The 57,498-nt window shown below is 46.8% G+C and carries 55 protein-coding genes, 7 tRNA genes, 2 pseudogenes and 1 riboswitch (1 of these 65 only partly in view); of the genes and pseudogenes, 55 read left to right on the forward strand and 9 right to left on the reverse strand.

The features are described from left to right. The first annotated feature begins 313 nt into the window (after positions 1 to 313). Both DXB83_RS00005 and DXB83_RS00010 read left to right on the forward strand, forming a co-directional pair. Positions 314 to 745: an RNA polymerase sigma factor gene (locus tag DXB83_RS00005; protein WP_118359653.1), complete on the forward strand. Its 432-nt coding sequence runs from the start codon at positions 314 to 316 to the stop codon at positions 743 to 745. After that, positions 742 to 978, forward strand: a complete 237-nt coding sequence (locus DXB83_RS00010) for a helix-turn-helix domain-containing protein (protein ID WP_118697148.1) — start codon at positions 742 to 744, stop codon at positions 976 to 978. Before DXB83_RS00005 ends, DXB83_RS00010 begins: the two co-directional genes overlap by 4 nt. Before the next feature lie 152 nt (positions 979 to 1,130). Here the strand turns inward: DXB83_RS00010 and DXB83_RS00015 are convergent, their stop codons facing one another. The 4 genes from DXB83_RS00015 to DXB83_RS00030 form a co-directional block, all read right to left on the reverse strand. Beyond that, entirely contained in the window at positions 1,131 to 1,502 is a 372-nt protein-coding gene (locus DXB83_RS00015) for a cysteine-rich VLP domain-containing protein (protein WP_118697149.1), read from the reverse strand. Next, positions 1,499 to 2,830 (reverse strand): relaxase/mobilization nuclease domain-containing protein, encoded by a 1,332-nt coding sequence (locus DXB83_RS00020; protein ID WP_118697150.1) that lies wholly within the window; start codon positions 2,828 to 2,830, stop codon positions 1,499 to 1,501. The genes DXB83_RS00015 and DXB83_RS00020 overlap by 4 nt, the downstream gene beginning before the upstream one ends. Continuing rightward, positions 2,791 to 3,120 (reverse strand): plasmid mobilization protein, encoded by a 330-nt coding sequence (locus tag DXB83_RS00025; protein ID WP_118697151.1) that lies wholly within the window; start codon positions 3,118 to 3,120, stop codon positions 2,791 to 2,793. Before DXB83_RS00025 ends, DXB83_RS00020 begins: the two co-directional genes overlap by 40 nt. 254 nt (positions 3,121 to 3,374) lie before the next feature. Then, on the reverse strand, positions 3,375 to 3,743 hold the full coding sequence (locus tag DXB83_RS00030) for a helix-turn-helix transcriptional regulator (protein ID WP_118697152.1): 369 nt from the start codon (positions 3,741 to 3,743) through the stop codon (positions 3,375 to 3,377). Between the two features lie 229 nt (positions 3,744 to 3,972). Between DXB83_RS00030 and DXB83_RS00035 the strand changes: the two genes are divergently transcribed. The 17 genes and pseudogenes from DXB83_RS00035 (at position 3,973) to DXB83_RS00115 (ending at position 20,040) form a co-directional block, all read left to right on the forward strand. After that, positions 3,973 to 4,350, forward strand: a complete 378-nt coding sequence (locus DXB83_RS00035) for a GntR family transcriptional regulator (RefSeq protein WP_118572171.1) — start codon at positions 3,973 to 3,975, stop codon at positions 4,348 to 4,350. Then, positions 4,351 to 5,214, forward strand: coding sequence for an ABC transporter ATP-binding protein (locus DXB83_RS00040; protein ID WP_118697153.1), 864 nt, complete (start codon positions 4,351 to 4,353; stop codon positions 5,212 to 5,214). Continuing rightward, positions 5,211 to 5,855 carry an ABC-2 transporter permease gene (locus tag DXB83_RS00045; protein ID WP_118697154.1) on the forward strand — a complete coding sequence of 215 codons (645 nt, stop codon included), beginning with the start codon at positions 5,211 to 5,213 and terminating at the stop codon, positions 5,853 to 5,855. The genes DXB83_RS00040 and DXB83_RS00045 overlap by 4 nt, the downstream gene beginning before the upstream one ends. 23 nt (positions 5,856 to 5,878) lie before the next feature. Further along, the gene (locus tag DXB83_RS00050) at positions 5,879 to 6,067 is read left to right on the forward strand and encodes a cysteine-rich KTR domain-containing protein (RefSeq protein WP_118572168.1); all 189 of its coding nucleotides are present in this window, start codon (positions 5,879 to 5,881) and stop codon (positions 6,065 to 6,067) included. 551 nt (positions 6,068 to 6,618) lie between these two features. Next, a complete protein-coding gene (locus DXB83_RS00055) occupies positions 6,619 to 7,050 on the forward strand; it encodes a sigma-70 family RNA polymerase sigma factor (protein ID WP_118697155.1) in 432 nt (143 codons plus the stop codon). Between the two features lie 6 nt (positions 7,051 to 7,056). Beyond that, positions 7,057 to 7,293, forward strand: a complete 237-nt coding sequence (locus DXB83_RS00060; protein ID WP_118697156.1) for a helix-turn-helix domain-containing protein — start codon at positions 7,057 to 7,059, stop codon at positions 7,291 to 7,293. A 381-nt stretch (positions 7,294 to 7,674) separates the two neighbouring features. Beyond that, the gene (locus DXB83_RS16725) at positions 7,675 to 7,824 is read left to right on the forward strand and encodes an SHOCT domain-containing protein (RefSeq protein ID WP_083829145.1); all 150 of its coding nucleotides are present in this window, start codon (positions 7,675 to 7,677) and stop codon (positions 7,822 to 7,824) included. 60 nt (positions 7,825 to 7,884) lie between these two features. After that, on the forward strand, positions 7,885 to 9,903 hold the full coding sequence (locus DXB83_RS00070) for a recombinase family protein (protein ID WP_243108821.1): 2,019 nt from the start codon (positions 7,885 to 7,887) through the stop codon (positions 9,901 to 9,903). Positions 9,904 to 9,923: 20 nt separating this feature from the next. After that, entirely contained in the window at positions 9,924 to 10,613 is a 690-nt protein-coding gene (locus DXB83_RS00075) for a response regulator transcription factor (RefSeq protein ID WP_055181289.1), read from the forward strand. Further along, positions 10,589 to 11,854, forward strand: a complete 1,266-nt coding sequence (locus DXB83_RS00080) for a sensor histidine kinase (protein ID WP_118697157.1) — start codon at positions 10,589 to 10,591, stop codon at positions 11,852 to 11,854. The genes DXB83_RS00075 and DXB83_RS00080 overlap by 25 nt, the downstream gene beginning before the upstream one ends. A gap of 177 nt (positions 11,855 to 12,031) precedes the next feature. After that, entirely contained in the window at positions 12,032 to 12,706 is a 675-nt protein-coding gene (locus tag DXB83_RS00085; RefSeq protein WP_015520995.1) for an ABC transporter ATP-binding protein, read from the forward strand. After that, positions 12,703 to 15,132, forward strand: coding sequence for an ABC transporter permease (locus DXB83_RS00090; protein WP_118697158.1), 2,430 nt, complete (start codon positions 12,703 to 12,705; stop codon positions 15,130 to 15,132). The genes DXB83_RS00085 and DXB83_RS00090 overlap by 4 nt, the downstream gene beginning before the upstream one ends. A gap of 347 nt (positions 15,133 to 15,479) precedes the next feature. Then, positions 15,480 to 15,578: pseudogene (locus DXB83_RS17060) on the forward strand (TnpV protein); the annotation flags it as partial. A 129-nt stretch (positions 15,579 to 15,707) separates the two neighbouring features. Beyond that, entirely contained in the window at positions 15,708 to 16,829 is a 1,122-nt protein-coding gene (locus DXB83_RS00100) for an ROK family transcriptional regulator (protein ID WP_330416909.1), read from the forward strand. 397 nt (positions 16,830 to 17,226) lie between these two features. Beyond that, entirely contained in the window at positions 17,227 to 18,255 is a 1,029-nt protein-coding gene (locus DXB83_RS00105; RefSeq protein ID WP_055268459.1) for a zinc-dependent alcohol dehydrogenase, read from the forward strand. 9 nt (positions 18,256 to 18,264) lie between these two features. Beyond that, complete coding sequence (locus DXB83_RS00110; RefSeq protein WP_055219658.1) at positions 18,265 to 18,657, forward strand: VOC family protein; 393 nt, start codon at positions 18,265 to 18,267, stop codon at positions 18,655 to 18,657. An 18-nt stretch (positions 18,658 to 18,675) separates the two neighbouring features. Further along, positions 18,676 to 20,040 carry an MFS transporter gene (locus tag DXB83_RS00115; RefSeq protein ID WP_118697159.1) on the forward strand — a complete coding sequence of 455 codons (1,365 nt, stop codon included), beginning with the start codon at positions 18,676 to 18,678 and terminating at the stop codon, positions 20,038 to 20,040. Between the two features lie 32 nt (positions 20,041 to 20,072). Here DXB83_RS00115 and DXB83_RS00120 read toward each other — a convergent pair whose 3' ends face one another. After that, positions 20,073 to 20,378 (reverse strand): MarR family transcriptional regulator, encoded by a 306-nt coding sequence (locus DXB83_RS00120; RefSeq protein WP_238061358.1) that lies wholly within the window; start codon positions 20,376 to 20,378, stop codon positions 20,073 to 20,075. Between the two features lie 223 nt (positions 20,379 to 20,601). On the opposite strand from DXB83_RS00120, the gene DXB83_RS00125 reads away from it, so the two are divergent. The 5 genes from DXB83_RS00125 to DXB83_RS00145 all read left to right on the forward strand — a co-directional run bounded on the left by DXB83_RS00125 (position 20,602) and on the right by DXB83_RS00145 (position 27,330). Next, positions 20,602 to 21,456, forward strand: a complete 855-nt coding sequence (locus DXB83_RS00125) for a YitT family protein (RefSeq protein WP_022461234.1) — start codon at positions 20,602 to 20,604, stop codon at positions 21,454 to 21,456. A 256-nt stretch (positions 21,457 to 21,712) separates the two neighbouring features. Beyond that, a complete protein-coding gene (gene rhaB, locus DXB83_RS00130) occupies positions 21,713 to 23,113 on the forward strand; it encodes a rhamnulokinase (RefSeq protein ID WP_118697160.1) in 1,401 nt (466 codons plus the stop codon). A gap of 34 nt (positions 23,114 to 23,147) precedes the next feature. Further along, positions 23,148 to 24,569 (forward strand): arabinose isomerase, encoded by a 1,422-nt coding sequence (locus DXB83_RS00135; RefSeq protein ID WP_117813231.1) that lies wholly within the window; start codon positions 23,148 to 23,150, stop codon positions 24,567 to 24,569. 46 nt (positions 24,570 to 24,615) lie between these two features. Further along, on the forward strand, positions 24,616 to 25,437 hold the full coding sequence (rhaD, locus tag DXB83_RS00140; protein WP_117813229.1) for a rhamnulose-1-phosphate aldolase: 822 nt from the start codon (positions 24,616 to 24,618) through the stop codon (positions 25,435 to 25,437). 210 nt (positions 25,438 to 25,647) lie between these two features. Continuing rightward, complete coding sequence (locus tag DXB83_RS00145; RefSeq protein WP_117760515.1) at positions 25,648 to 27,330, forward strand: AAA family ATPase; 1,683 nt, start codon at positions 25,648 to 25,650, stop codon at positions 27,328 to 27,330. A gap of 66 nt (positions 27,331 to 27,396) precedes the next feature. Here DXB83_RS00145 and DXB83_RS00150 read toward each other — a convergent pair. After that, a pseudogene (locus tag DXB83_RS00150) lies at positions 27,397 to 28,330 on the reverse strand (AEC family transporter). Positions 28,331 to 28,916: 586 nt separating this feature from the next. Between DXB83_RS00150 and DXB83_RS00155 the strand changes: the two are divergent. Beyond that, positions 28,917 to 29,561: an L-2-amino-thiazoline-4-carboxylic acid hydrolase gene (locus tag DXB83_RS00155; RefSeq protein WP_118601437.1), complete on the forward strand. Its 645-nt coding sequence runs from the start codon at positions 28,917 to 28,919 to the stop codon at positions 29,559 to 29,561. A 144-nt stretch (positions 29,562 to 29,705) separates the two neighbouring features. Beyond that, positions 29,706 to 30,437: a class I SAM-dependent methyltransferase gene (locus tag DXB83_RS00160; RefSeq protein ID WP_330423004.1), complete on the forward strand. Its 732-nt coding sequence runs from the start codon at positions 29,706 to 29,708 to the stop codon at positions 30,435 to 30,437. A 98-nt stretch (positions 30,438 to 30,535) separates the two neighbouring features. Here the strand turns inward: DXB83_RS00160 and DXB83_RS00165 are convergent, their stop codons facing one another. Then, the gene (locus tag DXB83_RS00165) at positions 30,536 to 31,192 is read right to left on the reverse strand and encodes an SDR family NAD(P)-dependent oxidoreductase (protein WP_118601438.1); all 657 of its coding nucleotides are present in this window, start codon (positions 31,190 to 31,192) and stop codon (positions 30,536 to 30,538) included. Positions 31,193 to 31,422: 230 nt separating this feature from the next. Here DXB83_RS00165 and DXB83_RS00170 point away from each other — a divergent pair, with 230 nt between their 5' ends. From DXB83_RS00170 to DXB83_RS00195, 6 genes are all read left to right on the forward strand, one after another. Next, a complete protein-coding gene (locus tag DXB83_RS00170; RefSeq protein ID WP_055227049.1) occupies positions 31,423 to 32,154 on the forward strand; it encodes an ABC transporter ATP-binding protein in 732 nt (243 codons plus the stop codon). Next, positions 32,154 to 33,077 (forward strand): SufB/SufD family protein, encoded by a 924-nt coding sequence (locus DXB83_RS00175; RefSeq protein WP_055219683.1) that lies wholly within the window; start codon positions 32,154 to 32,156, stop codon positions 33,075 to 33,077. Before DXB83_RS00170 ends, DXB83_RS00175 begins: the two co-directional genes overlap by 1 nt. 186 nt (positions 33,078 to 33,263) lie before the next feature. After that, complete coding sequence (locus tag DXB83_RS00180) at positions 33,264 to 33,911, forward strand: beta-galactosidase trimerization domain-containing protein (RefSeq protein ID WP_118697161.1); 648 nt, start codon at positions 33,264 to 33,266, stop codon at positions 33,909 to 33,911. Positions 33,912 to 34,122: 211 nt separating this feature from the next. Continuing rightward, entirely contained in the window at positions 34,123 to 34,959 is an 837-nt protein-coding gene (locus tag DXB83_RS00185) for a pyridoxamine kinase (RefSeq protein ID WP_118697162.1), read from the forward strand. After that, a complete protein-coding gene (locus DXB83_RS00190; protein WP_117760508.1) occupies positions 34,959 to 35,618 on the forward strand; it encodes a TatD family nuclease-associated radical SAM protein in 660 nt (219 codons plus the stop codon). Before DXB83_RS00185 ends, DXB83_RS00190 begins: the two co-directional genes overlap by 1 nt. A gap of 85 nt (positions 35,619 to 35,703) precedes the next feature. Beyond that, positions 35,704 to 37,086 carry a uracil-xanthine permease family protein gene (locus DXB83_RS00195; RefSeq protein ID WP_022462641.1) on the forward strand — a complete coding sequence of 461 codons (1,383 nt, stop codon included), beginning with the start codon at positions 35,704 to 35,706 and terminating at the stop codon, positions 37,084 to 37,086. Between the two features lie 282 nt (positions 37,087 to 37,368). Here DXB83_RS00195 and DXB83_RS00200 read toward each other — a convergent pair whose 3' ends face one another. Next, entirely contained in the window at positions 37,369 to 37,851 is a 483-nt protein-coding gene (locus tag DXB83_RS00200; RefSeq protein WP_022462640.1) for a hypothetical protein, read from the reverse strand. A gap of 216 nt (positions 37,852 to 38,067) precedes the next feature. Here DXB83_RS00200 and DXB83_RS00205 point away from each other — a divergent pair, with 216 nt between their 5' ends. Beyond that, positions 38,068 to 39,309, forward strand: coding sequence for an Nramp family divalent metal transporter (locus tag DXB83_RS00205; RefSeq protein WP_118697163.1), 1,242 nt, complete (start codon positions 38,068 to 38,070; stop codon positions 39,307 to 39,309). Between the two features lie 76 nt (positions 39,310 to 39,385). Here the strand turns inward: DXB83_RS00205 and DXB83_RS00210 are convergent, their stop codons facing one another. Further along, positions 39,386 to 40,243: a LysR family transcriptional regulator gene (locus tag DXB83_RS00210; protein WP_118697164.1), complete on the reverse strand. Its 858-nt coding sequence runs from the start codon at positions 40,241 to 40,243 to the stop codon at positions 39,386 to 39,388. 137 nt (positions 40,244 to 40,380) lie between these two features. Between DXB83_RS00210 and DXB83_RS00215 the strand changes: the two genes are divergently transcribed. From DXB83_RS00215 to prmC, 22 genes are all read left to right on the forward strand, one after another. Continuing rightward, on the forward strand, positions 40,381 to 42,141 hold the full coding sequence (locus DXB83_RS00215) for an ABC transporter ATP-binding protein (protein ID WP_055227033.1): 1,761 nt from the start codon (positions 40,381 to 40,383) through the stop codon (positions 42,139 to 42,141). Positions 42,142 to 42,182: 41 nt separating this feature from the next. Next, positions 42,183 to 43,892 carry an ABC transporter ATP-binding protein gene (locus DXB83_RS00220; RefSeq protein WP_082424887.1) on the forward strand — a complete coding sequence of 570 codons (1,710 nt, stop codon included), beginning with the start codon at positions 42,183 to 42,185 and terminating at the stop codon, positions 43,890 to 43,892. A 311-nt stretch (positions 43,893 to 44,203) separates the two neighbouring features. Further along, a riboswitch (glycine riboswitch) is annotated at positions 44,204 to 44,294 on the forward strand. A 209-nt stretch (positions 44,295 to 44,503) separates the two neighbouring features. Next, complete coding sequence (locus tag DXB83_RS00225; RefSeq protein ID WP_118697249.1) at positions 44,504 to 45,868, forward strand: alanine/glycine:cation symporter family protein; 1,365 nt, start codon at positions 44,504 to 44,506, stop codon at positions 45,866 to 45,868. 549 nt (positions 45,869 to 46,417) lie between these two features. Continuing rightward, complete coding sequence (locus DXB83_RS00235) at positions 46,418 to 46,618, forward strand: hypothetical protein (RefSeq protein ID WP_055227027.1); 201 nt, start codon at positions 46,418 to 46,420, stop codon at positions 46,616 to 46,618. Between the two features lie 119 nt (positions 46,619 to 46,737). Continuing rightward, entirely contained in the window at positions 46,738 to 47,055 is a 318-nt protein-coding gene (locus tag DXB83_RS00240; RefSeq protein WP_243001874.1) for a rhodanese-like domain-containing protein, read from the forward strand. A gap of 106 nt (positions 47,056 to 47,161) precedes the next feature. Further along, positions 47,162 to 47,704 (forward strand): phosphodiesterase, encoded by a 543-nt coding sequence (gene yfcE / locus DXB83_RS00245; RefSeq protein WP_022462632.1) that lies wholly within the window; start codon positions 47,162 to 47,164, stop codon positions 47,702 to 47,704. Positions 47,705 to 47,720: 16 nt separating this feature from the next. After that, positions 47,721 to 48,878, forward strand: a complete 1,158-nt coding sequence (locus DXB83_RS00250; RefSeq protein ID WP_117801933.1) for a THUMP domain-containing class I SAM-dependent RNA methyltransferase — start codon at positions 47,721 to 47,723, stop codon at positions 48,876 to 48,878. Between the two features lie 161 nt (positions 48,879 to 49,039). Beyond that, complete coding sequence (locus DXB83_RS00255) at positions 49,040 to 49,564, forward strand: hypothetical protein (RefSeq protein ID WP_055219714.1); 525 nt, start codon at positions 49,040 to 49,042, stop codon at positions 49,562 to 49,564. A 44-nt stretch (positions 49,565 to 49,608) separates the two neighbouring features. After that, positions 49,609 to 51,339, forward strand: coding sequence for a carbon starvation CstA family protein (locus DXB83_RS00260; protein WP_117804217.1), 1,731 nt, complete (start codon positions 49,609 to 49,611; stop codon positions 51,337 to 51,339). Between the two features lie 128 nt (positions 51,340 to 51,467). Then, positions 51,468 to 52,070 carry an XTP/dITP diphosphatase gene (locus tag DXB83_RS00265; protein WP_117760504.1) on the forward strand — a complete coding sequence of 201 codons (603 nt, stop codon included), beginning with the start codon at positions 51,468 to 51,470 and terminating at the stop codon, positions 52,068 to 52,070. A gap of 14 nt (positions 52,071 to 52,084) precedes the next feature. Then, entirely contained in the window at positions 52,085 to 52,570 is a 486-nt protein-coding gene (locus DXB83_RS00270; RefSeq protein WP_330415456.1) for a metallophosphoesterase family protein, read from the forward strand. A 320-nt stretch (positions 52,571 to 52,890) separates the two neighbouring features. After that, positions 52,891 to 52,965 (forward strand) — tRNA-Pro (locus DXB83_RS00275). Between the two features lie 6 nt (positions 52,966 to 52,971). Beyond that, positions 52,972 to 53,042, forward strand: a tRNA-Gly gene (locus tag DXB83_RS00280). Positions 53,043 to 53,068: 26 nt separating this feature from the next. Beyond that, positions 53,069 to 53,142, forward strand: a tRNA-Arg gene (locus tag DXB83_RS00285). Positions 53,143 to 53,188: 46 nt separating this feature from the next. After that, positions 53,189 to 53,262: transfer RNA gene (locus DXB83_RS00290), tRNA-His, on the forward strand. A 20-nt stretch (positions 53,263 to 53,282) separates the two neighbouring features. Then, a tRNA-Gln gene (locus tag DXB83_RS00295) sits at positions 53,283 to 53,354 on the forward strand. 18 nt (positions 53,355 to 53,372) lie between these two features. Continuing rightward, positions 53,373 to 53,445 (forward strand) — tRNA-Lys (locus DXB83_RS00300). Positions 53,446 to 53,513: 68 nt separating this feature from the next. After that, positions 53,514 to 53,595: transfer RNA gene (locus DXB83_RS00305), tRNA-Leu, on the forward strand. A 133-nt stretch (positions 53,596 to 53,728) separates the two neighbouring features. Further along, positions 53,729 to 55,387, forward strand: a complete 1,659-nt coding sequence (gene rho, locus DXB83_RS00310) for a transcription termination factor Rho (protein WP_118697165.1) — start codon at positions 53,729 to 53,731, stop codon at positions 55,385 to 55,387. Positions 55,388 to 55,518: 131 nt separating this feature from the next. Next, a complete protein-coding gene (gene rpmE / locus DXB83_RS00315) occupies positions 55,519 to 55,719 on the forward strand; it encodes a 50S ribosomal protein L31 (protein WP_022462139.1) in 201 nt (66 codons plus the stop codon). 104 nt (positions 55,720 to 55,823) lie between these two features. Further along, positions 55,824 to 56,807: a DUF1385 domain-containing protein gene (locus DXB83_RS00320; protein ID WP_118697166.1), complete on the forward strand. Its 984-nt coding sequence runs from the start codon at positions 55,824 to 55,826 to the stop codon at positions 56,805 to 56,807. 3 nt (positions 56,808 to 56,810) lie between these two features. After that, positions 56,811 to 57,498 carry the 5' portion of a peptide chain release factor N(5)-glutamine methyltransferase gene (prmC, locus tag DXB83_RS00325; RefSeq protein ID WP_022462137.1) on the forward strand. Its footprint extends 170 nt past the window's final position, so only the first 688 of its 858 coding nucleotides appear in the window; the start codon lies at positions 56,811 to 56,813; its stop codon lies beyond the right edge, outside the window.

A 57,498-nucleotide genomic window follows, 5' to 3' on the forward strand; every position in this document is an offset into this window, starting at 1 on the left:
TTTGCCCAGCGCAGGATCGGCGGCCCACGGAGGGAGCCGCCATGCTGATATACCCTGTTTTTCCAAAGCATAGCTTGTTAAAAAAAGCCTGTATCCAACAGGGGGCAGCTCCGGCCAATGGTATGAACTATACCATGTAAGGAAACTTCATATCAATTTAATTTTCGCCCGGTGGGGTCTACGACCTGCCGGGCGAATTTTGTCGTTTCCTGCGGTATTTCGGTGCGGGCCGGAGCTGCCGCAGCAACATAGACACAGGGGGCGACGCAATCGGCCCTGGCTTCTCACTCTCCCGCAGATCGGGGGTGAGAAGATGAAGTACACTCCTGATGGTTATGGAGAACGCTGCCGGTTTGACGCTTTCTGCAAAACCGTTCTCCGCAACGAGGCCAGAACCCACCTGCGGGATTTGGGCCGCCAGCGGAACCGGGAAATCGAGTTCAGCGCCTTATCGCAGCAAGAAATGGACAAGCTCTGCACAGTAGACGAATACCCAAGTGACAGCTTCCTATTCACAGCCTATGGCTATGCCTTACATATCCGGGACGAGCTGGTGGCCGACGCCTTTGCCAGCCTGCCGGAACAGGAGCAAGGCATTTTAATCCTGCATTGTGTGTTGGAGCTGGCAGACGGTGAGATCGGCGGTCTTGTGGGAATGTCCCGCAGCGCCGTCCAGCGGCACCGCACCAAGGCCCTGAACGAATTGCGGAAACGATTGGAGGACGAAAGGAGGAAACCGAAATGAAGCAGCCGACTTTCTGTGGGCGGGAGCTGTTGCCACTATCTGTGATCGAGGCGGCCCGTGCCGGTGATCCTCTGGCCGTGGAGCGCGTCTTGTGGTACTATGAGGGCTACATGGACAAGCTCTGTACCCGGACGCTCTACGATCTGGACGGTTCGCCCCGTGTGCGGGTGGACGAGTACATGAAGCGCCGATTACAAAGCAGACTGATCCGGGCCATCCTGAACAGCCCATAAGAAAGCGCCGGACGCGGCGGCCTACTGGCCCTGCGCCCGGCGTTTTCTTATGGGGATACTCTACGCATTTCAAAGCCTGTTTCGGCGGGGATTGGAGCAATCCTATTGCCGCCCCGTCAATCGCTTGTCAGAAGCCCGCTATGGCGGCCTATTCAGCGGCTTAACTGCGTAGCTTGCAGGTATCTTTTCCGCTGCCTTTCGGCCTCTTGCTTCCGGCGCATCCGAACCGCGCAATCCGGGCAATATTTCGCCCGGTTGGATTTCGGTGTAAATGCAGCCCCGCACACGGCGCACCGCTTCACGCTGTCCCGGCTCTGGATGATCTCGGCATACAGCGCCCCATCCAGCGGGAGAACAGCGGCACGAAACCACCGGCACAGCAATGAATAGGAAATGCTCTGGACGCACACACATTCCTCGCCGTCGTCCAGCAAGAGGCAGTTCCCGTCACAGTAGTTGCAGCACTCATGCGTCAGCTTCCGGGCCTTGCGGTATTGAGGGTAACTCATTCTCGGTATGCTCATAGCTCTTGTGCCTGTTCCTTTCCCGGCGTCACCCGCAAAATGCTGTCCACATTCTGCTTGATAATGCCGTATTCTTTCAGCTCTCGCTTGACTTCGCCGTACTGTTCGTACAGCCGCGCTTTCTGCTTGTCCAGCTCCCGGTACTCGGCTTTCAGGGCGGCCAGATCGGGCAGCCTTGTGATCCCGGCGTCCTTGATGGCCTTTGCCGCCGCCTCGTACAAAATAAGCTGGCTTTCATGTTCGCGCCGGAACGCAGCCTTGTCTTTGGCTTTGCGGTATTCCAGCACCACGGGCCGGAGCTGCTTGTAGGTGGTGAGGTTCTTTATCAGCACCGCCATGTTCCCAAGACGCCGTTCCACATCTTTGAGGGCCGCAGCCGCCTCGTCGTTGGCCGCGCTGATCTCCGCGACCTTGCTTTCCAGCTCGGCATATTGCTCAATGCCATGCTCGGTAAGGAAGTTCATTGTCTTTGCAGCCTGCTTCAAATTTTCGAGCTTCGCCCAACGTGCATAGCCCGCGCTCTGCTGGGCCTTGATGTTGTTCTCCAAGTCGATCCGCAGGGTGATACCCTTGCGCTGCCGGTTCGGGCCTCTGTCCACGGCCAGCCCCTTGATCCGGCGGGTGATGGCTTCCTCGGTGTAGTTCTCGCCCAGCGTCTTGCAGCGGGTGAAGCGTTCCTGTCCGGGGGCGCGGAACGAAATAAATTTGCCGGGTTTGATCTCATAACCCTGCGCCTGCATGAGCCGCAGAAAGTCGTCAAAGTCTTTGGCCTGTGGGATGGCAGCATCAATGGCAACTTTGAGCTTCGCTTTCCAGCTCGTCCCTTTCCGCTGGGCGTCCCATTCGGCGTAGCTTTTGCCCTTACTCTGGCCGGGCTTTACCACGGACAATCCGTGTTCCTTGCACAGCCGATCACTGGTGCGTCGGATGTAGGCATAGCTCTGTTTGTTGGAAACGTACTTGCGCTGATTGATCATATCCACGGCACAAAAAATGATGTGATTATGGACGTGGCCCTTATCAATATGGGTAGTCAGCACATAGGGATATTTCCCTTGCAGCACTTCGTCGGCAAGCTGCTTCCCGATCTCATGGGCCTGTTCCGCCGTGGCCTCGCGGGGGGCAAAGGACTGTATCAGGTGGTGGGCCAGATTGTTGCCCTTTTGGTATGCCTGTGTCAGCAGCATTTCAAATTCTATGTCTGCTGTTTCATAGGAGCAGGCAAAGGAGGACACCAGCAGCTTGTCGTCGGTCTTGTCCGAGTTCTCGATGTAGTCCAGGGCTTTTTTCAGCGTTGACTTGATAGGATGTATCTTTGTAACTGCCATATCTGCGCCAGCGCCCCCTTTATATCTTCGATGTCCTGTGCGTACACCGGCCCCATGCTGTTCAGTCGCTTTGCAATCTGATTGACGTTGACGCCGATTTTTTGTATCTCGGCGGTCTGCGCCCGGATGTCGGTAGTGTCCATGTTGACGATATAGCCGTCAATGAGCATCTTCCGGGCGTAGGCTGAAAAGTTTTTCGTGTGCAGCAGCGCCATTTTCTGTTCAATCAGTTTTCGTTCCTCCGGTGTCACTGGAACGCGCAGCACAATTTTTCTGGTTCTGTTTACCATGTTTCACCGTCCTTTCCATTCAAGGGGTTTGGGGACTTCCCCAACAAGCAAAACGGACGAGGCCCGGCAGGGGCGGGATGGGCCGTTTTTTCGGGAGTGTGGCTACACTCCCTATGCTTGCTACGTTACTGTTTCTCCGCTAACAAGACGTTCCCAAACGCCAAAACTACCCGCAAAATAGACCGCTGGACAGAAAAAAGTGCAAAAAAAGAGGGCGCTTGCGCGTCCCCATAAAAAGAAAACAGAGGATGTTTTTACTCACCCTCCGTTTCTTCGTTTGGCTGTTTGATTTTCAAGGCCCCGTCAATGGCACCCTCCACGATTGGTAGATACTGCTCCGGGCAAAGTTTCAGCTTGTGGCTGACACGTTTCCGATCTTCGCTTTCCTCCCGCATGACTTCTGGATTGAAGTAGTGCTCCACGGGCAGGCCGCAAATCTTGATAAGCTGTATCACGACGGGCAGGCTGGGGATCGTTCCCTCATTCTCGATATTGGCAAGATACCGGGATTCGATGTTTACCTTTTCCGCCAAGTCTTTTCGTGTGAGATGCTTTGCTTTCCGCGCTTCCTTTACGTCTGCGCCGAAAGTTTCAAAACCGGGGCAATCTTCGATTTTCGCCATATTGCATCACCCACTTACATTCTATATTTCATAGTCTGCACATGGAATGTTGCTATATGCGGATAGCTTAAACTTTATAATTCATATATCCAGTGATAATTTGTAACCCAATTTCGTATCAAGTCTCTTTTTTTCAAATAAGAAGATAGGTGAGTTGACAGGTGTCACTTACCGTGATATACTGTACTTGTTGTAGCAATACAGTATGATACAGATGGGTGGTGATGATGTGGAAATAGTCGTTAGCAACAAAGCAAGCAGTCCTCTATATGAACAGATTGCAACACAAATAAAAGCTGCGATTATGAGTGGAGAGTTGAAAGCGGGTGAAGCAATACCCTCGGTTCGTGCGCTTGCAAAATCATTGCATATTAGCATTTTGACTGTTCAAAAAGCATATGCGACTTTGCAAGAGGATGGTTTCATTGAAACGACTGCTGGAAAAGGTTGTTATGTTTCAGCTCAAAATCAAGATTTCTATTTGGAGGAACAGCAGAAAAAGATAGAAGAAAAATTTTCAGAAGCAGTCGGAATTGCCCGCACAAGTGGTATCAATCTTGATAAACTAATAAGTTTACTTACACTTTTATATCAGGAGGATGATTAAATGACAAATAGTGCTTTGGAGGTCAAAAACCTCACAAAAGACTACGGAGATTTTGTACTTGACAAATTGAACTTTACACTTCCCCGTGGTGTAATTATGGGGCTGATTGGTGAAAATGGTGCCGGAAAGTCTACAACAATTAATTGTATTTTAAATGAAATACAGAAGGACGATGGAGAAATCTTGATTTTTGGGAAAGACCATATCTCTAATGAAATAGAGATCAAGAGCAAGCTGGGCGTTGTGTTCGATGAAAACCATTTCCCCGACATTTTTACTCCCATGGAAATTGGGAAATATATGGCCGGGATTTACTCCGGTTGGGAATGGGCTACTTACCGCCAGTTCCTTGAGAAGTTCGAGTTGCCAAAAGACAAGAAAATCAAAGATTTTTCAAAAGGAATGAAAGTCAAACTTGCTTTTGCTGTCGCCCTCTCTCACAAGGCCGAGTTATTGATTTTGGACGAAGCAACGAGTGGACTTGACCCAATTATACGAGACGATGTTCTGGATATGCTGATTGATTTTGTGCAGGACGAAAATCATTCCGTACTGGTATCTTCTCATATCACAAGCGATTTGGAAAAAGTTGCCGACTACATTACCTTTATCCATAAAGGTAAATTAGTTTTTAGCCATGATAAAGATGATCTGGTTGATAATTACGGCATTGTAAGTTGTGGTTCGGTTATATTTGACACACTTGACAAAACAGATACCATAGCTTATCGCAAAGAAGATTATCAATACAAAGTGTTAGTACGAAATCGCAATAAGGCTGCAAAAAATTATCCCAAAGCGATTGTCAGTCCAGCAACGATAGAAGAAATTATGTTGTTCTATGTAAAGGGGGAATTGCAGTGAAAGGTTTATTGATAAAGGACTTTCTTACCATTAAGAAGAAGTATGGTGTCCCTCGGCTCATTATGGATGTAGCCATCATTATCGCACTGATGATTATTTTGGGAGGGACTGGGGCAATATATATTAGTTTTCTGCTCATTCCTATGGAAGTCGCCTCTATGGTTATGTCATTGACAACTTGCGACGAACAATGGAAATGGGGTAAATATGCTATTTCTTTACCTGTTTCCAAAACGCAGATTGTGAAAAGCCGTTATGCGTTTGCTCTTATTTTGTCGCTGGTTGGATTTGCTGTTGCATTGGGTGTAAACACTATTTCATTTATTTGCTTCCCAGCATACCGATTTGGATTTTATGTATTTCTTTCCATTGCTTCCCTCGGCGTTACATTGCTGTTTCTTTCCTTTATTCTTCCTTCAAATTATTCACTGGGAGTAAACGCTGGATTTGCGGCAATGATTATTATGGTAATACTATTGATTATCCTTGGTATTTGGTCAAAACTGACTAACAATGCAATCATGTGGTTTGTTGTGGAGCATTTTGAACTTAGCATGGTTATTACATTTGTGGGCGTTGCTATACTTTTTGTGCTATCCTACGCTTTATCTGTTTCTTTCTTTAAGCGTAAACATACTTAAAGCGCAAAGAAACTGGTGATGCTATGGAAAGCGTAAAATGGATATTATGTCCTATATGCAAAAATAAAACTCGGATCAAAGTTCGTAGAGACACAATACTTCATAATTTCCCACTTTTTTGCCCCAAATGTAAGCAAGAAACTCTAATCAATGTGAAACAACTGAATATGTCAGTTATCAAAGAGCCAGACGCAAAGACGCAGAGCCGATAACCCGTAGCCAGCAGGCGCACGGATTATCGGCTCTTTTTTTGATAGCTTTTGCGCTGATGTTCTTTGACACCACACAACAAGACCGTTGTTATCGGCCAGAGTGTTGCGGCGCAGAACGGCGGTTTTGAAATGAAAAATTTCAAGCCGCCGTTTTCTTTTTTCAAAAATGAGAATACGGAGGGTGTATTAAAGTCGCCCTTTTTTAAGGACACGGCGGTGCCTTGGAGGTATTGCCGTGTTCATTTTGCTTTTTCCCAGTCCTCGTAACCTTTATCAGCTAAAAAAAGCATTACCCCTCCGCAGGATAAATACGGCGGTAGGTATGAACTATACTGTGTAAATAACTATCTGAATACATCATTTCTTCGCCCGGTAGGTTTGCGACCTGCCGGGCGTTTTTTGTCGCTTTTTGCGGCCCGGCCATACCCGAAAAAATATTTTCAAGAATTATCAAAAAGGAGACGTTTAGCGGGTAGCAAAGGGCCTGTCTGGTGTCATGTTGGCGGAAAGGGACAGAACCACCACATCCCCCACAGAAAGGGGGTGAGAAGATGGAAGCTATCCCCCGCGACTATGGCGAACAGTGCCGGTTTGATGCTTTCTGCAAAACCGTACTGCGAAATGAGGCCCGAAACTACCACCGGGATATGAAACGCCAGCGCGACCATGAAACGTCGTTCAGCGTTCTCCCGCAGGCAGAATTGGACAAGCTCTACACCGTAGATCATTACCCCAGCGACGACTTTGTATTTTCGTCGCACGGCTATGATTTACATATCGACAACGAGCTTGTGGCCGCCGCATTTGCCGAGCTGACCCAGCAGGCGCAGAGCATTTTGATTTTGCACTGTGTTCTGGAACTGGCAGACGGCGAGATCGGCGCACTCATGGGAATGTCCAGAAGTGCCGTCCAGCGGCACAGGACTAAAACGCTGAAAGAGCTGCGAACAAAATTGATGGCGTTGATGCCGGAGGGAGGTTAGACGCGGATGAAAAATCCCAACTACAAAGGCATTGAGCTTTTACCCCTTTCGGTGATCAAGGCCGCCCGCGCCGGTGATGCCGAAGCCGTGGAACGAGTATTGCGGTACTACGAGGGTTACATCAACAAGTTGTGTACCCGGACGCTTTACGACGAATACGGCCAGCCTCATGTGTGCGTGGACGAGTACATGAAGCGCCGTCTGGAAATCAAGCTCATTTCTTCCATCGTCACGATACCGTGACGAACCGGCCCTCGGAGGCTGAAACAGCTTAACCCTTTCCCTGTTTCTTCCCTCTGTTGCGGGCCGCTGGCAGTACCTTGAAAAAGAAAGCCCGATGGGAGGCCACCGGCGCAGTATAGGGCAACGGACACATTCTGTATGTTCCGCGTCGGTGGATGCGCCATGACCTCATATCCTTTGAGTGAGCGAGAACCATCTACACCGAGAGTTGGCAGCTCACAAGCAGCGGCGCATACGCTAACGATACTCCCGCGTTGAACGCCCTCAAAGCATTGCGCGGCGCACCCACAAGCATGGGCCGAGGTGAAATTCCTGTGGAGCTGATGCCATCAGCCGTCCGTTCTGTCCACTTTTTTTAGATATGGAAAGGGGGAATTATCTTTGAAAAAGGACAATCTGCTTCGATATAGTATGCAGCTTGCTTTTCTCAAACAGCTTTTGGAAAAGAAGCTGATTTCTGATAGAGAATATTCCCTTATCAAAAGTCGTCTGATGAAAGACTACAAAATTGTTTCCGATCTATTGTCTTGAATTGCTGTCCTCTATGTGTTATAATAACACTATAATAGGAACACAAAAAGGAGGGCCGCCATGAAAGACGTGGAAATCATTAAGGCGCGTAATGTACTTTCGTCCAGAGCAAGGACAAATTTGGCAAAGCGCCTGCGTGTTGCTGCTTATTGTCGAGTGAGTACCGATAGTGAAGATCAGCTAAACAGTTACAAATCACAAGTTCAGCATTATACCGATTTGATTAAAAGCAAATCTGAATGGGACTTAGCCGGTATCTATGCCGATGAAGCAATTACAGGTACACAGGTAACGAAGCGGGAAGATTTTCAGCGGTTAATTAACGACTGCATGAATGGTGATGTTGATATGATAATCACTAAATCTATTTCCCGTTTTGCGAGAAATACACTGGACACGTTGAAGTATGTTCGTATGCTGAAAGAAAAAGGAATTGCCGTTTTCTTTGAGGAAGAAAACATAAATACTTTGACAATGGACGGTGAGCTGCTTCTCGTCATTTTAAGCTCTGTGGCGCAGCAGGAAGTTGAGAACATCTCTGCAAATGTCAAAAAGGGCTTGAAAATGAAAATGCAGCGCGGTGAATTGGTTGGGTTCCAAGGTTGCTTAGGGTATGACTACCATCCAGAGGATAAGAGCATTTCGATCAATGAGGAAGAAGCTGAAATAGTACGGTATATCTTCCGGCGCTATATCGAGGGGGCTGGTGGTTCCGTAATTGCACAGGAGCTTGAAAACTTAGGGTACAAGACCAAACGCGGCAGCACCCGATGGGCCGAAACAACAGTTATCGGCATAATCAAAAATGAAAAATACAAAGGCGACATTTTGATGGGGAAAACTTTTACGCTTGACCCTATCTCTAAGCGCCGTTTGGATAATTTCGGTGAAGAAGATCAGTTCTACATCCGGGATCACCATGAGGCCATAATATCAGAGGAAATGTTTGAAAAGGCACAGGAGATTTTGAAGCGCCGCGCAAAGCCGCGCCGTTTAGGTACGGATGGCAAACGTGAAAAATTCAGCCGGAAATATGCCTTTAGCTGTATGCTGGAATGTGGCTTCTGCGGTGGTACACTTACAAGGCGAAGCTGGCACAGCGGTTCACAGTATAACAAGGTTATCTGGCAATGTGTGACTGCCACCAAAAAGGGCAAGAAGTTTTGTCCTGACAGTAAAGGAATTGCCGAGGAAACCATTGAGCAGGCATTTATTGAATCCTACCGGCTTCTGTGCCAAAATAATAAAGACGTGTTAGATGAATTTATTGCCCGAACAGAAGAAACCCTTTCGGACAGTAATGCAAGCAAACAGTTGGCGAAAGTAGAGAAAGATATTGCTGCATTGGACGCAAAGCGGGCCAAGCTGGTTGATATGCGGCTGGAAGAAATCATTGACAAAGAAACATACGAGCAAAAGTATTTTGATTTAAGCAGTCAGATCGAACAGCTCCAAAAACAGCGCGAGAGCTTGCAAGAATCTGCTGAAACAGAAAGCACTATGAAAAAGCGGATTGCAGAGTTTCGTAGGACGCTGGAAGAAAACGAAGTGCTAGACACTTTTGACCGTTATGTTTTTGAAAGCATAGTTGAAAAAGTGATCGTCGGCGGGTATGATGAAGATGGTAACAAAGACCCGGCCATGCTGACATTCATCTATAAGACTGGATTCAAAAACAGTTTGGACGGCACCAATTTTAAGCCGCCGAGAAAGAATAGCAAGGCAGCAAAACAAAACGCCGGTTTGTGTTCCCATACAACCGACGAGGCAAAGTCAATGTGTTCCTATCATAGTGACGACACACGTGGAGACGGTTGTTCTTTTGTCCCAACTGAAACAAAAGCCGGATGTATCTCACAGGTAAAGAGAAAATGCGGAATTGAGGTTGGAAAGAATTTGCGCGTTGCAACGAGGAGAATGGACTGCTTGCAGGGCAATTCGACGACTGCCGCGACAGACTTGGAACTTGTTCCAAGTCCTAATTTACCTAAAAATGAAGATAGCAGGCAACCGCAGTGTCCAGAAGATAAAGAGAGTGCAATTGTGGAGGCATTGAAGCATTTTAAGATGAATAGTTAATAAAGAGAGGTGCAGATGCTATGCCAGGTATACTCGTGGTTGAAGATGATGAAAATTTAAATCGTGGAATTACATTTTCACTGAAAAAATCCGGATATGAGGTTTTTTCAGCAGAATCAGTGAAAAAAGCGAAAAGAATTGCAAGTGATCATAATGTGGATGTTACCATTTGTGATGTGAATCTTCCGGATGGGAATGGACTGGAATTTGTAAGGTGGATGAGATGCAATTATAATACATACATTATTTGTCTTACAGCACTAGATCAGGAGATGGATCAGGTCATGGGATATGAAGCAGGGGCAGATGATTATATTACAAAGCCGTTTAGTCTTTCGGTACTTCTTTTGAAAATAGAAGCACATTTCCGCCGCAGACAGGAGAAAACGGAAGCCGGAAAGATGATTTCGGGAGATATCGTATTTATCGCAGGAGAAATGAAAGTCCTGATAAAGAGTCGTGAAATCAGTCTGACAAAAACGGAGTTGAAAATGCTGACTTTTTTTCTTCAGAATCCGAAACAGATTCTTTCAAAAACACAAATATTGGAAAATGTGTTTGATCTGGAAGGGGATTTTGTGGATGAAAATACAATCGCTGTCAATATCAGAAGACTCCGTGAGAAAATCGAAGACAATCCGGCTGCACCGGTCTATATAAAGAATATCAGAGGTCTTGGGTATATATGGAATCAGGAGGTAAGGCAGTGACAAAGAGATATCGCAAGAAGATTACAGTAGTGCTCTCCTTGGTATTACCTGTCATATTATTGTTTGCAATATTAAATTGCTTTACCACGTATGTGTTTTATGAAGATTACAAATATAAAATGAATCTTATGACAGAGATTGCTGCAAAGGAAGAATTTTCCGGGCTGGATGCTGTTTCGGAATTGCTTAAGGATAAGGATATTGAAACCAACGAACAGGGAAGGCGATTATTGGAGCAATATGGATACTGGGGAAATAAAGGGAATGCATTTTATTCGCAATTCCAGCATCAGGTTATGGTGATCGGTGCTGTAAGCACTGTGATATGCGTGTTTTTTTTGACTTTTTTACTTTATTGGAAGAAAAAAGAAGATGCGTGTCATCAGAAAATATTAGACCAGTTGGAAGAAATTCTGATCAGATTCCGTGAAAATAAATTTGATGATTTACTGAAAACGGAAAATTACGCAGAACTGGAAAAATTGAATGACCAGCTTGAAGCAATCGGACATCATATTCAGTTGCTAAAGGAAGAAGCACGGACAGAAAAAGAGAGCACGAAAGAAATGGTTTCTGACATCTCACACCAGTTAAAGACACCGGTTGCAGCTTTGGATATATGTTTTAGTGTGCTGATGCAGAATGACTTAAGTGCCACAGAACAGGAGGAGTTTCGTATCCGTTGTCGGAGTGCTCTGGATGGACTGGAGACATTATTGCAGTCGCTTCTTGAAATATCCAAGATGGAAACTGGACTGATTCAGATGAATAAGAAAAAACTTCCACTTATAGATACTGTCATATCTGCTGTGAATCGTACATATCCAAAAGCGGATGAGAAAGAAATTGAATTCGTTTTTGACTATGAAAAAGAGCTGGAAACATGCACGATTATGCAGGATAAAAGGTGGCTTGGCGAAGCTGTGATCAACGTTCTGGATAATGCGGTCAAGTACAGTCCGGGTGGTTCAAAAATATTTATCCGGTTACAAAAAAGAAACGATCTTGTAAGAATGGAAATTGAGGATCAGGGAATTGGTATTCCGCAGAATGAGTATCACAAAATTTTTCAACGATTTTACAGAGGAAGTTCCAGGGAGGTCATGGAAAAGAGTGGTACAGGAATCGGACTTTTTCTATCGAGAGAAATTATCGAAAAGCACGCAGGTATGATTACGGTAACCTCCGGTAAAAAGAAAAAAGGAAGCACGTTTGTGATTCAATTACCATATGTTAGTTAAATTTTAAATGAGCAGAAATCTTACAATTCTGTAAGACTTCTGCTCGTTTTTGAAAGTGAAATGAAAGATTATCCTGATACAATTTGGATGTAGGTTGAAAAATGACCAAATACATAAACAGGCAAAGAAAGCGTGTTGAAAAGGTACGTTTTACAGAATTGAAAAGGAGGTAGCACATTGAGTGTGATATTAGAAACCAAGCAGCTTTGTAAGTTTTATGGCGCAGGTGAGAATCAGGTCAAAGCGGTCAATCAGGTGGACATTCAGATTGAGCAGGGAGAATTTGTCGCAATTGTTGGAAAGTCAGGTTCCGGTAAAAGTACATTACTTCATATGCTTGGAGGGCTGGACACCCCGACAAAAGGCAGTGTTACTTTAGCAGGGAAAGATTTATACAGGATGAAGGAAGATGCCCTTGCTGTTTTCCGCAGAAGAAAAATCGGATTTGTTTTTCAGGCATTTAATCTGGTTTCATCTGTTAATGTCTGGGAAAATATTGTACTGCCACTGGGGCTGGATGGAAGAAAAGTGGATGAAGCGTATGTAAATGATATTATTGCAACTCTGGGGATTGAAAAGAGGATTTACAATTTGCCAAATCAGTTATCCGGAGGACAGCAGCAGAGAGTAGCAATTGCAAGAGCACTGGTGAATCGTCCGGAAATTATATTTGCAGATGAGCCGACAGGAAATCTTGATTCCAAGACCAGTGATGAGGTGATCGCCCTGCTTAAGATGACAGCAAAAAAATATGGGCAGACAATTGTAATGATTACCCATGATGACGAAATTGCACAGGTCGCTGACCGTATTCTGGTGATTGAGGACGGACAGGTGGTGGATTTCAGATGAAGACAATAAGCAGGATTGCATATAGCAATGACAAAAAGAACAAGACAAGAAGTATACTGATTATGATGTCCATATGTCTGACTACGATGCTGCTTGTGATTATCAGTACTGTGGGAAATGGAATGATACGTTTGCAGAAAAGTCAGGCGGCAGGCTCATATGGAAGCAATTATGGTCTGTTTGTCGCAGCAGATGGTACGCAATTAAAAGAAGTGGAACGCAGAGCTGAGATATCTGATATCGGCATCATGTGTACGGAGGGCATCCTGAAAGGAAATGAAAATGGCGGCTTTGTCAGTGCGGATGAAACGGTCAGGAAAATGCTTCCCTATAATCAGGAATATGTGTTGAAGGAAGGTACCTATCCGGAAAAGGCGCAGGAAATTGCCGCAGGACGCGCTTTCTTTGATGCAGTGGGATACCATGATGTAAAGGTCGGAGACACCGTAACATTGGAGTACCGTTCCGGCATGCAGTCGGAATACGCACCGGTGGAATTTACTGTCAGCGGGATTTTATATGACCGGGATGAATATACCATCGAGGCTTCCTATGTTGTATTCGGTTCGCAGGATTTTTATAATGAGCGTGTTGCGGAGGGTGACAGGCAATATAATATCTATTTTACCTTGAGCGATTCTGCAAATGTATCTATGAATAATGTTGCGTCTGTTATAAAAGAAATCGCGGATTCCTGCGGCATTGACCAGAAAAACGTGATCATCAATGACCTCTACCTGCAGTGGGTATTGCAGCCGAGCTATGAAATGATTGTGGTTTGTGGAACCCTGATCCTCGGAATCGTGCTGTTTTCCGTTGTGGTCATTTATAATATCTTCCAGGTCGGGATCGCCCAGAAGGTTCAGGAGTACGGAAAAATCAAGGCGTTGGGTGCAACCAGAAAGCAGATGAAGCAGTTGATTTTTCGTGAGGGCATTCTTCTGGCGGTTCCTTCGATACCGCTGGGGCTGCTGTTTGGTTTCCTGATTGCAAAAGTCAGCTTCAACTGGCTGGTGGAGCAGGGAAATCTGGTATCGTCCGGAATCAAGAACCATCAGGTGCCTCTGTTTTCACTGACAATTATGCTCATCTGCATTTTTGTATCGTTTCTTACGGTCGTTTTGGCTCTGCGCAAACCCATGAAAATTGTTTCCCGGATTTCATCCATCGAAGCGACACGGTATCTTGACGGCTCCAAAACGCAAAAACAGGGCAGACGAAAAGGCAGAAAAGATGTCACCGTTTTCTCCATGGCAATGGCAAATGTGACAGGCAATCCGAAAAGAACCATTGCTACGATTCTTACCATGGGGCTTTCCTGTGTATTGTTTGTAATTATCTCTAATTATGTTGGAAATATTGACACGGAGCACGAGGCGCGGATTGCAATCAACCATGGACAATTTGAGTTGCAGCTGGATTATTCCCAGAATTATGATGAAGCCTATTCGGAGAATAATCTGGACACAATCCTACAGAACAACCCACTGAATGATTCAATGATTGAAGAAATCAAAAGCATTCCAGGAGTGACAGATGTCATGACGAGAGAGATTGTCTCTGTAAATCTGAACGGAACAAGATTTCCGGCTGATATTGTGAGTAAAAATGATTTTGATTTTATGCGCCAAGACGGAGATATTGGCTCTATGGACTATGATCAGGCGGTAAAGAATGGTGAAATTTTCTTTGGCTGGTCGGCGTGGATGGAACAAGATGGATATGCTCCGGGTGAATCTATTGTATTTGACTTTGAGAATGGAAGTGAAACCTATACCTATCAGGGAAAGATTGCAGGATCCTTTGTAAGTGCGGACACTTATCTTGTCATTCCGGAAGGTGTATACCGTTCCATGAATCCGAGGGGAACAGCCTATGGCTATCTGTGGGTGGACTGTGATAAAAAAGATGTTGCATCTGTGGAACAGAGTCTGAATACTTTGATTTCTAATACTTCGCATATAAAAATGGATACCTATCATGCACAGTTACAATCTGCAGAATACGCAAGCCGTATGATGAAGCTTGGCTGCTATCTGTTCATGGCAATTGTCGGTCTCATTGGGTTTATGAATCTGGCAAACACCATGATCATCAATATCATCACGAAGAAGCAGGAATACGGTGTGCTGCAAGCGGTAGGCATGACCAATAAGCAGTTGAATCTGAGCTTACAAATACAGGGCTTGATTTTTACGGTTGGCACCATCTGCGTCGCACTTGCTGCCGGTCTGCCCCTTGGCTATGCACTGTTTTCCTATGCGAAGCATAATGGGATTTTTGGAATGAACGTTTATCACGTTCCTCTTATCCCGATTCTTGTTATGATTCTTCTGGTTGGTATTCTACAAATTGTGCTTTCCTGTATTTTAAGCAGTAATCTGAAAAAGGAAACGCTGGTAGAAAGAATAAGGTATCAGGGATAGCAAGTAATATGTAATGAACTAGGTCTTAACGAAGAGGAGAAATAGATAACTTCCATTTTGTATGTATGATAAATCTAAACAGTATTTTAGCAACATTTCCTGAGTGGGGACAGAAAGTGCCCCCACTTTCACGATTTGGGGGCGAAAAGCGCCACCATATATCATAAATGATGGGTTCAAGGGAAAAATCCCTTATAAGTTTTTTGAAAACTGTCGTTTGGTAAAATCTATTCCATTTTTAAAAGCCTTGCGATAAAATATGTTCTGTGAGACGGTAGTTCTTTTGTCCCAACAAAAGCCAGATGACACGATAGAGATCGACTTAGATTTAGAAGTTGGATGCAACCAGTGCTGAGTTGAAAGCTCGTGATCAGATGGAATGGGTCAGATTGGTAAATGGTATTCGTAATATGGCAGAAGAACTTGTGCTAAAAGAATTGGTGTAGATCTAAAGCGTGGAAAACTCCTTCGGGAGCTTTTGGCTGTTTATAAGATAAATTCTGTCGGAGATTTATTATAAAACATTACTTTACAAGAAGAATAAAAAAGCATATAATTCTTTTATAATATATTTAATAAAAGAGGGTAAGAAAACGGAAAATAAAGATAAAAAAAATACAACAAGAAAAAAAATAATTAATTATGTGCTAAACAAGCATGTTACATCCAAGGCGGAAATCGCAAAAGAGTTAAACTTGAGTATGCCGACTGTGTTAGCAAATGTGAATGACTTATTAGAAAAAATGGTGTTGGAAGAAACTGGGGAATATGCTTCGACCGGTGGACGAAAGGCAAAAAGTATAGGGATTAATAAGTCATACTGTCATGCAATGGGAATTTTGATTACAGCGAATCATATAGAAATGGTATTAGTAAATCTTGGAGATGAGATTATAAAAAAAGATCGCATCCGTTTAAAATTTACGGCAGAATTATTCTATTGTACAGAGGTGGCACAAAAGGTCAAAACTTTTCTTGAAGGCGAATTAGCGAAGGACACGCTACTTGGGATTGGAGTGGCGATTCCAGGAATTATTGATCAGAAAGAACGGATCGTTTTAAAATCCCATGCTTTAGGTATAGAGAATTATAGTCTGCGCTTTTTAGAGCAGGCTTTGGAAATTCCAGTATATTTTGAAAACGATGCTAATGCTGCAATGCTTGCAGAAAAAAAGCAAAAATATCCAAATGCGATATATCTGTCTTTGAACCACACCTTAGGAGGTGCATTCTGCATAGATGGAAAGCTGTTTCGCGGGCAGAACCAGAAAGCAGGGGAGTTTGGTCACATGATACTCGTTCCCGGTGGAAGAAAATGTTATTGTGGTAAATCAGGATGTGCAGATGCATATTGTGCAGCAAGTGTACTGACACAAGATAACAGGCAGTCACTGGATGCATTTATGGAAAAAATTGAAAGCGGTGATGAAAAAAATTTGCAGACATGGAATGAGTATTTGGATCATCTTGCTGTTTTGATATCAAATCTGCGGATGGCATATGATATGGACATCATACTAGGAGGTGATGTGGGAGGCGTATTGTCAGATTATATGATACCATTGGGAGAAAAAGTGATGGCATATAATGGCTTTGAGCATGATGTTTCATACTTGAAAAATTGTTCGTATAAGAAAGAAGCGTCGGCTGTTGGAGCCGCGAAATACTTTTTTACAAAACATATGGTAGAATTGTAATTTTTCTAAACGCAGATAAGCAGTCCACCGCATCTGGTGCGTAGGGAATTAAGCGTTGGGTAAGGGGATGTTTAGTCTGTTGGAGTTAAAAACTCCCACTGACAAGTTGCAAAGCGAATGCGATGTCCGATTTATATGTGTGAAAAACGAGAAGTTGTGTAAAATTAGAAAAAGATATTATAGTAAAAAAACGGAAAGAAAACAGTAACTACTGTTTCCTTTCCGTTTTTTTGCATATTAATTGTGAAAAATATACAAAAAATATATTTTGAAATTATGAAATATATAAAAATATGAAAAAACATATTGACAAATTGTGTTTATAGGACAATAATATAATTACTTTAATAAAACATTTTATAAAACGCATAACAATATAAAAAAGGAGGAAACAACTATGTTACAGCAGGTAATGACAAATCCAGGAGAAATTATTTTCAGAGAGATTCCGGTTCCAGAGGTAAAGGAAAATCAGGTGTTGGTAAAGATTATGAATATTGGTGTTTGTGGATCAGATATTCATGTTTATCATGGAAAACATCCGTTTACAAAATATCCGGTAACACAGGGACATGAGGTTTCCGGTGAGATTACAGAACTTGGAAAAAATATCACCGAGTTTCATGTGGGACAGAAGGTGACGATAGAGCCGCAGGTATATTGTGGACATTGCTATCCATGTCGTCATGGAAAGTATAATCTCTGTGAGGAATTAAAAGTAATGGGATTTCAGACGACAGGAACAGCATCTGAGTATTTTGCAGTGGATGCATCTAAAGTAACACCTATTCCGGAAGATATGTCCTATGAAGAAGGAGCTATGATCGAACCTCTTGCTGTGGCAGTTCATGGTGTAAAACAGATGGGCGATGTGGCTGGCATGAATATTGCAGTCCTTGGCGCAGGACCGATCGGAAATCTCGTGGCACAGACAGCAAAAGGAATGGGAGCAGCGAAAGTGATGATCACAGATATCAGTGATCTTAGACTGGCGAAGGCAAAAGAATGTGGAATTGATGTGTGTGTGAATACCAAAAATAAAGACTTCGGTGAGGCGATGATCGAAGCATTTGGACCGGATAAGGCAGATGTGATCTACGACTGTGCCGGAAACAATATCACAATGGGACAGGCAATTAAATATGCAAGAAAAGGAAGCACGATCGTACTGGTGGCTGTTTTTGCAGGAATGGCAGAAGTAGATCTTGCAGTGGCAAATGACCACGAACTTGACATTAAGAGCACGATGATGTACCGCCATGATGATTACATAGATGGAATCAGACTGGTAAATGAGGGCAAAGTTCATTTGAAACCGCTCATTTCAAAGACATTTGCTTTTAAAGATTATCTGAAGGCATACCAGTATATTGATGATAACCGCGAGACAACGATGAAAGTAATTATCAACGTCAGTGAAAAGTAAGGAGTTCGTATGGAAAATAAATATGGAATTGTCGGAATTGCCCATGTCGGGCTTCCGACAAACGATTTACAGAAAACAGTTGAGTTTTATAAGAGTCTTGGATTTGAAGTAATTATGCAGTCTTATAATGAAAAAGCAGGGGAAAAAGTGGCATTTTTACAGATAAAAAATTACTGCATAGAGACTTTTGAAAATGGAAAGGCGGAAATGTCAGACGGTGCATACCAACATGTTGCACTTGATGTGGAAGACATTGAAAGTATGTATCAGAAAATCTGCAATGAAAAATACACAGTTATTACAGACGGAATCGAAGAACTGCCATTTTGGGAAAATGGTGTGAAGTTTTTTATGATTAAGGGACCAAATGAGGAAAGAATAGAGTTCTGTCAGAAAATCTGATAAAAATAGGAGGGACATATGGGAGGCGAAAGCAAAAATGGAAAAGTACCGCTGATCAGTAAGATTGCATATGGGTTTGGTGATGTTGGATGTAATTTCAGCTGGATGTTCGTCAGTAATTTTCTGATGATATTTTATACAGACGTGTTCGGAATCAGTATGGCGGCTGTTTCAGCACTTATGCTTTTTTCAAGATTCTGGGATGCAATCAATGATCCAATCGTCGGGGGACTTACGGATAAAACAAAATCGAGATGGGGACGGTACCGTCCATGGCTGTTAGTAGCGGCACCAATTACAGCAATTCTTCTTGTGATGACATTCTGGGCAAGACCTGACTGGCCGCAGAATGGAAAGATCATTTATATGGTAATTACATATTGTCTGCTGGTTTTGGGATATACCTGTGTGAATATTCCATATGGAACCTTGTGTGGTGCTATGACACAGGATATTGATGAACGTGCAAAAATAAATACATCCCGTTCGGTTGCAGCGATGATTGCAATTGGTGTGTTAAATATTATCACAGTTCCACTGCTCAGCAAATTCGGCAGTCATAGTGCAAAGACAGGATATCTGACGGTTGCGGTCATATATGGATGTATTTTTACAGCCTGTCATTTCTTCTGCTTTGCGAAGACGAAAGAGGCAGTGATTACTCCGGAAAAAGAAAAAATTTCTGTAAAGATACAGTTGAAAGCAGTCATGCAGAACAGACCATATCTTCTTGCATTGGTAGGACAGATATTATTTGGATTTACATTATATGGTAGAAACGCAGATATTCTGTATTATTTTACATATGTGGAAGGGAATGCCTCCTACTACACAACTTATTCGATGAGCATCATTATTCCTTCTATCATCGGGGCAGCCTGTTTTCAACCATTATTCCGCAAGTTGAATAACAAAGGAAGAACAGCATCTCTCTTTGCTTTATTTACAGGAATTTCCATGTTGTCTATGTTTTTCTTCAATGCCAAAGAATCACCGGCTATTTTTTATGCATTATCTGGTCTCACACAGTTTTTTTTCTCTGGATTTAATACCGCAATCTATGCAATTATTCCAGACTGTGTGGAATATGGGGAGTGGAAAACCGGACTTAGAAATGATGGTTTTCAGTATGCATTTATTTCACTTGGAAATAAAATCGGAATGGCAGTTGGAACAGCACTTTTAGCAGGATTACTTGGAAAATATGGTTATATTGCAAATCAGACACAAAATGCAATTGTACTTTCAATTATGAAACATGCATTTACGACGATTCCAGGTGCACTGTGGATTGTGACTGCGGTTGTATTATTTTTCTACCGGTTAAATAAAAAACGTTATAACGAGATTGTGGAAGAACTGAAAAATGGAAGAAAAAGTTGACATCGTGGCATTGGAAGAATTGCTGATTGATTTTACGGAAGCAGGACACAGCCAGGATGGGAGGAAATTAAAATACCGATACCAATAGAAATTTTAAAATCGGATACGATCTGAATGGCGTTTGCTTTTCTTCCGCCGGTGGATGCAAAAAGCCGTTTTTTTTCTATCAGACCTTCCTGCTCCAGAAGGTTGAGGTTCTGGCTGACTGTGGATAAACCCATCTGCAGTTCCTGAACGATCTGCTGCTTGGAGGTCTTTTTCTTTCTGTAAATATATTGGTAAACCTTTGATTTATTTATTTTTTTGAGACTAATGTTGGTCAATCCCTTTTCGCTCATGTTGTTCTCCTGATTACGTTGCAAGATAATGTTAAGTTTATTGTAGCATAGAACGAAAAAAAGCAATAAAAAGGATATGTATTACAGAAAGCTGACGGAAAAGCAATAACGATACACAAATATGTTGGAATGATTCCCGGAAAGGGTTTACATATCTTCAAAATGCAATTAATATAAGGAAGGGATCTTCCCATCCATAAAAAATAAGATACGGAGAATTAACATGAAAAAACAATTGAAGGATACTCAGATTCTGTTGGAAATCCTGATCCTGACAGCAGCTGTTGCTATTATTGCAGCGGCAGTCTATTTTTTTCTGGTACCAAGCCATACTTCTGTCAGCAGTATTTCGGGTCTTGGTATCGTACTTTCCAACTTTGTACCGTTGCCCCTTTCCGCCATCACCATGATTCTGAACGTAGTACTTCTGATCATCGGCTTTTTTACCTGCGGAAGAGAATTTGGTGTAAAAACCGTCTACACCAGTATCATGCTTCCTGTTTTTCTTGGACTTTTTGAAAAAATCTTCCCGGATTTTGGTTCGATGACAAACAGTCAGGAGCTGGATGTTCTGTGCTATACACTTGTAGTCAGTGTGGGACTCAGTATTCTTTTTAACAGAAATGCTTCTTCCGGCGGACTTGATATTGTAGCAAAGATCATGAATAAATATCTTCATATGGAGCTTGGAAAAGCTATGTCGCTGTCCGGTATGTGCGTTGCCCTGTCTGCAGCACTCGTTTACGACAAAAAAACGGTAGTCCTGAGTATTCTTGGAACGTATTTTAACGGAATTGTTCTGGATCATTTTATTTTTGATCATAATATCAAACGCCGGGTATGTATCATCACTCCAAAGGAAGAAGAACTTCGGGAATTTATTCTTCATGAGCTGCACAGCGGTGCTACGATCTATGAAGCCTATGGTGCCTACAACATGCAGAAGCGCAAAGAAATCATCACAATCGTAGACAAGACCGAATACCAGAAGCTGATGAATTTTATCAACAAACTTGATCCGAAAGCGTTTATCACAGTTTATAATGTATCCAACATGAGATATCAGCCTAAAATGTAAAAAAGTTCCGCAGCACCTCAATCACAGAAGTGCTGCGGAATTTTTTTACCGTAATTTTCTGTGAAAACGTTTCTTGAATTATTCCATGGAGCAAAAACTCCGGCGCGGCGGAAGGAGAAGAAGAGCGGACGGATGCAGATGGATACGATCAATGACATTGCTATAGTGCAAATAAGGACACTTTTTTAGACAAAGCGTGTTCTTTTTTTACCACATAAAGTTATCTATAATTAGAGACAGAAAATGGAGGAAGGGTATGAAAAGATATTATTTAGCAATTGATATAGGAGCATCCAGCGGAAGACATATTCTCGGGCATATGGAAGATGGGAAAATGGTTCTCGAGGAAATTTACCGTTTCCCGAATGGAATGCAGAAACAGGACGGTGAGAAGGTGTGGGATATCGAGGTACTCTTTGAAGCCGTGTTGGCCGGAATGAAAAAATGCAGAGAACTTGGAAAAATCCCGGTGAGTGTCGGAATTGATACATGGGCGGTTGATTTTGTCCTTTTGGACAAAGATGATCAGCGGATCGGAAATGCCGTTGCCTATCGCGATGACCGCACGAAAGGGATGGACAAGGAGGTTTACCGTACGGTGCCGGAGGAAGAACTCTATGCATCGACCGGTATTCAGAAACAAATTTTTAACAGTATTTATCAGCTCATGGCGTGGAAGAAGAAAAAGCCGGAACAGCTGGAAAAAGCAGAGACTCTTCTGATGATTCCGGATTACCTGAATTTCCTGCTTTCCGGCGTGAAAGCGCAGGAATACACAAATGCAACAACGACCCAGCTTGTCAATCCGGAAACCGGGGACTGGAACAGGGAGATGATTCAAAAACTGGGATACCCGGAGAAAATCTTCCTGCCGATCCGTGAGCCGGGGACTGTGATCGGCCATCTGAAAAAAGAAATCCGGGAGCAGGTCGGTTTCGACTGTGAAATTGTTCTTCCCGCAACACACGACACTGGCTCTGCGGTAGTCGCTGTGCCAAGCAATGAGGAGCACGTGCTCTATATCAGCTCCGGAACCTGGTCTCTGATGGGAACAGAATTAAAAGAGGCCGATTGCGGAACAGAAGCTATGCAGCACAATTTTACCAATGAGGGCGGCTACAACAGAAAATACCGTTTCCTGAAAAATATCATGGGTCTGTGGATGGTCCAGTCTGTGAAAAAAGAAATCGCAGAAGATTTAAGCTTTGGAACGATCTGCGAAATGGCATCGAAATGCACCATCCCATCTATCGTGGATGCAAACGACGACCGTTTCCTTGCACCGGAAAATATGACAGCCGAGGTACAGAAGGCATGTGAAGAAAGTGGCCAGCAGATACCGCAGGGAATTGCAGAGGTTGCAGCAGTGATCTACAACAGCCTGGCAGTATGCTATGCAAAGACATTAAAAGAACTGGAAGAACAAACAGGCTGCCGGTACCGAACTATTCATGTCGTAGGCGGCGGCGCCAATGCCGATTATCTGAACCGGCTGACAGCAGAAAAGACCGGAAGAACCGTACTGGCGGGACCGACCGAGGCAACTGCTATCGGCAATCTGGCGGTGCAGATGATCACCGGAAAAGAATGCAGCAATTTGAAGGATGCGAGAAACTGCATTTTCCATTCCTTCGAAATCAAACAATATGAGTCATAAAAAATGAGACGAAAGGTTAAAAGGGGCGAAGAACATGTTAGTTGAAACAAAAGCAAAAGTAGGTGTATTTGCAATCGCACTGGGTGCATATCTGCCGCAGTTCCCGACGCTGGTTCCGGAATTTGAGGCACAGTATGATGCGTTCAAAAAGACGATTCCCGATACCGTTGAAATGATCGATGGTGGAATCGTTACAACGAAAGAATTATCCATGGAAGCAGGAGATAAGTTCCGCGCAGCGGATGTAGATCTTGTTATTTTACAGCTTCTGACCTACGCGACCAGCTACAATATGCTCCCGGCAGTCCGTGACCTGAATGTGCCGGTTGTGCTTGTGAATGTGCAGAAGCGGAAAGCACCGGATTATGCCAATACCGATACGCCAAAATGGCTCGGTGAGCTGTATGCCTGTGGAGCAGTCGGTGAGATGGTAGCCGATCTGGAGCGTGCGGGCAAACGTCATGCCGTCATCACCGGTGTTGTAGAAGGCGGAGATGCTTACGTGGCAAAGGAAATCGATGAGTGGTGCCGGGCAGCCCAGGTACGCAGAAGATTCCGCTACACCAATATTGCCCAGATCGGAAGACCATATCCGGGAATGATGGACCTGTATATCGATGAAACCAATCTTTACAACCGGATGGGACTTTATACGAAACAGTTCGACTGGGAGAAAATATGGGCAATCGCGGATCCTGTTACAGATGAGGCCGCAATCCGCGCCAAGGCAGAGGAGATTCTGGATACCTTTGACATCGAGGGCGGTGCAACGGTAGAGACCGTATGGGATATGGCAAAATATGTCGTTGCATTTGAAGAGTGGGTGAAAAAAGAAGAGCTTGGCATGGTGGCATCCCATTATGACGGCTTTGCCAAAGGGGTTGCCGGAAAACTGGACAGCATGCTGATCCCGGCATTTTCCATGCTGATCAAACAGGGTACAGCCTGTGCCGTAGAGGGTGATATGAAAGTTGCAATGGCAATGAGCATTCTGAAAACAATCGCCGGAACCGGTCAGCTTTCTGAGATGTATTCGATCGATTTCAATGAGGATATCTGTATTATCGGCCACTCCGGATCGGGAGATGCTGATATTTCGCAGGCGAAAAAACCGTCCATGAAAATCGTTGATGTTTTTCATGGCAAAACGGGCGGCGGATATCTGACGCAGTTTTATCCGCCAGTCGGAGATGTTACATATCTTGGAATTACGCAGGATAAAGACGGTCATTTTAAATTTGTTGCTGCAGAGGGGGTCAATGAGGATGGCCCGATCTTTACCTTTGGCGATACGAATATGAGAACACGTTTCTCCATTGGGGCAAGAGAATTCTGCAACAGATGGAGTGAGGCTGGACCAACACATCATATGGCAGCAGCTGTCGGACATCATATTGATACGATTCTGAAAGTGGCAAAAATCCTGGATGTGCCGGTAGAGGTTGTGTGCCGGTAAATATCGATAAAAGAAGAGGAAAAGAGAGAAAGAAGAGGGAAAAAACATGAAATTTTTAGATGCAGAATTTGTAAAGGGCTTTATCCGCATGGCAAATGATGGCTGGGAGCAGGGATGGCATGAGAGAAACGGCGGAAACCTTTCTTACCGTGTGAAACCGGAAGAGGTTGAAGAGGTAAAAGAAAATTTTGAGGCCAGAGAGTGGAATCCGATCGGAACCACCGTTCCAAACCTTGCGGGAGAGTATTTCCTGGTAACCGGAAGCGGAAAATATTTCCGAAATGTCACCATCAAACCGGAAGACAGCATCTGTATGATTGAGCTGGATGAAAAAGGTGAAAATTACCGCATCGTCTGGGGTCTCGTCAACGGAGGACGTCCGACCTCAGAGCTTCCGAGCCATCTGATGAACCTGGAGGTAAAAAAACTGCAGGACGAAAGATACCGCGTTGTGTACCATGCACATACCACCAACGTGATCGCGCTTACCTTTGTTCTGCCGCTGGAAGATAAAGTATTTACCCGCGAACTCTGGGAGATGGCAACCGAGTGCCCTGTTGTATTCCCGTCCGGAATCGGTGTCGTTCCGTGGATGGTTCCGGGAGGCAGAGAGATCGCCGTTGCCACGAGCGAGCTGATGAAGAAATATGATCTTGCCATCTGGGCACACCACGGCATGTTCGCCGCCGGCTTTGATTTTGACCTGACCTTCGGTCTGATGCATACCGCAGAAAAATCTGCAGAAATCCTGGTAAAAACACTTTCTATGCAGCCAACGAAACGCCAGACGATCACACCGGATGAATTCCGCCATCTGGCAAAAGACTTCGGCGTAACACTTCCGGAAGAGTTTTTGTATGAGAAATAAAACTGGAAACTGATAGTGAAAAATGGCCGTCTGATCCTTGCACTGAGGAATGGGACGGCCATTTTTTTGCTGTGCAGAAGAAAAAGTCTATTAATTTCTTTCGGAATTTGATAAACTATAAGATAAGATTATCGATTAGAAAACAGTGGAACATTTCATTATCAGACAGAAAATGCTGGTGTGTCTGCGCTCAGAAAGGAAAGATGAAATATGACTTCAGCGATTAGTATAGGAAAACAGGATTTTGCTTCCCTTCGAGAAAATCATTATTTTTATGTTGATAAAACCGATTTTATCAGACAATGGTGGGAAAGTGGAGATGACATTACGCTGATCACACGTCCGAGAAGATTTGGCAAAACATTGAATATGAGCATGCTGAATTGTTTCTTTTCCAGACAGTATGCAGAAAAAGGTACCATCTTTGAAGGGCTTTCCATCTGGAAACAGGAAAAATACCGCAGACTGCAGGGAACTTATCCGGTGATTTTTCTGAGCTTTGCGGACGTAAAACAGAATAACTATCAAGATGCAGTGCAGAAGATAAAAAATATTATTGTAGATGCTTATCGCCGACATCGGTATTTGGAGCAGGAAGAATGTTTTACGCAAAATGAAAAACAGCAGATGCTGGAAATTACAGAAAAAATGAGTGATGTGACAGCACAGGATGCATTAAAAAATCTTTCCAGTTATTTGAATCTTTTATATGGAAAAAAAGTTTTGATCTTTCTGGATGAATATGACACGCCCATGCAGGAAGCCTATATTCATGGATACTGGGATGAATTTGTAGGATTTATGAGAAGCCTTTTCAATGCGACATTCAAAACAAATCCATATCTGGAACGCGCTGTGATGACTGGAATTACCCGTATTTCCAAAGAATCTGTTTTTTCGGACCTTAATAATCTGACGGTTATTACAACAACATCGGATGCCTATGCAGACTGTTTTGGTTTTACAGAAGAAGAGGTATTTCAATCATTAGATCAATTTGGAATGCCGGAAAAGAAAGATCTGGTAAAGCAATGGTATGACGGATTTTGCTTTGGCACGCATCGTGATATTTACAATCCGTGGTCTATTACAAATTATCTGAAAGAGAAAAAACTGCGGCCCTACTGGGCAGCTACAAGTTCCAATGGATTGATCAGCAAACTCCTGCAGTCGGCATCGGTAAATATGAAGGAAGAACTGGAAAAACTGATCAACAGACAACAAATTGTAGTTAATTTTGATGAGCAGATTATATTTGGACAATTAGAACAGGATGAAAGTGCGGTATGGAGTCTGTTGGTGGCAAGCGGTTATCTGAAAGTGGAGGAGATTGAATACAGAGGACTGACGCTGGAGCCGTGGTATTCTCTTTCCATCACAAATCTGGAGACTGTGAGCATGTTTTCGAATATGTTCAAAAGCTGGTTTGCAGCGGCATCTGCCAATTATAATGAATTTATCAAAGCATTGCTGAATGGTGATGTAAAAGCGATGAACCTCTATATGAATGATATTGCACTTGCTACATTTAGTAATTTTGATGCTGGAAAACATGCGTCCGAGCGGAGCCAGCCAGAGCGGTTTTATCATGGATTTGTACTTGGGCTGCTGGTGGAAGTGCGAGATCTTTATGAGGTGCGTTCCAATCGGGAAAGTGGGTATGGAAGATACGATGTGATTCTAATTCCCAGAAATTTGGATCGAGATGCTATGATTCTGGAATTTAAAGTAAAAGAAACGGAAGAAAAAACGCTGCAGGAAACGGTACAAAAAGCACTGGCGCAGATTGAAATAAAGAAATACGACGCGGAACTGAAAGAACGGGGAATCCCAAAAGAAAGAATCCGGCATTATGGATTTGCGTTTGAAGGGAAAAAGGTACTAATTGGGTAATAGAAAACGCTGTCAATGCTTCTCTGGAAGGGGAAGCGGGACAGCGTTTTTTTTTGTTAATTGTGATTAGAGTACCATTTGAAGCAGCATCACCATAAGCGGCATCGTCACAATAGAAGCCAGCGTAGTAACAACATTGATGGCACTGGCATAGCGTGAATCGTTTCCGTATACCTGACACATCTGTGTAACTGTAGAGACAGATGGCGTGATGACGGCGAGAAAAACAATCAGAATCAGCGTCGGTCCGTCTGCAGAAAGATCGGCAAGATGGCTGATTTTCAGAAGAACAAGCGCCATCAGCGGAACGGCGATCAGGCGGAGAAAGGTCACGAAGTAAATCCGTTTATTCGCAAAAATCTGCCGGAAGTCCATGCCGGCAAAAAGCATACCCGTAACAATCATACTGGCAGGGCCAACCATGCTTCCGACAGAATGAAGCGTATTGTTGACCAGCGCAGGAAGCCGGATGCCCGTGAAAAAAAGAAGAATTCCGACGAAAATAGAAATAATATTGAGGTTCAGAACAATCTTCTTCCAGTCATAGGAAGCCTCACGGCTGATCACCTTTTTGCAGTGCGTCCAGAAAAAGACAAGCTGTACGCTCATATAAACACAGCTGTAAAGCACCCATTCCGCTCCTAAAACGGCCGTCACAAGCGGCACAATCAGATTGCCGGAATTGGAGTAGTAAACAGAAGTTATCTCAACCGCATCCAAATGAAACACCCGTCCAAGAGCTGAAACCGCAAAAAGAAGCACAACCTGCATCAGAAGCGAAGCCGCAAACGCAACCAGCAGCCCCCGCACCGTTTCCGGCGTGTAATCGACCTGAAAACGCATTCAGAATCACGCAGGGAATGATCAGGTACAGCACAATTTTCGACAGAACTTTGCTGTCCTCATCCTTTAAAAGTCCGGCTTTTACGATTAAAAAGCCCATCAAAATCATAAGAAAAAGCTGCGCGATCTGCTGCGCAAGAAGAATACTGATCGTCATAAAAATCTCCCCATATGTGTGTCTTATAGAAAATATTATAAGGTGGAGAAGAGGGGATTTCAATTTCTTTTTGAGAGATTTGGGTCGAAATAATGGTGAAAATATAAGAAAAATGGCTGTTGACCAAAAGAAAATGCTGTCATATAATATATTCGACAAGAGAGCCGTTGGTCAGTGTACACCTGACCGCCGGATAAAGCTTCTAACTAAAAATAGCGCCTAACTTTACCAGAGCAGGGGCGCTATTTTGATTTGACAAAATTACACGATTGCAATATAATATACTTAACAAGACAGCCGGAAGGTGAGCGCAATCACCCGATCTGGCGAAAATATTAAATAGCTATAAGAAGTGGCCATCCATGCTTACCAGAGAGCAGGATGGCCATTTCTTAATTTCTATAATAAAGGAAGGCTGAATTATAGTCAAGAAATTTTTGCGATTTTAAAACAAAGTAATAAAAAGTGTGATATAATAACCTCATAATGAAAAGTAAAATTCCGCCTATTTTTCTACATTGTAGGCGGCAATTTTACACCTGCCAGTTAGTGAATCCTAATAAAAGTAAGATGGAGGTACCCGCCCATGATGGAATACACCAGCAAATATTGGAACATGCTGACTCCTTTAATAAAGAAAAGTCTGCTAAAACGCTACGGAAAAGAGGAGACCGCAGAGCTTCTCCGCAAGACCAACCAGATCTACCGCGACATGCTTCGCCGCGCCGATGATATCGGAAAGGACAACCCGATGGCGTCGAATCTCTATGAAGGCCTCATTTTTCTTGCGCTCTGGGATGCGTCGGACAGACAGATTTCTGTGGATGAACTGCGTACAATCTCAGAGGAGATGATGTCCTTCCCGTTTCTGAAAGCCATGGGCCTGATGATTAATGCGAATAAGAAGAGCGGCATGGCGCGGATTGCGAAGATGATGCATAAGGATGCCGCCTGGCTGGAAGCACATCCGCAGTATAAGGCGTATTCGTGGGATTTTCATTTTGATGAGACGAAGCATCAGAACGGTTTTTATTACCACTTCACCCAATGTCCCCTGAACACCTTCGCCCGAAAAGAGGGCTATCTGGAAGTGCTGCCGATTATGTGCGACATTGATTACAAGACAGCAGCCCTGATGCACGCGAAGCTCTACCGTGACCATACGCTGGCAGGCGGCGGTGAGGTCTGTGATTACTGGTTCGTGGGGGACAAGGTGGAAAATCCGAAATAAAACAAGACCGGACCGGAACCGGTGAAATGGATCGAAGAATATAAAACACAGAAGGGAGATCACCCAGAATGAGCAATGAAAAAATAAAACCAAAACTGAACGGAACCGCCGAGACGATGCTGGCAGTGCTTCTACGCCCGCGCCATGCACAGCAGAAATCCGAAAAACAAGTTCCGCGACACCAAAGCAGAAGAGCTGATTGACCGCATCGACTATGATTTCAGCAATGCGAAAAAGGACACAGCAATGAGCGGCGGAATCGTAGTGCGGAGTGTTGTGTTTGATGAGCTGGTCAGCGACTTTATCCGAAAGAACCCGGATTGTACCGTTGTCAACATCGCCTGTGGTCTGGACACACGGTTTTACCGCATGGATAATGGAAAAATCACCTGGTATAATCTCGATCTGCCGGAGACGATTGAGGTACGCGATTCGATCTATCAGGAATCCGGCCGCGTTTCCACGATTGCGTGTTCCGTGCTCGATCCGGCATGGGCCGATCAGGTAAAAGTGCGGGGCAAAATGCTTTTCATTATCGAAGGTCTGACCATGTACATGAAAGCGGATGAGGTCAGAATGATGCTCGCCATCATCCGCGATCATTTCGACAATGCCTACGTCTGCATGGAAACGCTGTGCCCGTACTTTGTAAAGAAAGAAAACATCGAAAAATCTATTCAGGCGACGGGCGCGACGTTTACCTGGGGTGCGAACAGCTTTGCAGACCTGGGCGACATTGCCGCCGGTTTCCGAAAAGTAAAAGACGACAACATCGCCCGCGGTATGGAAACGCTGAATCCCATCTACAAGCTGGTGATGTGGATGCCGATCATCCACAAATTCGCAGAGAAAATTCTGGTGTTTGAAAAAGCGTAAGAAAAGAAATGAAAAGAAACAGGCAGCCCGGCAGCGGAAAAGCCCCAAAAGCTTCCGTGCAGGGAACCTGTTTTTTGCTTGTACAGGAAATTAACAAATCATTCATCCGGCCACACAAAGTGTGCGTTTCCCGCTTCAAGGCCGTCAATCAGAATATTCTGCCCCGTGCAGAAGCGGTTGGTCACGGTCATAAAATACGCCCAGTCCGCCGCTTCCTCAACGGTCATCCACCGTTTCAGCGGCGTCAGATCCATGATCTGATCCCAGAGCTTTTTATCTTCCGTGACAGGCAGATTCAGCTCGGTCAGTACGCCGCCGAAATCAAGGCTGTTGCACGTTCCGCCGTACGGTGCAATGCGGAGTGCCACATTTTTTGTGTAGGCGAGAACGCCGCCCTTGCTTGCGGTGTATTCCGGAAATTCAGCTCCGGTATGGCCGCTGGCCGAGCCGATCATAAGGACGGCGCGGATGTTGTCATGAATTCCGTACGCCTCCGTGATTGCGATGGTTCCCTTCAAATTGATATCAATATCATCCTCGTTCTGCACACCCGCGTTGTTGATGACAATATCGAAAGGCGCAAGCGCCGGATACTGTTCCCTGTCGCGGATATCAAGGCAGAAATGAGTATACGAATCCTGGCTGATCGAAGCCTCCTTCCGGTCAAATCCGGTAACGTCAAAGCCTTCTTTTAAAAATTTCTCCGCAATCGCCTTTCCGATTCCGGAGCTGGTTCCTGTAATAAGTACACGCATACGATAACCTCCCGATGAAATATTACCCTCATTATACCGCAAACACAGCATGCGATCCAGAAGAAACGAAAAAGAATGCAGGAAAAGAAAATGTTACGGGAAAAATCACTGCATAAAACAAAAGAGTCTCTCAAAACCACAACAAATAATTGACAGATTTTAGGAGAAGGAGTAGAGTTTTTGAAAGGGGGATTATCCCTGCAAAGAGTGAAAACAAAAGAGGTGCAAATATGCTGAAAGTAGACAATCTTACCTTTGAAGTAAACGAAGAGGGAAGAAAACGCTGCCTCGTCAACCACATCAGTTTTGAGGTAAAGGACGGGGAAATGCTGGTGATTACCGGACCGAACGGTGGCGGAAAATCAACGCTGGCCAAAGTGCTTGCAGGAATTGAGGACGCCAATGGCGGAGAAATCTTCCTGGATGAGGAAAATATTACCGGTTATGATATTGACCACCGTGCAAACGCCGGCATCGGCTATGCATTCCAGCAGCCGCCGCGTTTTAAAGGAATGACGGTGAAAAAAATGCTGTCGCTGGCAGCCGGAAAAGAACTGACGGAAGCCGAGAGCTGTAAACTCCTCTCCGCTGTCGGACTCTGCTCTGCCGATTACCTGAACCGCCAGATGGACGGTACGCTCTCGGGAGGAGAGATGAAGCGTCTGGAGATCGCAACGGTTCTTGCAAAACCGCATAAGGTCAGCATTTTCGATGAGCCGGAGGCCGGCATTGACCTGTGGAGCTTTTCCATGCTGATCAAACGGTTTGAAGAAATCCACAAAGAGAAGAAAGAATGTCTGATCCTCATTTCTCATCAGGAACGCATTATCCAGATGGCAGACAAGATCATGGTGATCGAGGACGGCCAGGTGAAAGAATACGGTACAAAGGAAGACGTACTGCCGACCCTGTTCCAGCAGAAAACAGGCCGGATGTGCGGCCAGGAAGGAGGCACATGCTGATGGTACAGGTAGATGAGACAACCCAGGGCGTATTAAATCAGATCAGCGAGGGATTTGAGCAGAAAGGGGCATACAATCTCCGCCAGAACGGCATTCCGCTCTGCCACGGTGACAGTGAACATATCAAAATCCGCAAAAAAGAGGATAAGCCGGGCATTGATATTTTGATTGACGGCGAGACAAAAGGCGAAAAAGTATTTATCCCGGTTGTCGTCAGCGTTTCCGGTATGACGGATCTTGTTTACAATGATTTCTACGTTGCGGACGGCGCCGATGTTACGATTGTAGCGGGCTGCGGTATCCACAACGGCGGCTGCAACGACAGCCGGCACGACGGTATCCATACGTTCCATGTAGGAAAAAATGCCAACGTGCGCTACGAGGAAAAGCATTACGGAGAGGGAAACGGAACGGGACAGCGGATTCTGAACCCGGTGACAAATATTGAAATCGGAGAAAATTCCGTTTTTACGCTGGATACCGTACAGATTAAGGGCGTTGACTCAACAATTCGTACGACGAATGTTGTGATGGATGCGAACTCCAAACTGTTCGTGCTCGAACGTCTGATGACAGACGGTGACCAGAAGGCAGAGTCGGATATTGAAGTATGTATGAACGGAAGCGGTTCTTCCGCACAGATTATTTCACGTTCTGTCGGAAAGGGCAATTCCTCCCAGGTCTTCCATCCCAAGGCAGTCGGCAAAAACAAATGCCACGCCCATATCCAGTGCGATTCTATCATCATGGATCACGCACAGGTCGGATCTATTCCGGAGATCCAGGCAAAACATGTGGATGCGGCAATCATCCACGAGGCGGCGATCGGACGGATCAATGATGAGCAGCTATTGAAACTCAGAACGCTCGGCATGACGGAAGCGGAGGCGGAAAACGTCATTATTGAAAACTTCCTGAGCTGAAGAAAAAAAGGAAACAAGAGAACAAAAAAGAGGCATTTCCAGTCTGCATAGATGGAGATGCCTCTTTTTGTGCATTTTTCACAAAAGCAGGTAGTAAATTTTACTAAAATAAAAAGTAAAATATTTTGACTTTTAACATATGATAAATTTGTACTGTTGAAAAAAGGAAAGATACAAGATAGAGAAATGGGGAAAGCGAAAATGGGTATTGTGATCAATCATTCCGAAAATATTTTCCTGCCGCAGATGATCATTACGAAGCCGGAGATGGAAGAAAAGGTGGAAGCGTTTGTGAAAAACGGCGGAACCGTAATCGTGACGTACCGCCACGCCGTGAAAGATGCGGACAACAACGTTCCGTTCGGCGAGACACTGCCGGTGCACTACAATGCGCTTGCGGGTCTGACCGTAGAAGAGATGGAGAGCCTGCAGGACTATGATGCATTCCCGGTTGTGGGAAGCGGCGTGTTCGAGGGCGTGGAAGGCACAGGCGGAATTTTCCGTGATATGATTCAGGTGCAGGATGCGGAAGTGCTGTTCCATTACGCGGATGCGTTCTATCTGGAATTCGCAGCCGTGACGAGAAAACAGACCGGCAGGGGAACTTTGTATTACGTGGGCTGCGGTCTGGAAGAGAAGATCACGAAGCTTCTGATGGAGCAGGTGATGCGGGACTGCCATTTCCAGATGGTGCCGTCCGAAGAGGGCCTTGAGATCGTGACGAGAGGAAACGAGAAGCAGAAGGTGACGATGTACATCAACCACAATGCAAAGGAAGTGACGTATGGGGATATGACACTGGCACCGTTTGCATGCAAGATTTTAGAAGCATAATATAAAAGAGTAAACGAGAGAAAAGGCGCGGCCGCCCGGAGCAAAAAACAGCTTCGGGCGGGCCGTGCCTTTTGCGTGCTGACAAAAAAGATGCAAAAAGCGGAATTCTGTGTTGACAAGTGTCCGAAAAAAACTTGTAAATAAGACGCGAGTGTGCAAAAATAGACATAAAACAGATGCGGAGGCATCCTGAAAAAAAGAGGAGAACAACATGGAAAAACAGAAAAAGATAGCACTGATTAATGATCTGACAGGCTTTGGACGGTGCTCGACGGCTGTGATGGCGCCGATCGTGTCGGCGCTGAGGATTCAGGCGGTGGCAGTTCCGACCGCAATTCTCTCAGCACACACGCAGTTTCCGACGTATTACTTTGATGATTATACTGACCGGATGAAGGATTACATTCAGACCTATAAGGATCTGAAGCTCGATTTCGATGCGATCTCGACCGGCTTCTTAGGATCGGAACAGCAGGTGGATATCGTGCTTGATTTTATCCGCCATTTTAAGACGGACCGCAACTTTGTCATCGTCGATCCGGTCATGGGAGACTATGGGAAGCTGTATCGGACGTACACGAAAGAGATGTGCGAAAAGATAAAAGAACTGGTTCACTACGCGGATATCATCACGCCGAATCTGACAGAGCTCTGCACACTGATCGATGCGCCGTATCCGGAGAACGGGGCTTCGATTGAGGAGCTGAAAGAGATGTGCGGAAAACTGGCGGAGCGGGGACCGAAACACATCGTGGTGACGGGCATCCACTTTAACCAGACGCAGATTGCCAACTTTATCTATAATAAAGGCGAAGACTTCCAGATTGTCATGGTAGACCGCATCGGCGGCGACCGGAGCGGTACGGGAGATGTCATTGCGGCAATTATCGCAGGCATGTATCTGAACGGCCACAGCCTGTACGAGTCGGTGAAAAAGGCGGCGGATTACGTATCGAAATGCATCCGCTACTGCGAAGAAAACGAAGTGCCGAGCTACTGGGGACTCTGCTTTGAAATGTTTATGAAGGACTTAACGGAGGAAGCGTAATGTATTTATATACTGTAACCGGAGCCGTCGGCGAGGAAGGGTATCTCGACCTTGCAAAGAGCGGCGATCTTACCGGAAAAAATGTCTATGTCAACATGACAAACAAATGCCCGTGCAGCTGTGTGTTCTGTCTGCGCCAGACGAAACAGCAGCAGGAGGGAAATACACTGTGGTTAAAAGAGGGCGAGCCATCCGTTGAGACGATGCTGGAGCTGTTCGCACAGTACGATCTGAACGTGATCAATGAACTGGTCTTCTGCGGCTTCGGAGAACCGCTTGAGCGGCTTGAGGATGTCTGCCGGGTGATCGATTCCTTAAAAGAAACGTATCCGAACCTGAAAGTGCGTCTGAATACGATCGGTCTTGCCAACCTGATCTATGGAAGAGATGTCACCCCGGAATTAAAGGGAAGATTTGATACCGTCTCGATCTCTTTAAACGCGCCGGATGAAAAAGAATTTCTGGAGCTCACACGGTCGAAATTCGGCATCCAGTCGTACGAGGCGATCAAGGAGTTTGCAGTACTTGCAAAACAGTATGTGCCGAATGTTGTGATGACCGTTGTCGAGAAAGTTATGCCGGAAGAAAAGATTCAGAAATGCCGGGAAATCTGCGATGAATTAGGTGTTACCCTTCGTGTCCGCCCGTTTGAAAATTAAGGTGTGCGGAACGGAATCTTTCGCTTGTATTTCCAGAATATAACGCCTATAATGGGAAAGAAAAACAAAAGAGAGGGAGAGACGTATGAACGAGTCTAATGGAGTCATCCGCGATGCGAGAAAGCTCGGTATTCCTAAAATGCTGATTCTCGGATTGCAGCACATGTTTGCCATGTTCGGTGCAACCATTCTGGTGCCGATTCTGGTAAACAGCTACTTTGTAGACGCATGCGGCGAGGGGCCGTCCCGCGGTCTTACCGTATCCGTCACACTGTTCTGCGCCGGCTTTGGAACCCTGCTGTTCCATCTGTGCGCGAAATTTAAAGTACCGGCATTTCTTGGTTCTTCGTTTGCATTCTTAAGCGGTTTCGCCGCTGTTGCAAACCTGAATACCGGAAAATATGCCAGCATGAGTGTCAACGACAAGGCAGCCTATGCCTGCGGAGGTATTGTGGTAGCAGGTCTTCTGTACCTGATTTTTGCCTTGATCATCCGCATGGTCGGCGTCAAACGCGTGATGCGCTACCTGCCGCCGGTTGTCACAGGTCCGGTTATCATCTGCATTGGCCTCAGCCTTGCTGGTTCCGCCATTAATAATGCTTCGACGAACTGGTTCCTGGCACTGGTTGCGCTGGCAGTCATCATCATTTTCAACATCTGGGGAAAAGGAATGCTCAAAATCATTCCGATTCTGATGGGCGTTGTGATTGCCTACGCTGTGGCAGTTGTCCTGAATGCACTCGGCATCAAAAATCCGGACGGATCCGTGATCATCAACTTTGCGCCGGTTGCACAGGCAGGCATCGTCGGACTTCCGCCGCTGCAGCTCTGCAAATTCGATCTGACCAGCATTATGATCATGGCACCGATCGCGATCGCGACCATGATGGAGCATGTCGGCGATATGTCGGCGATCTCTGCAACCGTAGGAGAGAACTTCCTTTCTGATCCGGGCCTGCACAGAACCCTGCTCGGCGATGGTCTTGCAACCGCAATGGCAGGTTTCATCGGCGGACCGGCCAACACGACGTACGGCGAGAACACCGGCGTTCTGGAATTGAGCCGCGTACATGACCCGAGAGTCATCCGTATTGCCGCAGTCTTTGCGATTATCGTCAGCTTCATTCCGAAGGTGTCGGCACTCATCAGCACCATGCCGTCCTCTATCATCGGAGGCGTCAGCTTCATGCTGTACGGTATGATTTCTGCCATCGGTGTGCGCAACGTGGTAGAGAATAAAGTAGACCTGACCAAATCGAGAAACCTGATCATCGCGGGCGTCATCTTTGTCTGCGGACTGGGCTTCAGCAACGGTCTCTCCTTTACGATCGGCGGAACGACCGTCACCCTGACTGCACTTGCCATTGCAGCCATCGCAGGAATCCTGCTGAACATGATTCTGCCGGGCAATGATTACGAATTCGGCGTAAACGAGTCCGGGGACGAGAACAGAGGAATCCACGCATAAAGAAAAATGCAAAAGAAAATCCGTTTTTTCTGCATCTGTATTCTGCACAAAGGAATGTGCAGAAACAGAAGGGAAAAAGCGGATTTTCTTTGCATTTCGGTACGGGCAAGTGTGTATTGGAGGGTAAGAAGATATAAGGTTGGTAAAAAAATGACACACGAAAGATCGAAAAAGGGGATGATGGGACAGATCGTCGGATCCTTATATTACCTGGATCCAACGGTGATTCCGCGGCTGAAAAGTCTGCGAAGCGGTGACGATCCGGTGTTTTCGTTTGGTGTTTTATTTTACGCGCTCAAATGCAATCCGCGGAGAGTGGTTCAGTACGTAGATGATGCCGCGCCGTTCAAATCCGTTTTTCTGGATCAGATGCTGCATGATTTGATTGTCCGTATGCGTATCGACGCGCAGGTGCGGGATCTGTGTCCAGCAGTAATCGACGATCTGGGAGAAAAATCCGTGGATTGTTCCGTCTGAGGCAACCTGGTGGATCGTGCCATACGGCGCATCGGAGAGCCAGGAGCCGTCGTCGATCTGCAGATACGTCGGATCCTCACCGATGATGAAGGCAAACGCGCCGTGCAGCGTGCCGTTTTCTTCCAGGACAAAAAGCTGTTTGTCACGGATTCTGTTGTGAATCAGCTCCTCCGGCGGAAAATGGTTTCCCCACTGATTCGGATTTCCGGTTTCCTGCATAAAAGAGCGGGCGTACGCATAGATTGACATGAGCGAAGTAAAATCCTCCGGGACGGCAAGTCGTATCATGATAAAAATTCTCCTTTTAGTTCAAAATAAGCAGTTTTATTGTAGCACAGCGGACGGTGAAGCACAAGAAAGAGAAAACATGATTTGACTTTTTGAAAAATCCCATGTACAATGCAGTTAGTTGTAACTAACCAAAGCAACCAAAACCACAACAAAACGATTTCTGCCGGTCCTGGATGGGCCGGTTCCGCATCAAATTGTCAGAAAGGAAAGAATATGAAACAAAATCGAAAACGAAAAGAGACGGCGGGCATGAATTTTCTCCGCTATCTCGGCCCGGGACTTCTTGTCACGGTCGGTTTTATCGACCCGGGAAACTGGGCATCCAACATTGCCGCCGGATCGGGTTACGGCTACGAGCTTCTGTGGATGGTCACCCTGTCCACGATCATGCTGATTTTTCTGCAGCACAATGCGGCGCATCTCGGCATTGTCACGGGAAAGTGCCTCTCGGAGGCGGCGAGCCTCTATCTGCCTGCGTGGCTGAAAAACACGATTCTTGCGACGGCGATGATGGCAGCGGTGGCGACCGCAATGGCGGAGATCCTCGGCGGTGCGGTTGCGCTCCAGATGCTGTTCGGCATTCCGATCAAGCTCGGCAGCATGATGATTCTCGTGCTGGTTCTGATCTGTGAGTTTACAAGTGCTTACAAACGGATTGAAAAACTGATCATTGTGTTTGTCTCGCTGATCGGCTTTTCGTTCCTCTTCGAGGTCTGGATCGCCGATATCGACTGGGCGCAGGCGGCTGTCGGCTGGGTAAAACCGTCGTTTCCAGAGCACTCAATGCCGGTCATCTTAAGCGTCCTCGGTGCGGTCGTCATGCCGCACAACCTGTTTCTCCACTCGGAAATTATTCAGAGCCGCCAGTGGAATCTTGAGGATGATGAGGTGATTGCGCGCCAGTTAAAGTATGAGTTCAAAGACACCCTGTTTTCCATGATCATCGGATGGGCCATCAACAGTGCAATGATCCTGATGGCGGCCGCAACGTTTTTCCAGCCGCAGAATGCAAAGCAGGTGGATGATCTCGCAACGGCGGGAAAGATGCTGACACCTCTCCTTGGAAATGCCACATCGGTGATTTTTGCAGCAGCGCTTCTGCTCGCCGGAATTTCATCGAGCATCACCGCGGGAATGGCGGGCGGAACGATTTTTTCGGGGATTTTTAACAAGCCGTATGAGATCAAGAGTAAGGAGACACGCTGGGGAATCCTTCTTACCATGATCCCGGCCGCAGCGGTCATTCTTCTGATTGATTCCCCGTTCCAGGGCCTTCTCTATTCACAGATGTTCCTTGGAATGCAGCTCCCGATTACGGTATTTACACAGATTTATCTGACGTCCTCGAAAAAAGTCATGGGAAAATACGCGAACAGTCTGCAGCTGAAAATTGCCCTGTTTGCGATTGCGGTGATTGTGACACTGCTGAATATCGCGCTGCTGTTTGTGCAGTAAAAAGAATGAGAAATAAAAAAAAGAAGTCCGCTGCGCTGATCCCTGAAAAAGAGACCGGCGCAGCGGACTTCTTCTATTATAATATGCTCTTCATGCAGGCATCGACAAAGTCCTGCAGAAGCGGAGAGAGTTTCCGCCCCTTTTTCCAGATCACGGCGATCTGCGTTTCCAGGTCGCTTTCTGCGAGCGGCTGGATGCGGAGTCCCTGGCAGAGAGAGCTCATGGACTGCGGGAAAATGGCAGTGGCAAGGCCTTCCTTTGCCCAGAGCATCGCGCCGCGGGGATCGTCGCAGACGCAGAAAAGATCGGGCTCCATGCCGCGCGAGTGGAACGCATCCATGATGAGCGCCTCATACCGGCGGTAGATGATGAGCGGAATATTCAAAAGATCCGAGAGCTTTAGCGATCCGTTCTTCTCGGGAAGCATATCTTTTGAAGAAACGGCAATCATAGGTTCAGAGCTTAAAATTTTATAGTCGACATCGTCGAGCCGCAGCGGCGTGCGGGCGATGGAAATGTCGATGATGCCGTCCATCAGATAGCGGTACAGCGTGTAGGTGATGCCGTCGTGCACCTCGAAGTTGACATCGGGATTGCGGCGGGAAAAAAGCGAGACGCACGGCATGATCGTCGCAACGGTGGTCGGTGTGATGCCGAGGCGCAGAACCCGCTTTTTGCCGACCTTTGCGACCTCAAGCTCCGTCGATTTCACGTACTCGAGCAGGTTGGCGGAGCGGTCGTACAGCAGTTTTCCGGCTTCGGTCAGGCGGACGCCCTGGCGGGTGCGTTCAAATAAAGTGACGTTCAGTTCGGCTTCCAGCTGCTTTAACTGATAACTGAGCGGCGGCTGGGACATATTGAGGCGGCGGGCGGCCTCGTGAATGCTTTCGGTTTCGGCGATGACGCGGAAATATTCAAGCTGGCGCAGTTCCATAAGAGACTTCCTTTCGTGAAATTATTTATGATATTAAAATTGTATCACTAAGCTATAAAAACAATACTATTCGTATTAATCATATGAGATTATACTGTCAATGTCAAGAAACAAAGAAATGGAGAGTGAAAAAGAAGATGAAAAGTCTTGGAGTCTACTTGAAGCACTACAAAAAAGAGAGCATCATCGCTCCTTTGTTCAAGCTTCTGGAAGTCGTATTCGACCTTCTGGTGCCGATGGTTGTTGCCCAGATCATCGATGTGGGTATCGCAGGCAATAACCGTCCGTACATCGTCAGCCGTTTTGGAATCCTCGTTCTGATGGCGGCAGTCGGACTTTGCTGCAGCTTCACCGCGCAGTATTTCGCGGCAAAAGCGAGCGTCGGCTGTGCAACCGAGCTTCGCCAGGCGGTCTTTGATCACATCCAGGCTCTGTCCTTTACGGAGCTGGATACCATTGGAACCGATACGCTGATCACCCGTCTGATCAACGATATCAACCAGGTGCAGAACGGAATCAACATGGGTCTGCGTCTGCTGCTGCGGAGTCCGTTTATCGTATTCGGTTCCGTTGTGATGGCATTTACCGTCAACGTAAAATGTGCCATCGTATTCCTGGTTACTATTCCGATCCTATTCGTTGCCGTATTCGGCATTATGCTGGTCAGCATCCCGCTGTTCAAAAAGGTACAGGCGGCACTCGACCGCGTCACCGGAATGACAAGAGAAAATCTGAACGGTGTCCGTGTCATCCGTGCGTTCTGCCGTGAGGAGCAGTCTGTTGCCGATTTCGAAAAGAGCAACGATGAGCTGACTTGTCTGAACGAGTTTGTCGGAAAAATTTCCGCACTGTTAAATCCGCTGACCTATGTCCTCATCAACATCGCAGCCGTTGTCCTGATCTGGCAGGCAGGCCTTCAGGTTAACATCGGCAGTATGCAGCAGGGACAGGTTGTCGCACTTTACAACTACATGCTGCAGATCATCGTGGAGCTGATCAAACTGGCATCGCTCATCATCACCTTAAACAAATCCGTTGCCTGTGCAGAGCGTGTCTCCGGCGTACTGGCGGTTCCGACAACCATGAACTACCCGGCAAAAGGCGGCGCTGCAAAGAAAGTAACTGGCGATGCAGCTGTTACATTTAAAAATGTCAGCTTCACCTATGCAGGAGCCGGCGCAGAGAGCTTATCGGATATCAGCTTTACCGCAAAACGCGGACAGACCATCGGAATCATCGGCGGTACCGGAAGCGGAAAATCGACGCTGGTCAGCCTGATTTCCCGTTTCTACGATGCGACCAGCGGTGACGTCATGGTAGACGGCGAGAATGTAAAGAATTACACGAAAGAAGAGCTCTGCAATAAAGTCGGTGTTGTTCAGCAGAGAGCAGTGCTCTTTAAAGGCAGTATCCGCGACAATATGAGGTGGGGCAAAGAGGACGCCACCGATGCAGAAATCTGGGAGGCGCTCACCACAGCCCAGGCGAAAGAAGTCGTAGAAGGCAAACAGGATCAGCTCGATTTTATGCTGGAGCAGAATGGAAAGAACCTCTCCGGCGGACAGAAACAGCGTCTTTCTATTGCGCGTGCGCTGGTAAAAAAACCGGAAATCCTGATTCTGGACGACAGCTCGAGTGCGCTTGACTTTGCAACGGATGCAAAACTCCGCAAAGCCGTCCACAATCTCGAAGGAAACACGACAACCTTCCTCGTATCCCAGCGAATCGCCGGCATCCGTCAGGCAGACCAGATCCTCGTTCTTGGAAATGGTACGCTCGAAGGAAACGGCACACACGACGAGCTGATGAAAACCTGCGAGGTTTACCGCGAGATTTACTTCTCCCAGTTCCCGGAAGAGCGTGCAGCTTATAACAACGAAAGCGGGGTGATCGCATGAAAAAGACAGAAAACAAGTCCGGAAAAAGCGGCATGCAGGTCATGAAAAAGCTGATGGCGTTTATCGGAAATTATAAAATTTTCTTAGGCCTTAGTATTGTCCTAGCTGCGGTTACCGTTATTTTACAGCTTTATATTCCGATCCTGTTCGGCGATGCGATCGATGAGGTTGTTGCAGCCCACCAGGTCAATTTCCCGGAGATGTGGTTCTATCTGAAACGAATCGTATTCTTTACCCTCGTTTCCGCACTTTCCGCATGGATCATGAACCTGATCAACAACCGTATGACGTACCGCATCGTGCGCGACCTTCGTTCCCAGGCGATCCGTCATATCCAGGTGCTGCCGCTGTCCTATCTGGATCAGCACAGCTCCGGAGACATCGTAAGCCGTGTTATCGCAGATACCGATATCTTATCGGACGGTCTTCTGCTTGGCTTTACGCAGCTGTTCTCCGGCATCGTAACCATTATTGTGACACTGTTTTTCATGTTCTCGAAGAACGTATGGATCACCCTTCTTGTGATCTGCCTGACACCTCTGAGCTTCTTCGTGGCAAAATTTATTTCCGGCCGCTCGTTCAAAATGTTCCAGAAACAGAGTGAGACGAGAGGAAAACAGACCGCACTCATCGATGAGATGATCGGAAACCAGAAAGTAGTCAAAGCGTTCGGCTATGAGGAAAAAGCTTCCGAGCGTTTTGCAGAGATCAACAAAGATCTGCAGAAATACAGCCAGCAGGCCGTGTTCTACAGTTCCTTAACGAACCCGTCCACCCGTTTTGTCAACAACGTGATCTATGCCGGTGTTGCCCTTGTGGGAGCTTTCATGATCCCGGGCGGCGCGCTGACCGTCGGCGGACTTTCCGTTCTGCTGTCGTACGCAAATCAGTATATGAAACCGTTCAATGATATCAGTTCCGTTATCACCGAGATGCAGAACGCGCTTGCCTGCGCAGGCCGTATCTTTGCTCTTCTGGAAGAGAAAGAGGAAAGTGCAGACCCGGCCGGAACGATCGATACCGTGACGGGAAATGTGACGATCGATGATGTAGCATTCAGTTATGACAAAGAGAAAAAACTGATCGAGAACTTTAATCTTGACGTACAGCCGGGCATGCGTGTTGCCATTGTCGGCCCGACCGGATGCGGAAAGACGACGTTTATCAACCTGCTGATGCGCTTCTATGATGTCGATGCCGGAAAGATCTGCATCGACGGAAAGCCGATCGACGAACTGTCCCGCCATGCGCTCCGCAGCTGCTTTGGTATGGTGCTGCAGGATACCTGGATCAAACAGGGAACCGTGCGCGACAACATCAGCTTCGGAAAGCCGGATGCGACGGAAGAGGAGATCATCAATGCGGCCAAAGAGGCACACAGCTGGGAGTTTATCAAGCGTCTGCCGAAGGGACTTGACACGGTTCTCAGCGAAGACAGCATCAGCCAGGGGCAGAAACAGCTTCTCTGTATCACCCGTGTCATGCTCTGCCTGCCGCCGATGCTGATCCTCGACGAGGCGACCTCCAGCATCGATACCCGTACCGAACTGCAGGTTCAGGAGGCGTTTGACAAGCTGATGCAGGGCAGAACGAGTTTCGTCGTTGCCCACCGTCTGTCCACGATCCGCAACGCTTCGCTGATCCTCGTCATGAAAGATGGAAAGATCATCGAGCAGGGACGCCATGAGGAGCTTCTTGAGAAGAAAGGCTTCTACTACAATCTGTACAACAGCCAGTTCCAGGCGTCATAAAAGATATTTGGAAAAGAGAACAGCAGATCTGTGCCGCGCATGCGATTTTGAGGCGTGCGCGCTCAGATCTGCTGATTTTTTATATGTTTTTGCAATATTCTGAAAAAAATACGGCATGGGGTATTGACGAATCCTATCACAGGTGCTATAGTTTTACAAAAATAAAAAAAGACGTAGAAGTTTTTAGAAAATGTGCGGAGAGCTTTTGGAAATTTAATTTTCGAAAGGTGCACGACCGAAGAAGTAAAACTTTCAGGTGCTGGTTCTCTTCTTAAAACAAGAACGGACGGGAGACGGCGAGGACTAAAAACGGAGTGGTCTCTGGAGAAGCTCTTGAAAAGAGTGCCGAAGGTGCAATGCAGCGATGCAGAATCTCTCAGGCAAAAGGACAGAGTCAAAAAAGATACAGAAGAAAAACAGCCGCGGAACAAAAAAAGCGGTGCGCAGAAACGAAAAAATTCCGGAAGCGCGGTTTTTTGCTGTATTTTTCAATCAGAGCCATGTTCTGCAGGAAAAATTCCGCAGGAGATGGTATTTTTTTTCTCAAAACGGTGCGGATGTGTGATCCACATCGTTCAGACCATACGTCGAATGGAAAGGGAGAAAAGAAAATGGATGCATTGAATCAGGCAATTGCGCAGATCAGTGATGTGCTCTGGAACAGCGTACTGCTGTTTCTGCTGGTAGGTACGGGAGTTTATTTCTCTGTTCGGACCCGCTTTGTACAGGTAAGAAAGTTTAAGACCGCGTGGAACCGCGTCTTCGGCGGTTTCTCGTTAAAGGGTAAGAAGGCCGGAAAAGACGGCATGACTTCCTTCCAGGCGCTTGCAACAGCGATCGCCGCACAGGTCGGAACCGGAAACATCGCAGGATGTGCGACCGCACTCGTATCCGGCGGCCCGGGAGCCATCTTCTGGATGTGGCTTGCTGCGTTCTTCGGCATGGCAACGATCTACGGCGAGGCGTATCTCGCGCAGATCTCCAAACGCCGCGATGAGAGCGGGGAAATCATCGGAGGACCGGTTTACTACATTACCCACGCATTCAAGGGAACGTTTGGAAAAGCACTGGCAGGCTTCTTTGCCGTAGCCGTTATTCTGGCGCTTGGCTTTATGGGAAATATGGTACAGTCGAACTCCATCAGTGATGCGTTCTACACCGCATTTTCCGTACCGAAATGGGTGATGGGTGTGATTGTAGCCGTTCTCGCCGCATTCATTTTCATCGGAGGTATCTCCCGTATCGCATCCTTCACCGAAAAAGTTGTTCCGGTGATGGCAGCACTGTATCTCGTCGGAGCCCTTGTTGTTATTCTGATCAACATCCAGCATGTGCCGTCAGCGATTGCTTCGATCTTTATCTGTGCATTCCGTCCGGACGCCGTATTTGGTGCAGCAGCCGGTATTACCGTGCGGAAAGCCATGCGTTACGGTGTTGCCCGAGGCCTCTTCTCTAATGAAGCCGGTATGGGTTCCACCCCGCATGCCCATGCGATTGCCGATGTCGAGAACCCGGAGGATCAGGGTGAAGTAGCGATGATCGGTGTCTTTATTGATACCTTCGTTGTCCTGACCATGACCGCTCTCGTTATTCTTTCTTCCGGCGTTCTGGAAGAGATGATGAGTACCGGTGTTAAAGGAACCCCGGTCGCACAGGCGGCATTCCGAACCGGCCTCAAAGGCTTCGGACCGGCGTTCGTAGCGATCTGTCTTCTGTTCTTTGCATTCTCGACCATCGTCGGATGGTACTTTTTCGCAAGACAGAACGTACAGTATCTGTTCGGAAAGAAAGCAGTCGTTCCGTTCTCGCTGATCGTCGTTGTGTTCGTTTTCCTCGGCTCTCTGCTGAAAGTGGATCTCGTATGGAACCTGTCAGACCTCTTTAACGGCCTGATGGTAATTCCAAACCTCATGGCGTTGATCGTCCTCGCAGGAACCGTAGCAAAAGCGGCAAAAGGTGAAAAAGTAGAATTCTAATCATATATACAGAACGGGAAAAAGGAGGAAAGTCTGCTGATGCAGACTTTCTTTTTGCAATTATTCAGAGCCACATCTCGATTCCGCTGCGCTGCATCTCGATGTGGCTTCTCGCCATATAAAATTTCAAGAAGAACTGTTCGTTCATGCGAGCATGACTCACAGTTCTTCTTGAAATTTTGCATGGCTCTGAATAATTGCAAAAAGAAAGACCGGCAGGGGAGCTACCGATCTTTCAAGGGGAGTATAAATAATTAATAAGGGGTTATTAATTGTAAAAAAATTTATGAAGGGTAAATTCTTTTACAAAATTGATTATAATACAGATAACGGGAAAAAGCAACATCGAAATTCAAAAGTTGGAAAAAATTACCACAATTTGGAAAGCAGTGGTCCGAAAGCAGGAAAAACACTGTATTTTTGGGCTTGCATTCCCCACTTTGGAACAGATACCGTGGAAAAACAGGGTTCTGGATGCATAATCTGCGCGGAAAAAGCGATACTAAAGGATGTCGCAGGACAAAAAAACATTCAGGAGGAAACAAGATTATGACCAGAAACAGCAAAAATGAATACAGCAAAAATGAATACAGCAAAAACGAGTACAGCAAAAACGGATACGAGAAAAGCGAATACAGCAAAAACCAGAAGAACAGCAGAGACTGCAATCATGTGAAAGACCGTGAGATGTCATCCTACGGTCAGCAGAACCGGGAGCAGGACGAGAAGGATGAGTATGAAAAATACTAAGTAAACCTTGGGATTCCGGCAGAAAAAGCCGGCGGAGGGTCCCATACGGACTCTGCCGCCGGTTTCTGCATACATATAAAACAGGAGAGAAAGTCAGATCCGGAGAGGGGGACCAGGATATGGCAGGCATGACACTGCTGGCGGCAGACCAGCTGGACTGGTACGTGGGAAAACCGTGGGCGATGATCATCGATGTGCGGAGCCGGCGGGAATACGAAAAAGGGCATGTGAAAGGAGCGGTGAATCTTCCCTATGACCATCTGCTCGAACGGGTCTGTCTGCCGCGGGACAAAATTCTTGTGATCTGCTGTGAGCGGGGTGCCGCGAGCATGGCGGAGGGAAAGCGGCTGGCGGAGAACGGATACGAGGTCAAAACGGTCATCGGCGGAATGCATGCATACCGCGGACGATATCTGGTGGCGGGAGAAGAGCTGTAATGGGGCGGCAATCCAACATTTCTTCTTGTCAAGCGGGAAAAGATACGGTAAGATGAAACAGAAAACAATACAAAACCAAACCACAAAACGAAAGAGAGATCACGATATGAAATACATGTTTGCATCTGATATTCACGGTTCTGCCTATTACTGCAGAAAAATGCTGGAAGCCTTCGAGGCAGAGGGCGCAAGCCGCCTGTTTCTGTTAGGCGACCTTCTCTATCACGGCCCGAGAAACGATCTTCCAAAAGAATACGCACCGAAACAGGTCATCGCCATGCTGAATGAGAAAAAACAGTACCTCACCAACGTGCGCGGAAACTGCGACGCAGAAGTAGATCAGATGGTACTGGAGTTCCCGGTGCTGGCAGATTACGGCATCCTGATCGAGGGAGGCCATACCTTCTATATGAGCCATGGCCACATCTACAATGAGCAGAATCTGCCGCCGCTGATGGATGGAGATATCTTCCTGTACGGCCATACCCACGTCCTGCGTGCCGAGAAAAAAGGCGCACACACCTTCCTGAACCCGGGTTCTGTATCTCTGCCGAAAGAGGGCAATATCCCGACCTATGCAATCCTCGAGGACGGCGTATTTACGATCAAAGGCTTTGACGGCACCGTCGTAAAACAGCTCACATTATAAGAGGGGACGGGAGAGTATGGAATTATATGAACTGATCGCCCCGTGCCACTTCGGCCTGGAGGCGGTGATGAAACGTGAAATCCTCGACCTCGGCTACGAAATCGAGCGCGTGGAGGATGGAAAAGTAACGTTTCTTGCAGATGCAGAGGGAATCGCCTACGCAAACCTGTTCCTTCGCACGACCGAGCGTATCCTGCTCAAAGTAGGACAGGTCCACGCCGAAACGTACGATGAACTCTTTGAAGCGACAAAAGCGCTCCCGTGGGAGAAATTTATCCCGAAAAACGGAAAGTTCTGGGTAACGAAGGCAAACTCCATCAAGAGTAAGCTCTTCAGCCCGTCCGATATCCAGTCGATCATGAAAAAAGCGATTGTCGAGCGATTGAAACAGGTCTACCACATGGAGTGGTTCCCGGAGGACGGTGCACAGTACCCAATCCGTGTTTCGATTTTAAAAGACGAGGTTACGATCGGACTCGATACCTCCGGCGTTTCCCTTCATAAGAGAGGCTACCGCAAGCTGACCGCGAAAGCGCCGATCACCGAGACCCTTGCCGCAGCACTTATCATGCTGACTCCGTGGAAGGGTGACCGGATTCTTGTCGATCCGTTCTGCGGAAGCGGTACGTTCCCGATCGAGGCGGCCATGATGGCGGCCGATATTGCACCGGGTCTCAACCGTTCTTTCCTTGCGGAGCAGTGGACGCACCTCGTGCCGAAAAAATGCTGGATGGATGCGGCGGAGGATGCACGCTACCGGATCCGGAACGATATTGAGACAGATATTCAGGGCTTTGATATCGACGGAGATGTCATCAAGAGTGCCAGAGAGAACGCAAAGCTGGCCGGTGTGGATCACCTGATCCATTTCCAGCAGCGTCCGGTTGCCGAGCTGTCGCACCCGAAAAAATACGGTTTTCTGATTACCAACCCGCCGTACGGTGAGCGCCTGGAGGACAAAAAAGATCTTCCGGCCCTGTATCAGGCATTAGGAGAGCGGTACCGCGCTCTCGATTCCTGGTCGATGTATCTGATCACGAGCTACGAGGATGCCGAGCGGTATCTCGGCAAAAAGGCGGATAAAAACCGTAAAATTTACAATGGAATGCTGAAAACCTACTTTTACCAGTACGCGGGACCGAAGCCGCCGCGCCGGGAAAAAGAACAGAAATAATACAAATGGAGGAGCAATGCCGAATGATTTTTGGTGTTGCTCCTTTTTGGTAACAAAAATTAAAAGAAAAATTTTAGAAAAGGTTAATATTTCCTTGAAATCACTGCACTACTGTGCTAAACTGTCCTCATGCGAAATTTTTTCATCAAGCGGAGGAAACCATGAACGGACAGGAGATCAGAGACAGGCTGCTGCATTCCTACGAGAGGAGCTACGATATCGTAAAGCCGTCCGAAGTAAACGGCCATACATACGATGCCTGTGCAAGCTACCACGAGAGCGGCGCAAAATACGTGCTCTCAAAGAAAGCAGAGTTGTGGAGGATCAGCTGTCATGAGCATGCGTATTTTAAAGCGGTGGAAGAACTGAACGATCAGGACGTCGAAACATTTCTGACGGACCTGACAGAATGGATAGAGCCAAAGGTGGTTCGCGAGGGGAAGGAAGTACCGGATACCGACCACATGTACACGCTGGTCACCGGTATTTTTTTTGCGGACAAACCGGTTGCGGACAGCGTAAAGAAGAAAATCCGAAAATATAAGTATTATAAAAATTACCGGTTTTCTTTGAGAGGCTATTGTCAGGTGCGGCTGCTCGTCTTTGATACGGCAGAACAGAAAGTGTTTGGAAACCGGGCGGCTTGGGAATTGGTAAAGGGATATGCTAAGATGTTCCGGTCTTAGTTATCTATAAATTTATTCTACCAAAAAGAGGGAGGAAAAAACAAATGAATAGTATTCTTGTACTGGTTGTCGGAATCGGCATTCTGATCGCCGGATACGTATTCTACGGAAAATGGCTTGCCGGGCAGTGGGGCGTTGATCCGAAACGGAAAACCCCTGCATTCACCGAGGAGGACGGTGTGGACTACGTTCCTGCCAAAGCTCCTGTCTTAATGGGACATCACTTCTCATCCATCGCAGGCGCAGGCCCGATCAACGGACCGATTCAGGCCGCTGTCTTTGGATGGGTTCCGGTTCTTTTATGGGTACTCATCGGCGGTATCTTCTTTGGAGGCGTTCATGATTACGGCGCACTGTTTGCATCCCTGCGCCACAAAGGACAGTCCATCGGCGAGGTTATCGCAGACACCATGGGAAGTAAAGCGAAAAAACTCTTTATCGTCTTCGCTTACCTGACCCTGATTCTTGTTGTTGCAGCCTTCGGTTCCATCGTTGCCAATACCTTCAAGGCAGCCTATACCGAGAGCGGCGCTGTCGATGTGGCAGCAAGTTCTGCAAATGCAACAACCGCTATGATTTCCATTCTGTTCATCGTACTCGCCGTTGTTTTCGGTTTCATGGTATACAGAAGAAATGTATCTCTTGGCGTTTCCACCATCGCAGGCGTTGCAGCTATTGTTGTCTGCGTTGTTGTTGGATTAAACTTCCATCCGATCTATCTCTCCGAGACAGCATGGATGGTAATCGTTGGTATCTATATCACCGTAGCTTCTGTTGCACCGGTCTGGATTCTGCTTCAGCCGCGTGACTACTTAAGCTCCTTCCTTCTGTACTTCATGATGATCGTAGCCGCTGCCGGTGTCATCGGAAGTGCTCTGATGGGCCATGCATCCCTGGATATCCCGGCATTCACCGGATTCAAAGATACGCTGGCTCCGACCGGAAGTTCTCTTGGATTTATGTTCCCGGCCCTGTTCGTAACCATCGCCTGCGGAGCAATTTCCGGATTCCATTCACTCGTTGGTTCAGGAACTACATCGAAACAGCTTGACAATGAGAAAAATGCCCGCCCGATCGCATACGGCGGTATGCTGATTGAGTGTGCACTTGCAATCGTATCTCTGTGTGCAGTCGGCTACATCTGGTCCAGATACGCAGACGGAACCACCGTTGTTCCGACCGCTGTATTTGCAACCGGTATCTCCGAGATGGTAGCAACCATTCCGGGACTTGGCGGATCGACCCATGTACTGTACTCTCTGCTGGTTCTGACTGTATCGGTATTCTGCCTGACTTCTCTGGATACCGCAACCCGTCTGGCAAGATACATGTTCCAGGAGTTCTGGCTTGAGCCGGGACAGACTTACAAAGAGGCAACCGGCTACAAAGCCGTTCTGACCAATCCGGTTGTATCAACCGTTATCACCGTAGTACTCGGCATCGGCCTTGGCCTGACCGGTTATTCCAAAATCTGGCCGCTGTTCGGTGCATCCAACCAGCTGCTGGCAGCCATCGGACTTCTTGCTGTTGCCACCTGGCTTGGAAAAGTCGGCAAAAACAACAAAATGTTCCTGTTCCCGATGGTATTCATGCTGATCGTAACCATCACATCCCTTGTACAGACCCTGATCGCAAACTTCAAGGGCCTTGGCGCAGGCGTTGGCATCGGCTGGTGCGTAGCACGTATCGTGCTGGCAGGCCTGCTTGTCATCCTGGCGCTGATCCTGGCTGTCGATGGATTCAAGACTCTGGCAAATCAGAAAAAAGCAAAATAATGTGTGATTACAAAAAAGGCTCCCGGATAAAAACGGGGGTCTTTTTTTGTGACAGGGTTCTTGTGTTTGCGTCACACATACGGTATAATGATCGCAAGTTATTTCAGCGTGAAAGAAGGAAAACGGTTATGAAAAAAATTGTATTTGCAACAGGAAACGCCGGCAAAATGAAAGAAATCCGTGAAATCCTTGCGGATCTGCCGGTGGAAATTTATTCGATGAAAGAAGCCGGCATTTCGGTTGAGATCGATGAGAACGGCAAAACCTTTGAGGAGAATGCAAAAATCAAAGCACAGACCGTTGCCGGATGCACAGACGGCGACATGATCGTGCTGGCGGATGACTCCGGTCTGGAAGTAGATGCCTTAAACGGCGAGCCTGGTGTCTATTCGGCAAGATATATGGGAGAGGATACGTCCTACCGCATCAAAAATCAGAGCCTCGTTGACCGCCTGGAGGGCGTGCCGGTGGAAAAAAGAACGGCACGATTCGTCTGTGTGATTGCAGCTGCCTTCCCGGATGGAACAGTCTGTACCACCAAAGGAACGATCGAGGGAAAAATCGGTTACGAGGAACGCGGGGAGAACGGTTTTGGCTATGACCCGATTTTCTATCTGCCGGATATGAGCCGCACGACCGCAGAACTTTCTCCGGAAGAGAAAAACGCAGTCAGCCACAGAGGAAAAGCACTGGCGGCGATGAAAGAACAGATTGCATCATATTTGAAATAAGAAGAGGGAAGAGAATGAGTATGAAATTTCTGATAGTGAGCGATACCCATGGACGGATGTATAACCTTGAGGAGGCCATGGAACGTGAGGAGTTCGACGGCATGATCCACTGCGGTGACGTGGAAGGGATGGATGACCTGATCAAATCCAAGGTAAACGGCCCGTGCTATATGGTCATGGGAAATAATGACTGGTTTTCAGACCTCCCGGCGGAGATTCAGGTGAACATTGATGATTACCGTGCCTTTATCACACACGGTCATAACTACGGCGTATCGCTCGGCCTGGAGGGAATCTATGCGGAGGCGCTTTCCAGGGGTGTGGATATCGTACTGTTCGGCCATACGCACCGGCCGGTCGCAGAAAAGCGTGGAAATCTCTGGATTGTCAATCCGGGCAGCCTCACGTATCCGCGTCAGATGGGAAGAAAACCAAGCTATGCCATGCTGGCGATCAACGAAGAGCATGAGCTTTCGGTGGAAATCAAGTATCTGGATTAAAAAACGGGTCGAAAAAGGGCGGAAAACAGCCCAAAATCGAATGAATTATCGCAACTAACATGACTATTCCAAAGAAAACAGGGTAGTACCGGAGCAGGTTCTGACTAATCCTTAAAAAGTTTGTCAAAAAAATACAATTTAGGTGTTGACAGATGAGAAAAGATATGATAAGATCTTTTTGTTGTCCGGTGAGAACAAAACAACACAAAAAACATTTTGAAAAAAATGAAAAAAAGTGTTGACAAACCGAAAACAATGTAATATAATAAATCTTGCGTCGAGCGCGAAAGGGTTAAACGCAAATCGGGAAACCTTGTTTACGGGGTGTGGCTCAGCTTGGCTAGAGCGCCTGGTTTGGGACCAGGAGGTCGCAGGTTCGAATCCTGTCACCCCGATGTCGTGCGGGTGTAGTTCAATGGTAGAACACCAGCCTTCCAAGCTGGATACGTGGGTTCGATTCCCATCACCCGCTTGCTGCTACAATTTTGTAGAAGCTGTGTGCTTGTAGCTCAGTTGGATAGAGCAACGGCCTTCTAAGCCGTGGGTCGGGGGTTCGAATCCCTCCAAGCACGCTTCACTAAAATTAAATAGTGAAAAAGACTGTAAGTCGTAATTATGGTGGGTATAGCGCAGTTGGTTAGCGCGCCAGATTGTGGCTCTGGAGGCCAAGGGTTCGAATCCCTTTATCCACCCTGCCAGCAAGGCGAAACATTGGGCTATCGCCAAGCGGTAAGGCACAGCACTTTGACTGCTGCATTCGCTGGTTCGAATCCAGCTAGCCCAGTTGGATGCAAAAGTATACGGAGCATTAGCTCAGTCGGTAGAGCACTTGACTTTTAATCAAGTTGTCCGGGGTTCGAATCCCCGATGCTTCACTAAATAACCCATAGAAAACGCCCATGGAGGTTTTCTATGGGGTTTTTCTTTTTTGAAAAAATAATATGCGGTTATGACGGAATTGGCAGACGTGCAGGATTTAGGTTCCTGTGCCTTTCGGCGTGTGGGTTCGAGTCCCACTAACCGCAGAAAAATCCACAGCAGTAAAATGACAAAAATCAGATTCTAAATAATTGCAGCAAAAATATTCGCGCATCAAATATCTTAAAAACTCCAAACAGAACCGAAAATCAAATAGAGAATAGATAGAGGAAAAATGGTATGACAAGAGAAAAGTATGAGTCATTGCCTTTGAGCATGCTGAAAGCGCTGGCAAAATCCAGAAACATGAAGGGGATTTCCACCCTGCGGAAAGAAGCGCTGATTGAGCGGATGCTGGAAGAAGATCAGAAAGAAAACCAGAAAAACATGGAAGAGCCGGCGGTTCTAAAAGAGGAAAAAAAGACGGAAACTGTACAGAATCAGGAACCGCAGGAAAAGCGGGAGGACGGTATGGAGCGCCAGAATTGGGAAACCTCGGAAAACGGCACCGCGCGCCCGTACCAGAGACCGCGGTATGTCCGCCGGGAAGAGCGCAGTGAAAACGGAGAGCGCCAGGAGTACCGTCCAAGAGCGCCGCGTTTCAATGAGCGTAGATTTCAGGAACCACGGAATTATAATCAGAATAACCGTGAGGAAGAGCAAAGACAGGAGCCGCGTCAGGAAGCAGGGCAGGAAATGAGACAGGAGCCGCTGCGTCAGGAAGCAAGACCAGAGACGAGACAGGAACCGCGTCAGGAAACCAGCACGCTCGACAGCGGCCAGGAGGCCTGCGGCATCCTCGAGGTCATGCCGGACGGATTTGGATTTATCCGCTCCGACAACTATATGCCGGGCGACAGCGATGTCTACGTTTCTCCGTCCCAAATCCGCCGTTTCGGACTGAAAACGGGAGATATCATCCGCGGAAACACGAGAGTAAAGTCCGCAACCGAAAAATTCAGCGCCCTTTTATACTTAAAGAGCGTCAACAATCTGCCGCTCGACCAGATCATGCGCCGCGGCAATTTCGAAGATATGACACCGGTCTTCCCGGATGAGCGGCTGCGCCTTGAGCGCCCGGGCGGAAGCATGGCGATGCGGATCGTGGATCTTGTAAGTCCGATCGGAAAAGGCCAGCGAGGCATGATCGTCTCCCCGCCGAAAGCCGGAAAAACGACGCTTTTGAAGGATGCGGCAAAATCCATCCTGCGGAACAACCCGGAGATGTATCTGATCATCCTTCTGATCGACGAGCGTCCGGAGGAGGTCACCGACATTAAAGAAGCGATTCAGGGATCGAATGTGGAAGTCATCTATTCCACCTTCGATGAGCAGCCGGAGCACCACAAACGCGTGTCCGAGATGGTCATTGAGCGCGCGAAACGTCTTGTGGAGAGTAAAAAAGACGTTACGATCTTCATCGACAGCATCACACGTCTCGCCAGAGCTTACAACCTGACCGTTCCGCCGAGCGGCCGTACCCTTTCCGGCGGTCTCGATCCGGCAGCACTCTACATGCCGAAACGGTTCTTCGGCGCGGCCAGAAACATGCGCGAGGGCGGAAGCCTGACGATTCTTGCAACGGCGCTTGTGGACACCGGAAGCAAGATGGACGATGTCGTTTACGAGGAATTCAAAGGCACCGGAAACATGGAACTCGTGCTCGACCGGAAACTGCAGGAACGCCGCGTATTCCCGGCCATCGACATAGCCAAATCGGGAACAAGAAGAGAAGATCTGCTTCTGACACCGGATGAGCAGGAGGCCGTTTACAATATGCGGAAGGCATTAAACGGCATGAAATCCGAGGAAGCCGTGGAAAATATTCTGAATATGTTTGCCCGCACCAGAAACAACGGCGAACTGATTCAAATTTTAAAAAAACAAAAAATAGTATAAGGCTTGCAATTTTCAAAATTGTGTGATACAATGAGAAAGCTGTGCAAGGTTGATGAGATTTTGTCAGCCTGAAATACGAAATCATCAGAGTAAATCTGAGAAGATAACAATATTAAGAAGAGGTGAATAAAATGAGAGAAGGAATCCATCCAGAATACCATCAGGCAACTGTTACCTGCAACTGCGGAAATACTTTCGTAACAGGTTCTACCAAGAAAGAGATCCACGTTGAGATCTGTTCTAAATGCCATCCGTTCTACACTGGCCAGCAGAAAGCTGCTGCAGCTCGTGGACGTATCGAGAAGTTCAACAAGAAATACGGCATGAAATAAGAATTGAATCAAGCAAGATGAAAAACGGGCTGAGGTTGGAAGATCTCAGTCCGTTCTTGCGTTACGGATGCAGAAAATCCCCTTTGAGGAGGTAAACGTAAATTATGAAATCATCCAATATTGGCGGCCAGGCCGTGATGGAAGGCGTCATGATGATGAACAAGGATCACTATTCCGTCGCAGTACGCCGGCCGGACGGGGAGATTGAGGTTAAAGTAGAGCAGCACAGGCCGCTGACAAAGCACAAGGGGCTTTTAAAAGTTCCGATTCTGCGCGGCGTCTTCAGCTTTGCCGATTCGATGATCGTTGGCATGAGTTCCCTTATGTACTCCGCTTCGTTCTATGAGGACGAGGAGGAGGAAAAGAAAAAGCCGGCGACGAAAGAGGAAGAGGAGCAGCAGAAAGCGAAAAAAGAAAAGACAGACAGGCTGATGATGTACGGAACCGTCACATTTTCCGTTGTCATCGCCGTCGTTCTCTTTCTGATGGTGCCGTACTTCCTGTCCGAACTGCTGCACAAAGCGGGAGCCGGAACGACACTGACCGCGGTGGCAGAGGCCTTTGTGCGTGTGGCACTGTTCCTAGGCTATCTGGCAGCCATTTCCCGTATGGAAGACATTCAGCGCGTGTTCATGTACCACGGCGCCGAGCATAAATGCATCAACTGTGTTGAGCACGGTCTGGAACTGAACGTGGAAAACGTCTTAAAGAGTTCCCGGGAGCACAAGCGCTGCGGAACGAGCTTTCTTATGTACGTCATCGTCATCAGCATCATCTTTTTCATGTTCATCCGGGTCAATTCCCCGGTGCTGAAAATTGTGATCCGCCTGCTTCTCATTCCGGTGATCGCGGGCGTTTCGTATGAAATTATCCGCCTGGCGGGAAAAAGTGACAATAAACTGGTCAACCTGATCAGTAAACCTGGCCTGATGCTGCAGCACCTGACGACGCGTGAGCCGGATGCCGAGATGGCAGAGGTTGCGATCGCCGCTGTGGAGGCTGTGTTTGACTGGAGAGCGTACCTGAACGAAAACTTTGGTTATACGTACCCGGCCAAAACCGAAAAGAAAGAACATGAGGAGCCGTGACCGATGAGTGTGCACGATAGAAAAAACTTGAAATCTGCACTGGAATCCGCTATTCTGTACTTACAAAAGCAGGGGGTGGAGGAAGCCCGGCAGGACGCATGGCTTTTACTGGAGCATGTCTGCGGGATCAGCCACAGCACCTACTTTGTACACAGTGAAGATGAAATGCCAAAAGAACAGCAGGAGCAGTACGAAGCGCTGGTCAGAAAGCGCGGCGAACACATTCCGCTGCAGCAGCTGACCGGAGAGGCGTGGTTCTACGGAATCCCGTTTTTTGTGAATGAGCATGTACTGATTCCGCGGCAGGACACCGAGATTCTTGTGGAGGAAGCGCTCCGCGGCCTTCCAAAAGATGCACGGATTCTCGATCTCTGCACCGGTTCGGGATGCATCCTCATATCACTTCTTGTGACGAGAGAGGACTGCACGGGAATCGGCGCGGATCTCTCCGAGAAAGCCTTACAGGTTGCGGAAAAGAACGGCGCACAGGCGGGCGGACGGGCATCGTTCGTAAAGAGCAACTTATTTGAAAACATCGAGGGAACCTTCGATGTGATCGCAAGCAATCCGCCGTATATCCGCACGGATGTGATTGAAACCCTGATGCCGGAGGTGCGCGACCATGAGCCGCGGATGGCACTCGACGGCAGTGCGGACGGTCTTGTCTTTTACCGGAAGATTACAGAGCAGG

The sequence above is a fragment of the Blautia sp. OM06-15AC genome (genome assembly GCF_003481425.1).
In the GTDB taxonomy this organism is placed as follows: domain Bacteria; phylum Bacillota; class Clostridia; order Lachnospirales; family Lachnospiraceae; genus Fusicatenibacter; species Fusicatenibacter saccharivorans.

Bases quoted from the DNA above. Each gene is read 5' to 3' on its own strand.
- DXB83_RS00040 (WP_118697153.1), top strand. From the start codon at position 4,351: ATGACAAATAGTGCTTTGGAGGTCAAAAACCTCACAAAAGACTACGGA.
- DXB83_RS00205 (WP_118697163.1), top strand. From the start codon at position 38,068: ATGAAACAAAATCGAAAACGAAAAGAGACGGCGGGCATGAATTTTCTC.
- DXB83_RS00175 (WP_055219683.1), top strand. From the start codon at position 32,154: ATGGTACAGGTAGATGAGACAACCCAGGGCGTATTAAATCAGATCAGC.
- DXB83_RS00180 (WP_118697161.1), top strand. From the start codon at position 33,264: ATGGGGAAAGCGAAAATGGGTATTGTGATCAATCATTCCGAAAATATT.
- DXB83_RS00120 (WP_238061358.1), bottom strand. From the start codon at position 20,378: ATGAGCGAAAAGGGATTGACCAACATTAGTCTCAAAAAAATAAATAAA.
- DXB83_RS00190 (WP_117760508.1), top strand. From the start codon at position 34,959: ATGTATTTATATACTGTAACCGGAGCCGTCGGCGAGGAAGGGTATCTC.
- DXB83_RS00005 (WP_118359653.1), top strand. From the start codon at position 314: ATGAAGTACACTCCTGATGGTTATGGAGAACGCTGCCGGTTTGACGCT.
- DXB83_RS00010 (WP_118697148.1), top strand. From the start codon at position 742: ATGAAGCAGCCGACTTTCTGTGGGCGGGAGCTGTTGCCACTATCTGTG.
- DXB83_RS00015 (WP_118697149.1), bottom strand. From the start codon at position 1,502: ATGAGCATACCGAGAATGAGTTACCCTCAATACCGCAAGGCCCGGAAG.
- DXB83_RS00170 (WP_055227049.1), top strand. From the start codon at position 31,423: ATGCTGAAAGTAGACAATCTTACCTTTGAAGTAAACGAAGAGGGAAGA.
- yfcE (WP_022462632.1), top strand. From the start codon at position 47,162: ATGAAATACATGTTTGCATCTGATATTCACGGTTCTGCCTATTACTGC.
- DXB83_RS00225 (WP_118697249.1), top strand. From the start codon at position 44,504: ATGGATGCATTGAATCAGGCAATTGCGCAGATCAGTGATGTGCTCTGG.
- DXB83_RS00160 (WP_330423004.1), top strand. From the start codon at position 29,706: ATGCACAGCAGAAATCCGAAAAACAAGTTCCGCGACACCAAAGCAGAA.
- DXB83_RS00195 (WP_022462641.1), top strand. From the start codon at position 35,704: ATGAACGAGTCTAATGGAGTCATCCGCGATGCGAGAAAGCTCGGTATT.
- DXB83_RS00165 (WP_118601438.1), bottom strand. From the start codon at position 31,192: ATGCGTGTACTTATTACAGGAACCAGCTCCGGAATCGGAAAGGCGATT.
- DXB83_RS00155 (WP_118601437.1), top strand. From the start codon at position 28,917: ATGATGGAATACACCAGCAAATATTGGAACATGCTGACTCCTTTAATA.
- DXB83_RS00235 (WP_055227027.1), top strand. From the start codon at position 46,418: ATGACCAGAAACAGCAAAAATGAATACAGCAAAAATGAATACAGCAAA.
- DXB83_RS00215 (WP_055227033.1), top strand. From the start codon at position 40,381: ATGAAAAGTCTTGGAGTCTACTTGAAGCACTACAAAAAAGAGAGCATC.
- DXB83_RS00320 (WP_118697166.1), top strand. From the start codon at position 55,824: ATGAAATCATCCAATATTGGCGGCCAGGCCGTGATGGAAGGCGTCATG.
- DXB83_RS00080 (WP_118697157.1), top strand. From the start codon at position 10,589: ATGGAATCAGGAGGTAAGGCAGTGACAAAGAGATATCGCAAGAAGATT.
- DXB83_RS00270 (WP_330415456.1), top strand. From the start codon at position 52,085: ATGAGTATGAAATTTCTGATAGTGAGCGATACCCATGGACGGATGTAT.
- DXB83_RS00075 (WP_055181289.1), top strand. From the start codon at position 9,924: ATGCCAGGTATACTCGTGGTTGAAGATGATGAAAATTTAAATCGTGGA.
- DXB83_RS00135 (WP_117813231.1), top strand. From the start codon at position 23,148: ATGTTAGTTGAAACAAAAGCAAAAGTAGGTGTATTTGCAATCGCACTG.
- DXB83_RS00070 (WP_243108821.1), top strand. From the start codon at position 7,885: ATGAAAGACGTGGAAATCATTAAGGCGCGTAATGTACTTTCGTCCAGA.
- rpmE (WP_022462139.1), top strand. From the start codon at position 55,519: ATGAGAGAAGGAATCCATCCAGAATACCATCAGGCAACTGTTACCTGC.
- DXB83_RS00260 (WP_117804217.1), top strand. From the start codon at position 49,609: ATGAATAGTATTCTTGTACTGGTTGTCGGAATCGGCATTCTGATCGCC.
- DXB83_RS00030 (WP_118697152.1), bottom strand. From the start codon at position 3,743: ATGGCGAAAATCGAAGATTGCCCCGGTTTTGAAACTTTCGGCGCAGAC.
- DXB83_RS00265 (WP_117760504.1), top strand. From the start codon at position 51,468: ATGAAAAAAATTGTATTTGCAACAGGAAACGCCGGCAAAATGAAAGAA.
- rho (WP_118697165.1), top strand. From the start codon at position 53,729: ATGACAAGAGAAAAGTATGAGTCATTGCCTTTGAGCATGCTGAAAGCG.
- DXB83_RS00145 (WP_117760515.1), top strand. From the start codon at position 25,648: ATGACTTCAGCGATTAGTATAGGAAAACAGGATTTTGCTTCCCTTCGA.
- DXB83_RS00055 (WP_118697155.1), top strand. From the start codon at position 6,619: ATGGAAGCTATCCCCCGCGACTATGGCGAACAGTGCCGGTTTGATGCT.
- rhaB (WP_118697160.1), top strand. From the start codon at position 21,713: ATGAAAAGATATTATTTAGCAATTGATATAGGAGCATCCAGCGGAAGA.
- DXB83_RS00185 (WP_118697162.1), top strand. From the start codon at position 34,123: ATGGAAAAACAGAAAAAGATAGCACTGATTAATGATCTGACAGGCTTT.
- DXB83_RS00255 (WP_055219714.1), top strand. From the start codon at position 49,040: ATGAACGGACAGGAGATCAGAGACAGGCTGCTGCATTCCTACGAGAGG.
- DXB83_RS00060 (WP_118697156.1), top strand. From the start codon at position 7,057: ATGAAAAATCCCAACTACAAAGGCATTGAGCTTTTACCCCTTTCGGTG.
- DXB83_RS00115 (WP_118697159.1), top strand. From the start codon at position 18,676: ATGGGAGGCGAAAGCAAAAATGGAAAAGTACCGCTGATCAGTAAGATT.
- DXB83_RS00090 (WP_118697158.1), top strand. From the start codon at position 12,703: ATGAAGACAATAAGCAGGATTGCATATAGCAATGACAAAAAGAACAAG.
- DXB83_RS00110 (WP_055219658.1), top strand. From the start codon at position 18,265: ATGGAAAATAAATATGGAATTGTCGGAATTGCCCATGTCGGGCTTCCG.
- DXB83_RS00200 (WP_022462640.1), bottom strand. From the start codon at position 37,851: ATGATACGACTTGCCGTCCCGGAGGATTTTACTTCGCTCATGTCAATC.
- DXB83_RS00020 (WP_118697150.1), bottom strand. From the start codon at position 2,830: ATGGCAGTTACAAAGATACATCCTATCAAGTCAACGCTGAAAAAAGCC.
- DXB83_RS00220 (WP_082424887.1), top strand. From the start codon at position 42,183: ATGAAAAAGCTGATGGCGTTTATCGGAAATTATAAAATTTTCTTAGGC.
- DXB83_RS00125 (WP_022461234.1), top strand. From the start codon at position 20,602: ATGAAAAAACAATTGAAGGATACTCAGATTCTGTTGGAAATCCTGATC.
- DXB83_RS00105 (WP_055268459.1), top strand. From the start codon at position 17,227: ATGTTACAGCAGGTAATGACAAATCCAGGAGAAATTATTTTCAGAGAG.
- DXB83_RS00025 (WP_118697151.1), bottom strand. From the start codon at position 3,120: ATGGTAAACAGAACCAGAAAAATTGTGCTGCGCGTTCCAGTGACACCG.
- rhaD (WP_117813229.1), top strand. From the start codon at position 24,616: ATGAAATTTTTAGATGCAGAATTTGTAAAGGGCTTTATCCGCATGGCA.
- DXB83_RS00240 (WP_243001874.1), top strand. From the start codon at position 46,738: ATGGCAGGCATGACACTGCTGGCGGCAGACCAGCTGGACTGGTACGTG.
- DXB83_RS00050 (WP_118572168.1), top strand. From the start codon at position 5,879: ATGGAAAGCGTAAAATGGATATTATGTCCTATATGCAAAAATAAAACT.
- DXB83_RS00250 (WP_117801933.1), top strand. From the start codon at position 47,721: ATGGAATTATATGAACTGATCGCCCCGTGCCACTTCGGCCTGGAGGCG.
- DXB83_RS00210 (WP_118697164.1), bottom strand. From the start codon at position 40,243: ATGGAACTGCGCCAGCTTGAATATTTCCGCGTCATCGCCGAAACCGAA.